This is a genomic window from Lujinxingia vulgaris, assembly GCF_007997015.1.
Lineage (GTDB): Bacteria > Myxococcota_A > Bradymonadia > Bradymonadales > Bradymonadaceae > Lujinxingia > Lujinxingia vulgaris.
The window spans coordinates 1-57,166 of the sequence record NZ_VOSM01000005.1 but is presented as its reverse complement, the minus strand read 5'-3'; the positions used below and the strand labels follow the sequence as shown (position 1 = coordinate 57,166).

Here is a 57,166-nt window from a genome sequence, read left to right as displayed (position 1 = left end):
AGATGTAGGCGGGGATTTCGAGCTCTTGCCAGCGGCGAAGGGCGTTGAAGACATCCGGGTAGACCGAGGCCACAAGCGTGCCGGCGGCGTAGCCGTCTTTCCAGATCTTGCCCTGGAGGGATTTGAGGGCGGTGGTCTTGCGGTCGGCGTCCATCTGCCAGTGGATGTTGGCGACGGCGGCCTCAACCAGTGCGTCTGCGGCGGCGTCGGTGGGGATCTGCGGGGCGGTGGGGAAGTCGCCGGCGGCGTCTTCCTGGGCCTGCTCGCGCAAGAGCTCAAGGTCGCGCTGAACCTCGGGGTTTTCGAGGTTATTTTTCAAAAACTCGGCGACGCGCTCACGGGCGTAGGGGAAGAGGACGTCGTAGACGAAGGTCACCGGGGTGGTGGTGCCTTCGATGTCGAGGAGGACGGCGCGGTAGGGGAGCTGGGTCATGGGATCTTCCAACGTGGTATGTTCGATGATTAAACAGATCGGATTTTGCAGATCAGGGGGCCGACGCTTCGGATTCAGCGTGGGCGGTGTCGGGGCATTGCAATGAGGTGTCGGCGCTGCGCGCGGCCATCGTCTTAAAGGTTGCCAGATCGCCGCGGGCGCAGGCCTCGCGGGCGATTTCGGCGGGGGGGCGCGCCTCATCGGAGGTGGTGTAGGGCTGCCCGCCGTTGACAAAACAGGCGGTGAGCAGGGCGCTGGCGAGCGCGAGCAGGCTGCTGAAACGACGTGGGGTTGCAGGGCGCATCGGGGGTTCCCGTCAAAAAAAGGAGCGCGCGCTCGGGGGCGCGGAGAGGGGAGAATTCCACAGGGCGCGGGCTTTGTCATCAGCTTCGGGCTGGGCAGGCTGGATGTGATGCGCATCTTTAGAAGAGTGGCGAGTTGGCGGGGACGTGGCCCGGGAGTCAGCGATGGGACAACTTTTCGCGTACGTTTGCAGTGACGACAGCCTCAGTGGCGAGCTGATGGCGGGGTGTGAAACGGTGCTCGGGCAGATTGCGCCCGAGGAGCGCGCCGGGCTGGGGCTTGCCTGGGCGCAGGGAGGGCGCACGCTGGTGCGCAAGCAGCCCGGGAAGCGCGCGGCCGGGGTGGAGATGGGCGCGCTGCTCTCAGATGTGCCCAGCCGCGCGGTGGTGGCGCATGTGCGGGCGCGGGTTGAGGGGCGACTTCCGGCAAGCTCCCTGCAGCCCTTTCGGGCCGGCCCCTGGGTGTGGGTGCAGGAGGGTTTTGGGCCGGATGAGGAGGGGGCGTACGCGGCGTTGCGCGAGCGGGTGCCCGAGCATCTTCGCCAGCGGCTGGGAGGTAGGGCGTTGGCGGAGGTGATGTTTTTATCGGCCTACGCCGAGATGGAGCGCGCCTGGAAGCGAAGCTCGGAGCGGGAGCGCTGGCGGGAGGCGGCCCGGGCGATGGCCCTGGCGCTGACGGGCGCGCGCCGGGTGTTGCGCGCGCGAGAAGATGGTGAGGGGGAAGAGGGTAAGCGAGCCCGCGGGCAGGGTGCGGCGGTGGCGGTGCGCGACCGGGGGTTGATCGCGCTGGCGCTCGAAGAGCCGCTGTATATCAAGGTGGTCGAGGGGTTGGAGGCGCCCGAAGATCGGCGCGCGCGCGAGCGGGTGGAGCGTGTGGCGAGGGAGCGATTTCGGGCGGTGCTTGTGACCAGCGCGCAGGCCCCGGAGCTGGCCTCCGGGGTGGGGGCGGGCTGGGAGGAGGTGGAGCCCGGTCAGGCGCTCTGGGTCGATGAGAGCTGGGAGGTGGGTCGCGCCCCCATGTCGGCGTTGCTCAAGGGTGGGGGCTAAGGGGGCGCGGGGAGGTTGTTTGTTTGGATGTGGCCAAAATGCCTTTTGAATCAAAGGGTTAGAATCGCCCGTTGAAGCGCAATCCGGCAAAGCCCCGGCCGATGGCCGGGCCCACATTGAGGCTGACGGGGTCGGCTTCTTCGGCTTCGCCGGCGAGTAGAGGCCAGGTTAAGAGCACGGCGCCGGCGGCCATGGCGGTGGTGCCCAGGACGGTGAAGGTCACGCCCATGGGCGCGGTGTTGTAGAGGGTGGGGCAGCGCGAATAGGCCGTTCCCTCCTCGCAGGTCGGCTCGCCGTCCTGCGCGATGAGCAGGATGCCGGCCACGGTGAAGAGGGCGCCGGCGCCGACGCCGGCCCAGCCGTAGGCCAGGCGCTTGTCTTCGATGTGGTCGACGAAGCCGTCGCCGCGGGTGACCACCATGCGCTGGGGGGCGGGGGCGCCGCTCAAGTGCACGCGCAGCATGATGAGCTCGGGGGAGGACTCGCTGACGATGATCGTCTCGCGCAGGTCGCGGTGGGTCTCCGAGGCGAAGCGAAGCTCCTGCTGGCCGGGCTCAACCTCCAGGGTGACTTCGCCCTGGCCGACCTCTTCATCGTTGAGGAGGATGCGGGTGTCGGCGGGCACCACGCTGATGCGCAGGCGTTTCTGGCCGGGCGCGGCCGCCGGGGCGGAGCCGGTGTCGAGGGCTTCGGCGCGGGGCGGGGCGCCGCGATCATTGAGGTCGAGGGTGGCCAGGTTAGCGATGATGGCGGTGCGCACCTGGTTGACGACCTCGGCGCGGCCGCAGAGCTCGCAGACGCCGCGATCTTCGACGAGGGCTGTGCCCTCCTGAAGCTCAAAGATCTCGAGCGACCAGTCGTAGATCTGGCCCTCTTCGCGCACGATCAGTCGCAGGCCGGCCTGGGCGCCGGTGGCCTCTCCGGCGCGGATGAGGCAGTCGGCGGTGAAGCAGTCGCGCACCACCGGGTTGAGCTGGGAGCGCACGCGATCGGCGGGGATGTAGCTGTAGAGGGAGTTCTGGTCAAAAGCGTCCAGGATGCCCTCGTTGAGGGCCTCGCGCAGCGGGGCGTCGACGGTGGGGCCGTAGTCGGTTTTGAGGCCGGCGACGACCTGGGCGTGGGCGGTGGAGCCCGCGCTTAAGGTCAGCGCAGTGGCGAGCGTTGCGGCGATGGCCAGCAGGTAGGAGCGAAGGTGTGCCATAGCTTAACCGTGGGGTGTGGCGAAGGAGTCGATGATGTCGACGTGTTCGCAGCGCTCGGCGACGGACTGGCCGAAGAAGCGCGAGGCGGTCTCGACAAAGCCTTCGGGAAGATCGGTGAGCAGGAAGCGGTGGGAGCCCGGGTCGGTCGAAGGGGTGTGCAAAGAGAGGGCAGCCAGGGTCTCTCGGAGCGCGGTGGCGGTGGCCGAGGCGCTGTCGAGAAGTTCAAGCGGGCGGCGCATCACCTCGGCGGCGACCGAGGCGATGGCGTCGTGCAAGAGGGGGTAGTGGGTGCAGCCCAGGATCATGGTGTCGACCGGGGTGGATGCCAGAGGTTCGAGGTAGTGGCGAAGCACCTGCTCGACGACCGGACCCTCGGTCCAGCCCTCCTCGGCCAGGGGCACAAGGAGCGGGCAGGCAATGGGGTGGACGTGGGCGTCGGGCCGAAGATTCATCAGGGCGCGGGTGTAGCTGTTGCTGCGCACGGTGGCGCGGGTGCCGATCATGGCGATGTGGCCACCGGCGGAGCGGCGCGCGGCCAGGGTGGCGACCGGGTCGACCACACCGAAGACGGGGATCTCCAGGGCGTCCTGGAGGGCCGGCAGGGCGTAGGCGGTGGCGGTGTTGCAGGCCACGACCAGGGCCTTGATGTTGTGGCCGACGAGCTGGCGGGCGGCGTTGAGCGCGTAGCGGCGGATGGTCTCGGCGCCGCGGTTTCCGTAAGGGACACGCGCGGTGTCTCCCAGGTAGAGGAGATCTTCGTGAGGCAGCGCCTCGACCAGCGCGCGCATGACGGTGAGTCCGCCGACGCCGCTGTCGAAGACGCCGATGGGGCGTTGGGCCTGTGGGTTCATGGGTGGGTTCCGATCTTAAGTGGTCCGCAAAAGGCGACACGTCTCGGGGCGCACGATAAGCGGGCAGCGGGCAGCTGACCAGCTTTTTCGGGGGAGGGATGTGGCGCGTGCCCGGTGAGCTCGGGCAAACACGGGGTGGAGGTCGGGCGTGGAAGCGCGTGGGGGTTGATGGAGGCGATCGGGCGGGCTAGGTTCAGTGCCCTGCAGAATGGATGGTGCGACGAGGCGGTGTGTCGGGCGATGTTGGCAGATGGCCCGGCCCGGCGCTCCGCGATGAACGCTACACCAGGAGTACCTGTGAGCGATGACGCGACGACCCGAAGTGAGCCCGGTGGCTTGAAGACAAAGTTGGTGATGCTGGTGTTGGGCCCGATCTTGATGGGGCTCTCGGTGCTGGTGGCCCTCTCGAGCTTCTCGGAGCTGGAGACCGCCCGGGCGATCGATCGGATGGTGGAGCAGCGCCTGGGTGGCGCGCTTGAAGGCCCGGCCAGGCTCACTGGCGAGGTGGTGGCTGCGGGCGACGTGTTCTCGGCGACCGGCTATGAGGGGCGCTGTGTGTACCATCGCACCGACACCTTTGAGCGTCGCGGACGCGGCAAGAAGAACGAGTGGCGTCGCACCGGCTCCGAGGTGCAAAAGGCGAACTTCACGCTGCGCGATGCGACCGGTGAGTTGAAGGTCGTGGCCAGCGATGCGCCGCAGTACGTTGTGCCCAAAGTGTATGAGGAGCAGCGGGGCAACAATCGCGTCGAGGAGTTCTGCCTGGAGGTGGGCGATGAGGCGCTGATCGAGGGCGTGGTCAAGCGCTCCGGGAGTGCGTTGCAGGTGGTCTTTGAGGCTGGCGAAGAGCTGCCGCTGCGGGTGGTTGCCGGCGGTGCCGAGGCTGCGCGCGAGCTGGCTTCGGGCGGAAGTTTTGCGCTGCTGCTGGTGAGTCTGCTGCTGCTTGTGCTGGGGCTGTGGAGCCTCTTCAACGGCATCGGGCTGGTCTCAGTGGGCGGCTTTATGGTGGTGCTCACTCTCGGGGTGCTGGTCTCGCTGCTGGGCTTTGGCGCGCGGCTGACCGTGGGTGAGCTGGAGGCCAACGCCGCGCAGGTGGCGCGGGCGAAGCAGTCGGCGGAGACCTCAATCCGCAAAATGATGGGGAGCTCGGCCCGGGGCTGGGAGGCTAACTGGGAGGAGCCCTGGAACCTGAGCGCGGGGCCTTTTGAGGGGCTCAGCCGCGGGGAGCGCGCCCGGGTGGAGTTGATGCGCGTCAATGTGAGCTCGGCGGTCGATGAGGCGCGGCTTTTTCAGCGCCGGCCGCCGGAGCTCTTTTTCTCGATGGCCCTGGGCTACCCCTGGTTTGAGGAGGTCGCGCTCAGTGAGGCTGAAGAGGCGCTGAAGCCCGAGGTGGAGCGGGGCTGGCGCCGCGGGCTGGGTCTGGGGGCGGGGCTTGGCGGCGGGGCGTTGATGACGCTTTTGATGCTGGTCTTCAGCTACGCCGGGTTGCGGGAGCTTAAGAGGTTGCGGATCTCGCGCAACCTGCCCACGCCACCGGTTGCCGGGGTGAGCTATGGCCCCACCGAGGTGAAAGGGCGTGTGGCGCTGCATCCGGAGTACGGCCCGCTGGAGTCGCCGGTGGAGAAGCGCCCCTGTGTGGCCTGGGCCATCGGCGGGGAGACCTACGACAGCGCGATTGACCATAAGGGCAAGATCAAAAAGGGCTTTGATCGGAAGACCTACGAGGCGGTGCCTTTCTACTGCGTTGATGAGAGCGGCAAGGTGCTCGTGGAGGTGCACGGCGCCGAGATCCTCTCGGACCATGTGGAGACGCGTAAGCAGGGTAAGGAAGAGACGCACTACCACCGGATTGATGAGGGTGATGAGGTTTATGTGCTGGGCACGGCGACCATCGACCCTGAGACGCATACCTCGCTGCAAGTGACACGGGGGGAGAAGGATGTGCCCTACATTATCAGCACCTGGAGTGAGCGGCGGGTGCAGCGCTCGAAGTTCCGGCGGGCGACGGCCTTTGTGGCCGTGGGGCTTGTGGCGTTGATGGGCATGGCGCTCAGTGCGCTGGGGCTCATCACGATCTTCTCGCCACTGATGCTGGTGGGGGTGGCCACGGCGGTGTTTGCCTGGGCGCTGATTTTGCCGGTGATCTTTTTGTACAACGATCTGATCTTTATGCGTCTGCGCGCCGACCGGGCCTGGGCCAATATCGAGGTGTCGCTCAAGAAGCGTTTTGACCTGATCTCGAAGCTCGAAGAGGTCGTGCGCGGCCATATGGAGCATGAGCGCGGGCTGCTCGAAGCGGTCACCTCGGCGCGGGCGCGGCGCGAGAAGCTGGGCAAGAGCCGCGAGGGGCTGGAGGCGGTCGCCGAGGAAGAAGAGGTGCTCTCGCAGCGGGTGATGGGGCTTGTGGAGGCCTACCCCGAGCTTAAGAGCCAGGAGCTCGTCGATCAGCTCAGCCAGAGCCTCAAAGACGTGGAGAATGAGCTGGGGCTGATGCGTCAGGGCTATAACGACGCGGTGACGTTCTACAACACGCGTCGGGAGACCTTTCCGCAGAAGGTGGTGGCCGGGCCGCTGGGCTTTGAGCCGCGCCTGTTGTGGGAGGGGCGCGAAGTGCCGGGCTCCGGGAGTGAGGCGTCTCTCTGAGATGTGCCCGGGTTGCGGGTGAGCCCATCGCGGGTGAACACATCGCGGGTGAGCCGGGCGCGTGGTGGTTTTCAGCGCCCGGGGCCTGTGTTAATTTTCCGGAGTCAACCTTTGCCGCGCCCGCTGTGGCGGCGCCCTTACTGAGGTCGGAGTCCTGCATGCTGATTGGTTATAACAACGACGTGGAGCACCGCGGGAAGACGTTCCACATTCAGACCGAAGATCGCGGGGCGAGCACCGATACGATTGAGACGCAGCTCTTTCATGGGGGCGCGATCCTCGATACGCGTATCACCAATTACACCGAGCTAGTGGAGGGGTTGAGCGGGAAGACGCGCGACAAGAAGATCAAGAGCGCGATGCAGGCCAGCCACCGCACCCTCTACAAGAAGCTGCTCTCGGGCGAATACGACCATATGGTGGGGCTGGAGCCTCTCGAAGACGCCGGTGAAGAGGATGTGGAGGCGAAGACCGAGGTCTTCAACCCCTCCCAGGAGCGTGTGCCGGCGGCGGCCCTTGCGGTGGAGGAGGGCGAGGTCGAGGCGCTGGAGGAGCTGGGCGGGGAGAGCCATGTGGGGCTCTCGCAGCTCAAAGACAAGCTGGCCAACCTCAAGGAGGCCAGCACGGCGGTGGCCGATGAGGGCGAGGTCTCCGAGATTCTGGAGCAGGCCGAGGTGGTGAGCTCGCCGGCCGCCGAGAAGCCTCAGCCGAAGCGTGGGCGTGAGCTCTCGGGGCGTTTTAACGTCAGCGAGCTCAAGGCGGGGCTTGCCCGGGCGCGCGGTGCGGAGCTTCCCTCCACGGGGGTGAAAGCCTATGACGGGCTCGATCCGATCGATGAAGACCTCTCGCTGACCGAGCTTGTGGAGGCGTTCATCGGGGGATGATCGCGGGCTGACGCGCGGCATCGTCGGGTGAATCCCGGGGAAAGACTCAAGAAATGATCGCATTGTATGACGTGAGGGTTCCCACCGGTGGTGAGGGGCGCGGTGGCGCGCGCGCGCTGAGCTGGCGTGTGGAGCGAGGGCAGTGGGCCGAGGTTGTGGGCGGGGCGGGCAGCGGCAAGAGCGCGCTGTTTGAGGTGATCACGTTGATGAGCCAGCCCTCTTCGGGGCGGCTTGTGGTGGCCGGGCGCAACCTGGAGCGGGTGGGGCGCGCAGGCTTGAGTGCGGTGCGGCGCGAGATCGGCGGGTGTGCGCAGTGGCCTGCTGTGTTGGCCGGGCGTACGGTGGTGGAACATGCGGTGTTGCCGATGGTCGCGCGTGGTGGGGCGGCCGGCGCCCTGGCGGCCGCCGAGGCGGTGCTGGAGGGGTTGGGGATCGCACATCTTCGCGACGTGCCGGGCGCGGAACTCAGCGCCCAGGAGCGCATGCTGGTGGGCGTGATGATGGCCACGGTGGGCGACCCGAAGCTCGTGGTGATCGACGCGGTGCATGAGGCGATGGAGGCGGCCTGGCGGGGGCGTGTGCTCTCCTGGTTGTGGCAGCTCAAAGAGCGGGGAAGCGCGGTGGTGGTGCTGGGGCGTCGCCCCACGAGCCGCTCGTCGAGCGGGGAGGTGCTGCGCCTGGATGCGGTGGCGCCGGAGGCGGCGCTATGCTGAGAAGTCCGCTTGTGGCGCTGAGCAAACGGCGCACCTGGACGGCGTGTGTGCTCCTGGGCCTGGCCGCCATTTTGAGCCTGGGCGGGGTGCTCGCGCTGGGGAGTTGGCAGCTGGAGCGCGCCCAACAGAGCGCCGCGACGCAGTACTGGCCGGCGATCTATGTGGAGGGGCAGCCGGAGAGCGCACAGCTCGACGCGCTCATCGCCGAGGTGGAGGGCTGGTCGCGAGTCGCTCAGGTGCATCGGCGTTCTCCTGACGAGAATATGGAGCTTTTGCGCGAGCGGCTGGGCGATGAGGACGTTCGCCAGATGGGGCTTGATGCTTCACTTTTGCCGGTAGTGCTGGAGGTGGAGCCTTCGGCGCTGGGGCAGAGCAGTGAGGCGCTGGCGGCCCAGGTCGCCGCGCTGGAGGTTCGCGATGAGGTTGTGGCCGTGGATCTGCCTGAGTCGCAGGCGTTGGAGGCGATGGCCGCCTGGCGAGCGATCCGCGTTGGCGTGTGGGTGGGGTGGGCGCTGGCGCTGTTGGGCGCGCTGATGGGCCTGGGCGGCCTGTTGTGGCGACTTCGTGAAGAAGAGCGCGCCGAGCAGGCGATGCTGGAGCAGTTCGGAGCCTCGCGCGTGGCGCTCGGCCGCGCCACGCTTGTGCGCGGGCTTGTGCTGGGCGCGGCGGCCGGCGCCCTGGCAGCCCCGGCCACGCTGCTTACGCTGAGCGCGCTCAGCGCCGCGCTGCAACCCCTGCTCGTCGATGCGACGCTGAGCGCGGCGGCGGCCGTCCCGGTGATGGTCGCCCAGATCTGCGGCGGCGCGCTTCTGGGCGCGTTGCTCGGGTGGGCGTTGCGCCGTCCTCGCCAGGCCGACCGCGCCGAAGGCGCGCTGCGCCCCCTGCTGGACTGGAGGCTGCCATGACGACACGTCGCTTTTCTGTACGTCTGCTGACGGGCGCTGCGCTCGTTGCGCTCCTGGTGGCTTCGACCGCTGGCGCCTCGTCGCCGGTGGTCGGGGCGTCGGCGGGTTGGCTGCAGGGCCTCGACGCGCGCGAGCGCGAGGCGATCGCGCTCGATGAAGAGCTGGAGCGCCAGCAGGCGCAGGCCCGCGCGCTCGACGCCAGCGGCGATCTGGTGATGGCCGATGAGCACGCGGTGTGGCGGGCCACCCGGGGGATGCGGCGCGATATCAGCGCCCGCCAGGCCGCATGGGACGGGGCTTCGCGCAAGGTCGCCCGTCAGGCAGTGTGGCAGACGCCGGCGCGCGCCGACCGTTTTAAACGCCTGCTGGAGCTGAGTGAGCCGGCGGCGATGGCCACCCTTAAAGACGAGCTCGATACGCTCGGGGAGCTGGCCCGCGGGGTGGAGCGCGGCGCGGAGCTTTTGACCTGGCGCACCCGACTCGATGTGGCGATTGCCGAACAGCAGGCGTTGATCGCCGCGCGAAAGCGCGAGCGTTCCCTGTGGATTGAGCGCGCGCTTCATCAGGGCGGCGGCGAGCTCAACCTGGCCTACGTGCAGGCGGCGCAGGCCCTGGAGGACGCCGGCGATACGATGCCCGAGAACCCTTCGACGGCGGACTTTCATCGCAAAAAGGGCGCGCTGGTGCCGCCGGTGAGCGCGCCGGTGACGCACCCCTTCGGGCCGCGAAAGCTCAAGGGCACCCAGAGCACGGTGCGCCACACCGGCCTGACCTACGAGGTGGAGGTGGGCACCGATGTACGCCCGGTCTCGGAAGGGCTGGTGGTCTTTGCCGAGCGTTTTGTGGGATACGGGCTGCTGGTGATGGTCGATCATGGCGGCGGCTACCACTCGCTCTACGCCCACCTGGAGCGCATCGAGGTGGAGGTTGGCCAGCGCGTAGGGCGGGCCGACGTGCTGGGCACCTCCGGTGAGAGCGGCAGGCTGGATGGGCCGGGGCTGTATTTTGAGTTGCGCGAGCGCGGGCGCCCCGTCGATCCCTCGCCATGGTTTGTGACCCGCTGACGAGCTGGCGGGCGTTGCTCGGGCGTTTGACCCCGAGGAGCGCCCCGTATATCGCCGCGACGTGCCCCTGGTGCTGCGGCCATTGAGGTTGAGATGTTGGAAGGAAAACGCGTCGCCGTGGTGGTGCCGGCTTATTGCGAAGAGACGATCTTGCCGCGCACTCTGGCGGGGCTCCCTGGCTTTATCGACCACGCGATCGTGGTCGATGACGGCTCCCCGGACCGCACTTTTGAGGTGGCCGCGGCGCTGGCCCGGGTTGAGGCCCGGGTGGACGTGGTGCGCCTGGGCTTTAACCAGGGGGTGGGGCGCGCGATTGTGCGGGGCTATGAGCGCGCGCTGCAGCTGGGGGCGGACGTGGTCGTGGTGATGGCCGCCGACGATCAGATGGACCCGGCGGACTTGCCGGCGGTGCTCTCGCCTGTGCTGGAGGGGCGGGCCGACTATGTGAAGGGAAACCGCCTGCGCCACCCCGAGATCGCGAAAATGCCGCCCCTGCGTCGCGCGGGGACTGCCGTGCTGGCACGGCTGACCAGCCTGGTCAGCGGACTCGAGGGCCTGGAGGATACGCAGTGTGGCTACACGGCCATCAGCCGTCAGATGCTCAAGGCGCTGCCGCTCGGCGAGCTGTACCCGCGTTACGGCTACCCCAACGACATGCTGATTCGACTGGCCGAGCGAGGTGCCCGGGTAATTCAGCCGGTGGTGCGGCCGGTTTACGCCGATGAAGTCTCCGGGCTGAAGATATCGAAGGTGATCGTGCCGATCAGCGGCATTCTCTTGCGGGGAGCGATGCGGCGCGTGCGTCGCCTCTCGATCGCCGATGCGCCGCGCGGAGAGGTTGTGACGCTGCGCCCCGACGTCGGTGCTTCTACCGCCGCGGGGGCTGAGACGGGGCGTTGGGATGACGTGGCCGCGGCGGCCGAGTAAGCGCCGATGAACCTTCTGGTGGTGACCAGCAGCTACCCGCGTTTTGAGGGTGATGGGGCGGGCGCCTTTGTGGCGCGCTGGTGTGAGAGCCTGGCCGCGCGCGGGCATCGCGTGCGGGTGCTGTGCTTTCGTGGCGAGGGTGTGCCGCCGGGCCCGGCGCGCGAGGTGGGTGGGGTGCGGGTGCATTTTGTGCCTTACGCGCCGCGCGCCTGGGAGCGTTTGTTTTTCGGGGCGGGTGGTCCGGAAAACCTGGAGAAGTCGCCGGCGCTGGCCGCCCTGATGGTGCCGGCTCTCGGGGCGATGCTGGCCGCCGGGTTGCAGGAGCTGCGCACAGAGCGTGCGGATCGCATTGTGGGGCACTGGGTGCTTCCGGGCGGGTTGCTCGCCAGGATGCTCGGTCGCATTACGGGCGTGCCCTCGGTGGTGGTGGGGCATTCGGGTGGGGTGCACGCGCTGGGGCGCTTGCCGCCAAAGCTGGCGCGTGCGCTGGCTGGCGAGGTGCTGGTCGGAGCGGTGACGATGAGCAGCGAGGTACTTGCCAGGAGGCTCTGCGAGCTGGCCGGCGATCCTCTCCAGGCCGGATCGGTGGTGGTGGCGCCGATGGGCTACGACGCGCCGGATCTTCAGGTGCAGCGAGCGCATGGCGACGAAAGCAAGGTCGACAACGAAAGAAACGCCCCATCTCCATCGCCAGCGACGCTGCGGGTGGGGTTTATGGGGAGGCTGGTGCCGATCAAGGGCGTGGATCGGGCGATTGCGGTGGTCCGAGAGCTGCGGTCGGCCGGAGTGGAGGTGGTGCTTCAGATCGCCGGCGATGGGCCGGAGCGCCGGGGGTTGGAGGCGCGGGGTGGCGAGGGCATCGCTTTTCTGGGACATGTCAGCGGAGCGCGGAAGTCCGCATTCCTCAAGGGGATCGACGTGTTTCTTCTGCCCTCCAGGCGCCTCAATGGAGGGCGCCATGAGGGGCTGCCCGTCTCGTTGCTGGAGGCCGCCGGGGTGGGGGCGGTGCCGGTGGTCGGAGAGGTGCCCGGGGTGGGCCGCTGGCTGGAGGAGCCCGCCTGGCAGGTCGCCAGCACGGATGCCGGGCTGCGGGCCGCTCTGCAGCTTGCAGCCCGGCTCAAAGCCGAGGACTCGCCGCGATTTGAAGCGCTGCGCCAGGCCAGCCGCCAGCGCGTGGGGGCGCTGCGATGGTCCGAGTACGGCGCGCGCTGGGAGCGTTGGCTGGAGGATCCGCAGCACCCCTTCTGGGAGGATGAGCCCGGTATGTAAGCTGCGCGCGGCGGGCTTCAGCGCACCATTTTGGAGAAACGTTTGAACGCGGGGTGCTCGGCGCTGCGCAGCGCATCGAAGACCAGCGTCTCGTAGTTGGAGATGATGGCGCCGCTCTGCTCCATGACGCGCAGGCCGTTGTCGCGGTTCTCCAGGCGGCGGCTGATGACCGCGTCGAAGGGCACCACGACCTGGTGTCGGCGGTAGATCAGCTCGCGGACGGTGGCCTGCACGCAGATATGCGCCTCCATGCCGCAGACGACAATCCGTTTGGGAAGCTCGATCAGGAAGCGGTGAAAGTCGGGGGCGGAGCAGGCATCGAAGCTCATCTTCTCGACGCGCTCGGCACCGGCCTTTTGCAGCGTGTCGAGGAGCGAGGCTTCGGTCGGGCCCAGGCCCGCCGGGTACTGCTCGGTGTACACGATCGGCGCGCCGATCTCGGCGGCGAGCTCCACCAGGGTTTTGGTGGCGTGGAGGCAGCGCTCCATTTCGGGCTGGGGCATCGCTTTGAGCAGGCGCTCCTGCACATCGATCACCAGGAGGCTGGTCTGCGCGCTTAAATAGATGTCGCTCATGGTAAGTCCTTGAATTTATTGGGCAATAAGGCGTTTGTTTGGCGCGTTGCTGTGACGGGATTTTACGGGGGATTTCTTGGGCAACGTGCTCAGGTCTGTTAGGGTCTGAGCCGACGAGGGGTGGGGCAAAGGCTAGAGGTTCAAGAGGCTGCGGACAAGTCCGCGCCTGGTGGTTGGCAGAAGGTGCCCGGTGGTGAAGCGAGCTCAAATCAAGGGGAAGTGGCGGCTGTGGGCGCTGGCTGGAGCGTGCGCGCTGGTGTTTGCGGCCTGCGGCGACGATGGCCAGGTCAACGACGTGCCGGTGCCGGTGGAGTCGGCGCGGATGCTGGTCGAGGAGCGGGTGGGTGACCTGGGGCCGGTGCTGGAACAGGCGGCCCGTGAGCAGGCGCTTCGCCAGGCGGTGGAGGAGCTTGTGGCGCATGAGTCGGCCCGGCCCTTTGCTGCGCGGGTTGTCTCGGGGTTGCGTTATGCCACCGTCTTTCAGCGGGAGTACATCGACGGGGAGCTCTGGCCCTTTTTGAGCGACGAAGACGGCCTCAGTGAAGTTGGTGAGGCGGTGCTTGCGCAGGTGCAGCGCGCGGAGCTGCACGCGATGGATGACAGCGAGTTTGGGCTGGCGCGGATCGAAGCCTTGCTGGCGCGCCATGGCAAAGCCGCGGCGCCTGCGGCCGAAGCCTCGGATGAGGCGAAGACCTTTTCGCTGCGCCCGGCCGAGGTCGAAGCGCTGGTGGCGGCCGTCGACGAGCTGGGAGAGGAGCAGGGGGACCTGGAGGGACCGATTGTAGAGCGCGCGTTGATTCGCGGGGGCAGCGGGCTGGCCCGCGTGCAGGAGTTTGTGAACGCGCGGGCCGAAGCCATTGCGCAGCCGGCGGCGTTGCGCGCCGAACTCGAGCTCTATGTGGCCGACGCCGCGCTGCGCTACGCCCGGGAGATGCGCCACGCCAACCTCAATCGCCTGGACTGGCGCGATCTTCGCGACGCGGGGGGTTCCACGGAGCTCATTCTGGGGAGGATGCAGCGCACCCTTCAGGCGCTCTATCAGGCCGGGGATGCCGCCGAGGTCGCGTCGGTGTTTGAGGGGTTGGAGCCGGATCATCCGCAGTACCGGGCGCTCTTTGAGGCGACCGAGCGTTACCGGCAGATCGTGGAGGAGGGCGGCTGGAAACGGGTGCGTAAGGTGCCGCTGGAGGAGGGCTATCGGAGCGTGTGGGTGGAGGTGCTGCGCGAGCGCCTCAAACGCGAAGGGTATCCGCAGCCCTCGCCTGCTGAGGCGGCCGCTGAGGTGGCGCAGGCGGCAGAGGAAGTCGAGGCGATCGAAGAGGTTGTGTTGGCGTCGGTCTCCGATGCGATCGCCGTGGCCGCTGAAGGTAGCGGCGCCGAAACGCTGGATGAGGTCGACCCGAAGGTGATGGACGCCGAGCTCATTGAAGCGATGCGCCATTACCGCCAGACCCACCAGTTCCGCACCGAAGGAGAGCCCACGCCCGGGGTGTGGCGAAGCCTCAATGTGAGCGCCGAAGATCGCCTGGCGCAGATGGAGCTGACGCTTAAGCGCTGGCGCGAGACGCACCTCGACGGCGACGAAGACTTCATCTTTGTGAACATCCCCGATTTTCACGCCGAGGTATATGTGGGCGGGGAGCGCAAGATGCGCTTTCGGGTGGTCGTGGGCAATAACAAGCGGGTCTGCGATCGGGAGACGGGCCGCTGGGTCTACCCCAACGCCACGCCGGTGCAGTGGGCGCCGATGGAACATATGATCCTCAACCCCTCCTGGTACGTTCCGCCTCGCCTTGTGCGGGAGTCGCTTGAGCCGAAGGTTCAGGAGAACCCCGACTATTACGAGGAAGAGGGCTACGAGGTGCTGCAGCTGGGCAGCGGCGAAGCCGTGCGCCAGAAGCCCGGACCGAACAACGCCCTCGGTGTGGCGAAGTTTATCTTCCCCAACGAACACAACACCTACCTGCATGATACCCCCCAGAAGCATTATTTTGAGTACCCGGTGCGCGGTTACAGCTCGGGTTGCGTGCGGGTGCAGGAGCCGGTGGAGCTGGCTCGCTTTCTGGCCAACTACGACGGACGCGACGTCGATGTGAATGAGACCATCGCCTCGGGACGAACTCGAAAGATTGAGTTTGAGAACCAACTGCCGGTGATCACCGAGTACTACACGGTGTGGATCGATGATGAGGGTTACGCGAACTTTCTGGCCGACATCTACCGCGATGACGCACGACGCAGCTCCGAGGACCCGGAGGCCTTTGATGATTGCTCCTCACGCTTCGCCCCGAAGGAGGTCGAGCTGGAGGGCAGCGAGGAGCAGCCCGAGGGCGTTGGAAGCGACTTCGGCCCCTGATGGCCGGGGGCGTTTGAGGTTGACGCTGCCGTGGGTTTCACCTAGTTTGCGCCTGTTCGTAGGTTGAATTGCGCGAGTAGCTCAGCTGGATAGAGCGCTGGCCTCCGGAGCCAGAGGTCGTGGGTTCGAATCCCGCCTTGCGCATCACGCGATACACTTAGATCACCCCCGTGCCGGATTCCGGCACGGGGGTGATTTTTTTTAGTCGAGTTTGAGCAAGGACTTCAGCGTAGCCTGGTCCTTTTCGGCAAAAGCCTGCTCGGCGCGCAGGCTCTCGCGGGCGCGCCCGAGGGTGACGACGGCTTCGACGCGCCCCTGTTTCAGGTAGCCTACAATGGCGTCGCGCTCGTCGAGATCGCCGCGGATGACGATGTCGTCGTAGTCGGTGCTGTGGCCGACGTACTTGAGGTTCAGATCGAAGTGGCGGCTCCAGAAGAAGGGAACGAGCAGCAGGGGCTCGACCGGCAGGTCGAGTATCACGCGGGCGGCGCGCTGGGCCAGGCGTTGGGCCAGCACCCAGTGCTCCACGCGCGCCGGTGCGTTGGATGAAGGTTCGGGGAAGCGGGCCACATCGCCGACAGCGAAGATGGCCGGATCGCTGGAGCGCAGGTTCTCGTCGACGACCACGCCGTTGTCGACGTTGAGGCCGGCCTCTTCGGCCAGCGAGACGCGGGGGCGCACGCCGGTGCCGAGCACCACGAAGTCAAAGTCGAGGGTGTCTCCATCGCTTAAGTGGGCTTTGCCCTCGGCGAAGCGCTCGACGGTGCGGCCCAGACGGAAGTTCACACCGTTGGCCTCGTGGGTCTTCTGGACGAGGCGCCCGAGCTCTTTGCCGAGCACCTTCTCCAGAGGAACGCTGTCGGGAGCGACCACGGTGACGTCGAGCTCGCGGTTGCGCAATGAGGCGGCGACCTCCAGACCGATGAAGCCCGCGCCAACGACCAGCGCGCGCTGCCCGGCTTCGGCCGCCTCGATGATGCGGGAGGTGTCGTTGAGCGAGCGCAGGGTGAAGTGGTCAACCTCGCTGAGCCCCTCAATCGGCGGGAGCACGGGCTCGGCGCCGGTAGCGAAGAGGAGCGCATCATAAGCGAACTTCTCGCCAGTTGCGGTGCGCACTGTTTGAGCGTCGCGATCGATGGCGCTGACTTCGACGCCTGTGACCAGGTGCACGTCGAGCTCGTTCCAGCGCTCGTCGCCGCCGAGGGGGATCCACGCTTCGGGAGCTTCGCCGGCCAGATAATCTTTGGAGAGGTTGGGCCGGTCGACCGGGCCGCTCTCTTCGGCGCCGATCATCACGATCTTCCCGCGGTAGCCTTCGTGGCGCAGCAGCTCGGCGGCCGCAGCGGCGGCGGCGCCGGCGCCCACCATCACGATGCTTTGCAGCGCCTCACCCCGGGCCGCAGGCTCAGCGGCGTCTTTTCTGGGGCCTACACGCACAGTGCCGTCTTCCAGGGTCACCGGATAACACCCGGTGCCGGTGAGAGCCGGCGCGCTGACCGACTCGCCAGTGCGCAGGCTGAAGGCGGCGTGGTGCCAGGGGCAGTGGATGGAGTCGCCCACCACAAGACCCTCTTCCAGCGGGCCGCCATAATGCGAACAGCGCGCACCAATCGCAAAGACCTCCTCGCCCTTTCGCACCACCACGACCGCATCGTCACCGACGTGGCCGACCACCGGGGAGTCTGGAGTGAGGTCGGCCAGGGCGATGCCCTGCGTGAGATCGGGTCCTGAGACATCGCTTTGTCCTGCCATCACATACTCCTTTGAAGTCGGTGGTCATCGGCATCGCTATCGCGGGGGGCGCATCGCTCGCTGTGACGATACGAACCCGAAGCGCTGACGCGCAGAGTCCCGCGGAGTGAGGGGAAACCTTAGGCCGCCGACCTGCCCGTCAAGGGGCAGGAAGAAAAAAAGTTGCACACCTATTCAGGGTGCACATGTTCAGCGTCGTGCCGTAGAAAACGTGGATTCGGGGGCGACGACTGCTCGTTGATCGCGCATCACCGTGTGCCTTGAGGGTGACCGGAGGATGTCGAGTTCGATTTGTCAGCGAGGCGTTTGTGGGGGTAGAGTGAGCGCACAACTCACAAAAAGCAGTCGTTGCAGCGGAGGGCAATGTGATGAACCACGCCGGTCATCAGGTGCATTTTCTGGAGCGGTTGGAACGTGTCGATGGCGAGGAGCAAGAGCTGGCGTTGAAGCTCTACTACGACGCCGATTTTGTGCGTGCGTATCTCGATGGCATGCATATCCCCCCGGAGTTTGAGCGCGTTGCGCTCGCACTCTCCGACGAGCCCGATGGCCCTCATGTAGTGGTCACCCGGGGCGGGACCTTTGTGACCTGTCTGGGGGCCGGGATGAAGCCGCGGGGGCTCTACGTGCTGGAGCGAGCGCGGACAGTGGGACTGCATGGGTATCTGGAGCAGATGCGGGAGGCGTGCGACAAGGTGGTGAACTCCGACCTTGTCCCGAAGCGGGTGTTTCGTACGGCGCGTGAGGCGTGCCACTGCCTTTCGCGGGAGGCGTTTGAGGAGTTTCGTCTGGTCGCGGCGCTTTGTAGCGAAGAACTCTACCCCTCCCTGACTCAATGCTCAGGTAAGGTGGCACGAGGCTTTCAAGGCCTCTCGCTGCGTCTGGGCTCGAAGGCTCGCCGAATCCGCAAGATGTCTCCAGCGTTGGAGAAGCGCCTGCGCGAGTATTGGGAAGATCTCTTTTTCTTGAGCCATCTGACGGTGGTTCACGCAGCAAATGCCGCTGAGCTGGAAATCGTGTTTCGCGAGACGCAGCGAGCCGAAGAGTTAGTGGAGTTGAACCTCTTTGTGCTCTATGCGGAGATGCTCTTCGGGGTGTCGTTGCGCGCTCTCTGGTGCGCTGCGGCCTACGCGGACGTGATGGTGCCGCGCCTTATGAAGGCGTTGCGCTGGGAGGATGCCGGTAAAAAGGGGTACTACGCGATGGTGATGACGGTCATCGCGTTGCGACATCCTGAGTACCATCAAGCGCTTGTGGCCTTGTTTCGTTCGTGGGAATCCGCCGCGTGTAACAGCGGCGAAAAGGTCAGTGAGAATCAGGGAATCGAGTTGATCCTCAGTCGGATTCTCTTGCCGGTGCTGGAATCCCCGGAAGAGGCGCGAGAAGAGCATCTAAGACGCGCGCGTTTCCAGTACGCGGAGGCGAGGAAAGTTCAGACAGCTCAGGGCTTGAGCGGCACGCCGGAGACGCCCAATGATGCCGAGGTGCTGGCGGCATATCATCTGATGCTCTTCGATCGTCAGGGCGGGAATACAACCATCTACCACCTTGCTCAGGCGCTTCCTTATCTGGCGCAGGCCCGCGCGGCGGATCTGTATCCACCGGCAGACCTGGTGCGCAATGAGCCTTCCTGGGCCCCTTTTGTCGGGTTGGCATGGCTGGAGCATCTGGGGATGCGGCTCTCCTCTCGTGCTCCCGCCAAGACGAAGGAGACGCCCGGTCGAAACGATCGTTGTCCCTGCGCCAGCGGGCGTAAGTACAAACGATGTTGCGCGCGCGCGGAGGCGATGAGCTGAGATGGCGCTCCACCGAGCGCGACACGCTGCCGGGGAGACGCCACGCCGGCGGTCCATGCCCGACGAGCGATGGGGGGGGCTTGTCCGGGCGATGTGGCGAAGATGGGGGGGCGCAAAAGCCCGATTTGGTGTGCCCGATGTCGCGTCGTCGCGGAGGAGGTGTGCCCCGAAGTGGAAGCATTGGCGCGGCTGCGCTATGACTTTCAGGACTTCGAGGACTTCTCGTCGAGGGTGAGGTTCGGTTGATTTGAGTGAGGGCGCAGAGTGCAAGTTCGAACGATGTGGTGGTTGGCGGTTGCGGCGGCGTGTGTGACCTGGGTTGGATGCGGGACCGAGCAGGCCGATGAGCCCGTGGTCATTGAAGAGCAGGGGCCACCCTATGCCCCGGAGTGGGATGGAAGTGAGCCCCTGGGTGGGGAGCGCGCGGCGACGGTGGCGCTGCCCGCGAATTATTCGGTGGAGCGTCGCTGGCCGCTGGTGATCGCGCTGCACGGCTTTTCGGCGTCGCCGGGCTGGGTGGATCGTTTTCTGGGGCTGAGCGATATGGTCGATGATCGGGAGTTTATCGCGGTGCTGCCGCCGGGGACGGTCGGCGCCGGCGATCTTAGCTACTGGAACGCCACCGAGGCCTGTTGCGACTTTGCCGACAGCGGCGTTGACGATGTGGCCTACCTCAGCGCGCTTATCGATGAGGTCAGCGCGCGACTGGCCGTCGACCCGGAGCGGATCTATTTTATGGGACACTCCAACGGCGGCTTTATGGCGTACCGGATGGCCTGTGAACTCAGCGATCGTATTCGCGCGGTGACGGTGGTGGCCGGCTCGGTGGATGCCGATCCGGAGGCGTGTCAGCCCACCCATCCCGTCAGCGTGCTGCATGTGCACGGCGATGAGGACGAGGTGATTCCCTACGGCGGCGGAGCGCTCAGTGGCGAGCGTTATCCGGGGGCGGAGGAGGTCGCCGCGCGCTGGGCGGGTCTTCAGGGCTGTGAGGAGGCTGTGGCTGGCGAGGCGGTCGATGTGGTGCTCGGGGTTACCGGCGCGGAGACCGAGGTCGAGCGCTGGCAGGGCTGTCAGCCGGGCGCGAGCGTTGAGCTCTGGTCGATGCGAGGTGCCGAGCATAACCCGACGCTGAGCACGGTGGGGAAGCGGGCGTTGGTCGATTTTCTGCTTGAGCAGCGCTGAGAAGTTGTGGGGATAGGACGCAAGAGCTGACAGGTTTGAGGGGGGATATTTGCGCGACGGGGAGGGGATGTGGGATCCTCACCGTCGAGCGCGACAGGGGGGGAGGCAGGCGATGAGCACGAATCCGTACGATAGGAACACGATGGGCGTGAAGGTGGGGCGAGAATCAAAGCAGGGTGAATCACAGCTCGAAGAGCTGGCAGATAAGATCAGCGATGCGCGCGAGCGCATCGCCCATACCGAGATCTTCAGCGCGGAAGACATCGCCAACAGCGTCAGCCACGGCGTCGGGCTGGGCGCGGCGATTGTGGGTTTTGTGGTGTTGATGGTCAGCGCCTGGGCCACCGGCGTGGCGCTGCAGATTGTCAGCGCGCTGGTCTACGGGCTGACGCTTGTGGCGCTCTTTGCGGCCTCCACGATTTACCACAGCGTGACTCAGCCGCGGGTGCGGCGCGCATTGCAGGTGCTCGATCACTGCGCGGTGTTCTTTCTGATCGCCGGCACCTACACCCCCTTTGCCCTGGTGACGCTGCAGGGCACGCTGGGCTGGACGATCATGGGGGTGATCTGGTCGTTGGCTCTGCTGGGGGTGACGATCAAGCTCTTCTGGTTCGGGCGATTTGAGGGGTTGAGCCTGGCGCTCTATCTGCTGATGGGGTGGACCATCGTCTTTGCGATCAAACCCCTGTGGCTGGCCCTGGAGCCGGGAGGGGTGTTTTTGCTCTTTGGCGGAGGGCTCTTTTACACCGCGGGGGTGGCGTTCTTTGTGTGGGAGCGCCTCTTTTTGAATCACGCCATCTGGCACCTTTTTGTGCTCGGGGGGAGCGTGTGTCACTTCCTGGCGATTCTGTTTTACGTGCTGGGTTAAGGTAGCCGGGGTGGCGCGTGATGAAGGGCCGGACGTGCCTCTCGACGCGGTGCGAAGCGCTCTGATGAGACCCGGGTGAGGGTGGGTTTGAGCGCCTCGCCAGGCCATGAGCGTGGGGAATGCTCGGGGCGCTGCGCTCCTTACATTTGCAGCAGAGTTGACAATATTTAGTCATTATGTATACTTAGTCGTCTTGATCAGGGAGTTGATGATGGATGATCAGACAACGAGCGGCGCGCACCGAGCGCGCTTATTCGCTGTGCCAGCGTCGAGAGATGCCGGCGTGAAAAAAGCTCACCTTTCGTAAGGTCCAGTTCTTCTCGAGCGGAGGAAGATGTTGGGCGCCCGGGGCGGCGCATCCTCTTGGTGAAAGCGGTTGTGCCCATCGGGCGACATTGACGTAGAACCCAGGAGAGCGTTTGGACACTTTAGACGTGGTCAAGAAGGCGGAAGAGCGGGGCGGTAGTGAGCGGCGCGAGGCGATTGAGCAGGTGCTCATCGGCGCGCGGCAGCTCGGTTGTGATATGCAGGTTGGCGGCGGTCGTGCCGGCGGCATGAACCTACGCTACGGGGCGATCGGCTATGCTATCCTCGATGTGAACACCAAGGGTGTGGTCAAACTCTATGCGTCTCCCCACCCGGGCAAAGACGCCACCGATGAGCATCGCGAGGCGCTCAACGCCTTTATTGAGGCGCGCGAGGCGCTCGAGCCGAAGTCCTTTCCGGTCAACACCTACGGGCACCTCGAAGATCCCATCGAAGAGATCGGGCCGGGGCCGCTGGTGGCCTTTGTGGAGCGCGCGGTGCAGCTGATTCGCAAGAGCTATTATGAGCCGTGGCGCGAGCTGCACGAGGCCTGAGGAAAAGGGTCGCTCGACCCGGGCCTCCCGACCGCCATCGGGACGCCTGACGCAGCATGTTGGAGCGATGCTTCAACCCGGAGCCCTCCGCGAGACATGGTCTCGCGGGGGGCTTTTTTGCGTGTGGGCGCGGCGAAGAGCGGGTCTGCGACCGGGCTTCAAGGCTGAAAAGAGAGCACCTGCTGAAAAAAAGTTGAGGGGAGCACGCAAGATCGTCGCCAAACGCTCGATAACAAAAGGGCAGGGGCGACGATGAGCTGTTCGGAGAGGAGTACGTCGCCCGCAGGACAAGGTCTGGTGAGGGCTGACGATGAATATTATGGGCGTGCTGAGCAATGCGGCCGACGCGATCAGCGATATTGGCAAGGCTGCCGCGTCGGTGGTGGATGTGGTGGGCGACGTCGGGGGCGACGGGATCGACGCGCTGGGCGGGCTCTTTGAGGGCGACAGCGTTGAGATCGGAGGGAAGGAGGACTCGGGCGGTTTTTTCGACCTGGTGGGGGATGTCTTTAAGGGGAAGATGAGCATCGGCTCGGCAGCCAACAGCGCGCTCGACGGGCTGGGTTTACCGGACTGGGTGGGGGATGTGGCCGGGGCAGCCGTGGATTTTGGTACGGGCAACGTCGCTGGCGGCATTGAGAATGGTCTCAAGGTGGCCGGGCATGTGGCCGAAGCCTGCGGGGGGGAGGAGATCGCCGGATTCTGCCGCTCGGCCAGCGATGTGGTGGGGATGTTCTACGAGGTGGCGGGGCCGATCGTTCAAAAGGTCGGGTTAACGGTGGCCACCGGCGGCGCTGGCGGCGCCAGCCTTCTGGCTGGCGGGGGCGGTGCGAGTCTTCTGGGAGGGCTGGGAAGCGGCGCCGGGCTCTTTGCCAATGTGGGCCAGCTCGGCGGGCTGGCCAGTCAGGCAGGCTCGGTGATGGAGTTCGGTCGCACCGCGATGGATGTGATCAACACAGTGAAGACCGGCGCCGGGCTCCTGGAGAACATCCCCCAGTTGGTCGGCATGTTTGACGGGGCCTTTGATACGCTGGGCGATCTGACCGGCGGGCTGGGGGAGGCCAACGGGGAGGTCAAAGAAGCGCTGAGCCAGGCGCTTGAACAGGTGATGCGCGAGATGGGTGACGCCAACGCCGACGTGGCCTCCCTGGGCACGCAGATCTTTGAGCAGGCTCACGCCATGCTCATGGACCGGGCGCAGAGCATGAGCAGCGGGCTCACCGACGCGGCGCAGACCCAGCTGCAGCAGGTCACCCACGAGGCGCTCGAGACGATGCGCGGGCTGCTCGATATGGGCGGGCTCGACCAGGGGGTGCTCGGCGATGTGATGGGACTTCTGGGCCAGCTCGACGGGCTCAACCTCACGCGCACGGTCTCGGATATGATGGGTGCGTTTTTGCGGGCCTGATAAGCGCTGGATCGATCCCCCCCTTAATCTTTGCACGTGAATGCCAGAGGAGATTTCACCATGAGTGAGCAGCAGAAGAGCAAGAGTGAAACGGAGCAGGCCTGGGAAGCAGCCCCCGATCTGGTGGCGGCGCAGACCCAGGAGTTGGCCAGGCGTTTTTATAAAAAGGGCGAGCTGGGGCGAGCTGAGGAGGTATTGGGTAAGTTGATCAAGATGCGCCCGGCGATGTCGTGGGCGCATGCGCTGCTGGGGGTGGTGTACCGGCGTCAGGGGCGGCTGCTCAAGGCCCTGGAGTCGTTGCAGCGGGCGGCCGAGATCGACAACACCGATCGCAACACGCTGGTCAACCTCGGCGAGTGCCTGGTGCTTGCGGGCAAGGTGCCCGAGGGGGTCGATGTGCTGCGGGCGGTCTTTGAGATGGGCTACGACCCTGAGAAGGCCCCGGAAGAGCATGATATGCTCACGCGTCGGGCCGGCGCGCAGCTGGAGGTGATTCAGCGGGCGGCGCGTAAGGTCGAGGCCGATCTTCGGGCGAAGCTCGAGGGCTAACGCCGGGGCGGCTCGGGCTCGTCGTCCAAAAGCGGTCGAAGGGCGGGGGTGTCGAGGTCATCGAGTTGGCCTCGACGCACCGCCCAGACAAAAGCCGCCACCGAGCTCAGCGTGAGCACAAGCGCCAGGGGAATGAGCAGGTAGAGGATGTTCATGCGGCAGACTCCCGGGCAAGGGGGGAGGGCGTTTGCGGCGCGGGGGCAGGGGAGGCGGCGTTGGCCGCGTCCGGCGATGCGCTTCGGGGGGGACGCGGCTCAAAGGATCGCTGGGAGAGCGAGGAGGCGACCACCGCCAGTGAGCTTATCGGCATGAGCAGCGCGGCTACAAGGGGGGAGACCAGCCCGAGGGCGGCCAGGCTCACGCCGAAGACGTTGTAGATGGCCGAGCCCGTGAGGTTTCGACGCACGGTGCGCATGATGATGGAGGAGCCGTCGAGGAGATCTTCGATGGGGGTCAGGCCCTGGCGCATCAGGAAGATGTCGGCGGCCTGGAGGCTGGCCTCGGACCCGCCGTAGACGGCCACGCCGACGTGGGCGGCCTGCAGCGCGGCGGCGTCGTTGACCCCGTCGCCGATCATGGCGACGGTGGCGTCGGGGTGAACGTCTCGAAGGGCCTCAATGATGGCGACCTTATCTTCGGGGCTGGCGCCCCCGCGGACCCGGGCGTTGTCGATGCCGAGCTCTTCGCCGACGCGAGCCACAAGCTCCGGGTGATCGCCGGAGACCAGATGCACACGCACGCCACGTTGACCCAGGCGCGCCACAAGCTCGGTGGCGCCCGGGCGCAGGCGGTCGCCCAGACCCAGCAGCAGGCGCGGCTCCTCATCGACCATCACCACCAGGGGGGTAAGTCCCCGGGCGGCGAACTCCGAGGCGCGCACCCGCCAGCGATGATCCTCGGGAAGTTGCCAATCCGGGCGCCCCACCGCCACGCGTTGCTCGCCGACCCGACCGGTGATGCCGCGCCCGGTGTGCTCCTCGACCTCGCGGGTGGGGAGCGGTGCGAAGCCGGCTTGCGGCGGCGCGGCCGCCACCAGCGCGCGGGCCAGCGGGTGGCTGGAGTGCGACTCCAGCGCGCTGGCAAGGTGCAGCGCCTCCTCGTCGCCCTCAAGGGCGGCGACGGTGGGCTGACCCACGGTCAGCGTGCCGGTCTTATCGAAGATCAGATCCGTGAGGTGGTCGAGGGCCTCAATGACGTCGTCGTTTTTGATGTGCACGCCGCGGCGCGCAGCGCGACCGGCGCCCACGCTCATCGCGAGCGGCGTGGCCATGCCCAGCGCGCAGGGACACGAGATCACCAGCAGGGCCACGGCGTTGGGGATGGCGCGCGAGGGCTCAACCAGCGCCCAGACCAGCGCGGTGAGCAGGGCGGCGCCCAGCACCGCGAGCACGAAGATGCCCCCCAGGCGGTCGGCGAGCTGCACGATGGGCGCGCGCTGACTTTGATGATCTTCGATCCAGCGCAGGAGTTTGCCCACGCGGGTCTCTTCGGCGGTGGCGCGCACCTCGACGTGCAAGAGGGCGCCGAGGTTGGTGACGCCGGCTTCAATCACCTGCCCCGGGGCGATCTTCTCCGGTCGCGACTCGCCGGTGAGCAGGGCGCGTAGAACTTCGCTGCGGCCGAGGGTCACCACGCCGTCGGCGGCGACGACATCACCGGTGCGAACTTCGATGAGGTCGCCCGGACGCAGGGAGGTTGCGAGCACGGCTTCGGCGCGCTCTCGGAGCTGGGAGGTGGGCTCGTCGGCGCGGCGAAGCAAGCGCGCGCTGCGCGGGAGCAGTGAGTAGAGGCGCTCGGCGGCATCGGCGGCGCGCGCGTTACCCCTCAGTTGCAGATAACGCGCGCTGAGCAACGCGGCGATGAGCACGGTGAGCGAGTCGAACCACACGTCGCCCTGGCCCCACACGGTGTTGTAGACCGAATGGATCCAGCCCACGCCGATCCCTAAGGCGATGGGCACGTCGATGGAGAGGTGGGTAAGCCCGGTACTTAACTTCTGCGAGAAGGCGGTGCGCAAGGAGGCCCAGGCGCGGCGAAAAAAGATCGATCCGCCGACGAACATCGCCACCACGCTCAAGCCTAAGCTGAGCCAGCGCATCGTGGTGTGCAGCCCGGCATCCGAGAGGGCGCTTAAGCCTGCGTACTCGGCGATGGCGAAGATCATCGTGTTCATCGCCACCGCCCAGCTGATGCCCACGCGGGTGAGCAGGCGGCCTAAGCCCTGGTTGCGAACTTCGCGCTGGTCGGCGCGCAGCGGGTGGGCGCGGTAGCCAAAGCGCGCCAGCGCCTGGCCGACCTGGGAGAGGCGCACCTGCGCCGGATCCCAGCGCAACGAGAGCAGCCCGCGGGTTAAATCCAGGCGCGCGCTCAAGACTCCGTCCATCAGCTCGGGGAGGCGCTCGATGAGCCAGACGCATCCGGCACAATGCACCCCTTCGAGGTGCAGCCGGGCGCTTAAGCTGCCGTCTTCGTGCTGGCGTGCGTGTTCGTTTAAGAAGGCTTCGGAGTCGAGCAGCGGCGCGAGCTCGGCGGCCACATCGGGGGCCTGCGCCGGCTGCGGATCGCTGCTCCAGGTGTCGCGAAGCTGATAAAAGCTATCGAGCCCGGACTCGTGCAAGGCCAGGTAGACGGAGTGACAGCCCACACAGCAGAAGCTCGGGGCATCTTCGGGCGCGCCCGCGGGGGGCGGCGGTGCCGGCAGCCCGCAGTGCGCGCAGGGGACCGACGAAGGTTGGGTCATGGGGACCTCTCCACCCGGTGGGTGCGCTCGTAGGTGGTCTCACCGCTCTGAAGATGCAGCGTCACATCCCAGACGCCCGGCGCAAGCGGGGCGTCCGCAAGAATGTAGTGGCCGGGCTGGCCGTCGGGGCGAGCGATGAGCGGGACGGTGGCGCGGGGCTCTACGTCGGAGGCCAACCGAAAGCTCGCGCTGCCGCTGAGCGTAAGAGGTTGGCCCTGGCGGTCGCGTACGGCGACTTCGGCGCGCTCGTCGTTGACGCTCAGGGCCACCGTCCACCCCAGCTCACGGGAGGCTTCATCAGTAGCCACCGACTCATCCCAGGCCACCGCGCGTTCGTAGTAGTCCGGCACAATGCGCGGGCCGCCGTCGGAGGCCGAGGCCACGATGATCGACATGCCCGAGCCCATGCAGATGCCCAGGATCGCGATGATAAAACCCGGCCAGAAGATGTGTGAGGGGATCGAGAGCATATCAGTCTCCAGGGGAGGTGGGTCCCAAAAGCGGGAAGCTCGAGGTGGCCCAGGGCTCGCCCTCGATGAGGATCTCAAAGGTGGCGGTGGCTGAGCCGCCGGGCAAGGATGCCGGCGGGGCGGTCGTCCAGACCTCCACGCGCGTGAGTTCGCCAGCCTCAAGCGCGATGGTCTGCGGGCCGACCACACGCACGCTCGCACCTTCAGGCTCGGTGACGCGCAGGGTGGCCTGGCGATCCTCGCCGGTGCGGTTACGCAGGCGAATGCGCAGGCGGTTGGCGATCTGACCGTCTGCAAGCTCGGTAAAGGCCGGTCCGGGCATGCGCCCGATGTCGACCTCCAGGGGCTGGCGCTGGCCGATGAGCGCCACAAAGAGCGTGCTGAGCACCACCAGCGCTACGCCGTAGGCCATCAGGCGCGGGCGCAGCACACGGGTGGGCTTGTTCTCAATGGCGTTCTCGGAGGTGTAACGGATCAGCCCGCGGGGCTTGTCGATGGCGTCCATGATCGCGTCGCAGGCGTCGACGCACTGGGTGCACGAGACGCACTCCATCTGCAGGCCGTCGCGGATGTCGATGCCGGTGGGGCAGGTGCGCACACACGCCCCGCAGTCGATGCAGTCGCCCAGGCGCGCCTGCGGATTCTCCAGATCGATGGGACCTTTCGACCTGAGCCGGCGCCCGCGGGGCTCGCCGCGCCCCGGGTCGTAGCTGACAATCAGCGAATCGCGGTCCATCAGCACCGACTGAAAGCGGGCGTAAGGGCAGGTGATGGTGCACATCTGCTCGCGGAAATAGCCGAAGTCAAAGAGCACCAGGGCGGTGGTGATGGCCATGGTCGCAAAATAGCCGGGGTGCTGGGCCGGGCTAAGGGTCATCCAGCGCAGGAGCTCGGGCCAGCTCACGAAGTAAGCCACAAAGGTGTGCGCCAGAAAGAGCGAGAGCAGCGTGAAGACGGCCAGCTTGACCGCTTTGCGGGCGAACTTCTCCGGGGTCATGGGCCCGGCGTCGCGCCTTCGGCGCGCGCTTTCTTTCCCTTCGATGAGCCGCTCAATCGGGCGAAACACAAGCTCCAGATACACCGTCTGCGGACACCCCCACCCGCACCACACTCGCCCGAAGAGCGCCGTGAAGAAGAAGACGCTCAAGAGGATGATGAGCATAAAGATCATCAGGAGCACGGTGTCGGTCGAGTGCAGTGTCAGCCCGAAGAAGGTGAACTCACCGCCGGTGATGTTGAGGAAGATCGCCGGCTTGTCGGCGATCTTGATCCAGGGCAGCGCGACGAAAAACGCGATGAGCAAAAAGCCCACCACGCGCCGGGCGTTGAGAAAGCGGCCCGGGCTTAAGGTGGGGTAGATCCAGCGGCGAGAGCCGTCTTTGTCCATGGTGGAGAGGACGGCTTCGGGGGATTCGAGAATGGGAGGGGTGCTCATCATAGACCTCGTCATCGACGAGAGGGGAGGTCTTCCCCGACCGCTCTAAGAGGCGGCCGGGGAAGACCAGGGTTACTGCGCAAAGAAAAGAAAGATCTGACGCCGTCGACCCGCACGGCGTCAACAAGGGAGCCTGGCGCGCTATTGCAGCGAGGCGATGTAGGCGGTCAGCGCGGCGACGTCTTCCTGACGCAGCACCGGCCCCCAGGGGGGCATGCCGTTTTCGGGCACGCCGTCGCGGATGGTGGCGTAGATCTCGGGCAGGGTGCCGCCGTGGATCCACTCCTCATCGGTGAGCACCGGGCCGACCCCGCCCTCGTGGTTGGCGCCGTGGCAGGGGGCGCAGGTGCCGGAGTAGACCTCCGAGCCGCGTGCGATGGCCTCCGGATCTTCGAGCAGCGCGCTGAGCATCGCCTCGTCCACCGGCGGAGTGGCTGCGGCAAAGGCGTTGCGCGTGGTCTCCAGCTGGCGCGAGGCCTGGGTGAGCTGGGCGTCGTAGTCGTCGATAAAGTCCAGGCCTAAGGCCACCACGTAGAAGACCGACCAGACAATGGTCACGTAGAAGATCGCCAGCCACCAGCCGGGCATCGGGTTGTCGTACTCCTGGATGCCGTCGTAGTCGTGGTCCAGGAGCACATCCTGTTCGGGAGCGGAGCTCTGGGGGGTAGATTCACTCATTGGGGGGACTCCTGGCCGTCGAGGGTGCCGTCCTCCAGGGGGAGGTGTTGGGCGTGGTTGAGCTCTTCTTTGTGAGCGAAGAGGGCCCGCAGCACGATCAGCGCAAAGGCGATGACGAAGAGGATGAGGCCGACCTCGGCAAAGGCCTCCAGGCCGGCGGCTTCCATGATCTCACGTCGCATCAGTCGGCTCCTTCGGCGTTAGAGATGTCGGTGCCCAGGCGTTGCAGGTAGGCGATCAGCGCGATGAGGTCGCTGTTCTCAAGGCCCTCGGGACCGCCCTGCTCATGGAGTTCTTGAGCGATCTGAGCGGCCTGCGCGCGGGCGTCTTCCACCGCGTTTTCGGCCTCCTCGGGGGTGTAGGGCACGCCCAGGAAGATCATGGTTTCGATCTTGGTCTGGGTCTTGGAGAGGTCGAGCTCGTCGGTCTCCAGGTGCGGGTAGGCGGGCATGATCGAGCGGGTGTTGGTCGAGCGTGGGTCGATCATGTGGCGGTAATGCCAGAAGTGGTTGTACTTGCCGCCAACCCGCGCCAGATCCGGCCCGGTGCGCTTGGAGCCCCAGAGGAAGGGGTGGTCGTAGACGCCCTCGCCGGGCTTGGAGTACTCGCCATAACGCTCGATCTCATCGACCATCGGGCGGACCTGCTGGGAGTGGCAGGTGTGGCAGCCCTCGGCGATGTAGAGGTCGCGCCCCTCAAGCTCCAGCGGGGTATAAGGCTTCAAGGCGGCGATGGTGGGCACCGAGGAGCGGATGAGCAGCATCGGTACAATCTCGATGATCGAGCCCACCAGGATGGCCACCGTGGTCAGAATGGTGAAGACCAGCGGCCAACCTTCGAGCATACGGTGCCAGCCCCCCTTGAACTTCTCCTGAAGACGGTAGAGGGCGTCGTCGATGTTGGCCTGCTCGCCGGCCGGCGTGGCCAGGATGGGGCTGCTCTTAACGCTGGGTTTGGGAAGCGCAGCGGGGACCACAGCTTCCGGGTCTTCGAGGTTTTTGGGCGCGGTGCGCGCGGTCATGATCAGGTTGTAGCCGCCCAGGCAGGTGGCGATCAGGTAGATCGAGCCGCCGATAAGGCGCACCCAGTACATGGGCACAATCGCGACGACCGTCTCCATGAAGTCCGGGTACATCAGGCGCCCGGTCTCATCGAAGGCGCGCCACATAAGACCCTGGGTGATGCCGGCGCTGTACATCGCGACGATGTAGAGGAGGATGCCGACGGTCGCCAGCCAGAAGTGGGCGTTGGCAAGGCGAGTGGAGTGGAGTTTGGTCTGCCAGAGGCGCGGGGCCAGCCAGTAGATCATGCCGAAGGTCATAAAGCCGTTCCAACCGAGCGCGGCGGCGTGCACGTGGGCAATCGTCCAGTCGGTGTAGTGGCTCAGGGAGTTGACGAGCTTCACGCTCATCAGCGGACCCTCGAAGGTGGCCATGCCGTAGAAGGTGATGCCGACCACGAAGAACTTCAGAACAGGATCGGTGCGCACCTTGTCCCAGGCGCCGCGCAGGGTGAACAGGCCGTTGATCATGCCGCCCCAGCTAGGCATCCAGAGCATCACCGAGAAGACCATCCCCAGGGTGGAGGCCCACTGCGGGAGCGAGGTGTAGTGGAGGTGGTGCGGGCCGGCCCAGATGTAGATGAAGACCAGCGACCAGAAGTGCAGAATGGAGAGCTTGTAGGAGTAGATCGGGCGGTTGGCCGCCTTGGGCAGGAAGTAATACATCAGGCCCAGGAAGGGGGTGGTGAGCACGAACGCCACCGCGTTGTGGCCGTACCACCACTGGATCATCGCGTCCTGGACGCCAGCAAAGATCGAGTAGCTCTTAAAGAGCCCCACCGGGATGGCCAGGTTGTTGACGATGTGCAGCACAGCCACGGTGATGATCGTGGCGATGTAGAACCAGATGGCCACGTAGATGTGTTTTTCGCGGCGGTGCTTGAGCGTCATAAAGAAGTTCGCCGCGAAGATCACCCACACCACGGTGATGGCCAGCGCGATGGGCCACTCCAACTCCGCGTATTCTTTGGTCTGGGTAAAGCCCATCGGTAGCGTGATGGCGGCAGCCACAATGATGGCCTGCCAGCCCCAGAAGTGGAGCTTGCTCATCAGGTCGCTGAACATGCGGGCTTTCACCAGGCGCTGGGTCGAGTAGTAGACCGCAGCGAAGATGGCGTTTCCGGCGAAGGCAAAGATCACCGCGTTGGTATGCAGCGGGCGAAGCCGTCCGAAGGTGAAGTACTTGCCGAGCTCGTTGGCCGGGAAGTAGGCCAGCTGCAGGGCCAGGATGACGCCGACGAGCATGCCGATGATGCCCCAGGCGACGGTGGCGATGACGAACATCCGCACGATGCGATCATCGTAGCGGATGCGCTCGGTGGCTGCCGGGGCGAGCGTCTGAGCGGGTTGTTGGGGGGATGGCGCTCGAGTCACGGGACCTCCTGGGACTCAACATTTAGGGGGGGGGAAGGCATCTCGTCGTTGCCACGGAATCAACACCGGAGTGGTGAACCACCCGGCGGGTACGTGCGCAAGGCTTATCAAGTTGCGTGCCAGCGGGGCGATGTGGCGAAAAGACGCAGCGAAAAAGGTGCGTGCGGTACCTTGAGAGCTCCACATAGACCTTCAGGCGTGCAAAAAGTGCGTGTGACCCATCGTATGCGCAGAAAGTGCGCAGCGCAAAGATGGAGGCGTAGGGATTCGTAACGCCGCGGGAGTGGTTAGGTAGGGCGTGCGGGGCGGCCGTGGGTGTGGCGCGCCGCTTGCAGTGCGAACGCGCGATGGACCGGAGCACGGGCTTCGGGTGAGACTCGCGCGTAAGGAGTGAGGATGAGCGAGGTGGCAGAGGTCGGGGCGTGGGCGCAGGTCGCGCCTTTTTATGCGCAGGTGCTGGGCGTGGGGGTGATCTGGGTGAGCCTGCACTGCGCGGGGATGTGTGGGCCGATCCTGGCGAGCCTCACGGCGACGACCGGGGCGTGGAGCGAGCCGACGCCGGCCCGGCGCGTGATGAAGGCCTCGGCCGGGGTACTCAGCTACCAGGGGGGGCGAGCGCTGACGTATGCGGCGATGGGTGCGGGGGCGGGCGCGCTGGGGGCGATGGCCCAGGGCTGGGTGCGGGGGATGACGCAGACCGCCGGGCTGGTGGTGGCGGCGGTGCTGGTGGCCGCCGGATTGTGGAAGTTGTTGCCGGCGCGCTATCGGAGCGCGGGGGTGGGCGGCCGGCTGGGCGCAAAGGTCGCGGGCTTGAGCGGCGGGCTTTTGCAGCGGGCGATGCGTCTGGCGCCAAAGAACCGCTGGCTGAAGATGGGGGTGATGGGGCTGATGATGGGGCTTTTGCCCTGCATGCTGATGTTCTGGGTGTTGAGCATCGCTGCGGCCACCGCCAGCCCCTGGCACGGCGCCGGGGTGATGGTGCTGCTGGTGGCGATGACCACGCCGGTCTTGATGGCCGCGGCCAGCGGCTCGAGCCTGTTGGGCGGGCGTCTGCGCGCGGCTTCCACGTGGCTTGTGGCCGCGGGGCTGATCCTCTCCGGGGTGTGGATGGGGCTGATTGGCGCGGCGGCCAACGGCTGGATCGACCACGTTTATCTGGCGTTTGAGCTTTTTGGGGAGGCCTGGACGATGATGCTCTGGTGAGAGGATTGGGGGGATGCAGAGCGCGCGTGTGTGTCGGAGGGCTTTGTCCTGTGCGGCTTGCGCGCGTAGGTTAGGTTGGCGAGTGAGACTGGACTTAAGCGATGGTGAGCGAGGGAGAGCGCATGAAGGATCTCGAAGATGAGCTGATGGTCGAGCCGATGCCCCGGCTGGAGAGCCTGGAGGAGGTGCTGGAGCATCTGTGGGCTTACGCCGAGCGTGGCGCGCACCGACGGGATAACGCGATGGCCACGCCGATCTTTGTGACCACACGCCAGGATGGGGCGCCCGGGGCGCGCACCGTGATCTTGAGAGATGTGGAGCCGGGGCAGGCGCTGCTCTGCCACACCGACCGCCGCTCCGGGAAGGTGCAAGATTTGCGTGCCGAGCCGCGCACCGTCTGGGTGTGTTACGACCGGGAGCTTCACCAGCAGTTTCAGTTCATCGGGCGCACCACGATTCATACCGATGACGCGCTGGCCGACCGCATGTGGGCCGAAGAATCGCTCGACGAGCTCGTATTCTACTTCAAAAAGCCTCCCCCCTCCGAACACGCCGAGGCACCGAGCTCCGCCCAGGATTTTGAAGAGGTGAGCGAGGCCGAGGCCAGGGCCAACTTCGCGGTGGTGCGCACCGAGATCGACGCCATCTTATGGCAGCACGTACATCCGGAGGGGGAGTACCGCGCCGGGTTTAAGCGCCAGGGCGACGCCTTTGTTGGCGAGTGGCTGGTGCCCTGAGTCGGGAGGGAGGCGTTGAGGGTGCAGGGTGAGGCGGTGGGGCGCGCGTTTTTTGCGCGCGAGATTCACGAGGTGGCGCGCGATCTTCTCGGCCGTGAGGTGTGGGTGGGAGCGCGGGGCGCGCGCATCGTGGAGGTGGAGGTCTACGAGGGGGCCAACGATGCGGCCAGCCACGCGCGCAGCGGGGTGCCGACGGCGCGCACCTGGCCGATGTTTGCCGAGCCGGGGCGCGTGTATGTGTATCGCATCTACGGGATGCACCGCTGTCTGAACCTGCGCGCGCCGAGTCGGGTGGGGCCGGGCGCGATTTTAGTGCGGGCGGCCGAGCCTCTCTGCGGCTTTGAGTCGCGGGTGCGGGAGAAGCGGCGGCTGAGCGGGCCGGCGCTTTTGTGCAAAGAGATGGGGATCGACGAGCGCTTCAGCGGGGCCTGGGTGGGCCAGGGGATCGTCGTGCGTAAGGGGGCGCCGGTAGCCGAGGAGGAGGTGGGGCGGCGCGTGCGGGTGGGGCTCAACCCGGAGCGCTGCGGGGAGGCGGCGCGCTGGCCCTGGCGCTACATCGTGGAGGGGTCGCCCTGGCTCTCGCGGCCTTAAGACTGCGGAAGGGGGGAGTGTTCAGAGGATCGCGACGAGCAAGGCGATGATGACGATCACCAGGGCTGCAGCGATCAGCGTGCGTGCGCCGCCCGGGACCTGTGCCAGCGGTGATGTGCTGGGAGGGGGCGGGGAAAGATCGAAGGTATGCGTGATGCGGTAGCCGCTCTTTTTGGGGGCGGGCCGAGGCAGGCGGCGGTCGCGCTGGGCCTCGGAGAGGGTGGAGCGCACGATGCCCGCCTCAAGAAGCTCCTCAGAGGGCCCGATCGTAATCGGCAGCTCCATGGCGTAGCCCGACGAGACGAAGTCGAGGTTCTGGCGGCGTTTGGCCTTCTCGACGGGGACTTCTTCGAGCTCGGCCTCGTCGTCCTCATCGTCGGCGCGCTCGCGGGCGGCGGTGGCGGCGCCTTCCAGATCGTCGATGGCCTGGTCGAGGGCGTCTTCATCGAGCTCGAGATCGGGGCCGATGGCCTGGGCGACGATGAGTTTTTCGTCGGGGTCGTGCTCGTCTTCGGGCTCAGAATCCTCGTCGAGGTCGTCGTCGTGCTCGGAATCTTCGTCGAGGTCGTGCTCGTCGTCGGACTCGGAATCTTCGTCGAGATCGTGCTCGTCATCGGATTCGGAATCTTCGTGGAGGTCGTGCTCGTCTTCGGACGCAGAGTCTTCGTCGAGGTCGCCGTCGGATTCGGAATCTTCGTCGAGGTCGTCCTCGTCCTGATCGTCCTCCGGGGGCGAGTTCAGGGAGATGTTCCAGCGGGCGCGCGTTTCGGAGGTCTCGTCGAGGGAGGTGTCTTCGTTTTCGTCGTCGTTGTCGTCGGAGAGGGGAGGAAGTTCGCGCAGGGCGGTGACTTCGTCGGGGCCGGCGGTGTCGTCGTCGGCGGCCGGCGGGGCGTCGAGCTCGGCCAGCTCGTCGATGCGGGGGGCTTCGTCGAGCTCGGGTTTGGAGAGCTCGGCGGTGGCAAAAAGATCTTCGGGAAGATCGTGGCGGCCGAGGCGGCGAAGGGGGATGTCGGCGGTCGCATCCTCGGGGGACGCTTCGTCGGGGGAGGAATCTTCCGGGGATGAGGCCTCGGCGTCCTCATCGGAAGCACTGTCGGCGCTGTCGGTGTCGCCTTTGGTGGGGGCGGAGTCGTCGTCGGCCGAGAGCAGCTCCAGGGTGCGCTCGGTCATCATGGTGATTTCGCCGGAGTCGCGCACCGGGTCGACCACGCCCTCGGGGGGCTCGGGGGGGGCGGGGAAGTCGTCGGGGTCGGGCGTGGGGGCGGGTGGGGCCTTGCGTGCGCTGCGGGCGGGGCGCAGCACACCGAGCGCCGGGGTGGGCATCTCGTCGCGCTCGGGGCGGTTGATCGCCGGCGGCGGCGAGGCGTCGTTGGCCGAGGGCTCGGTGCTCTGGCGGGTGGTGACGACGGTGTCCGGGGTGTTCTGGTGGGCCTCCTCCAGGGTGGAGAAGAGCGGCGCGAAGCTGGGGTGATCGCCAATGGGCGCCCAGCTCTCCGAGCTCGGATCGAGCAAAAGATCGGCCGGACGAATCACCCAGTTTCGGATGAGCTTCTCGACCTTCTCCCGGGAGTCACATTTGTAGTGACGGATGTCAGTCTTGATGCGGAACATTCAAGCGTCGGCGGAGGGTCCGGTAAGTCGTGTGGCAAAAAGTTCAGTGGAGCGGAGCTTAGTGCGGGCGGGCGCTAAACTCAACCGGCATCAACGCTGAACGCGGCGCATCTGTCGTAAGATTTCATCAGCGACGTCGCGGGTGCGTACATCTTCTTCAGGGTCGTTGACCAGGCGCACCATCCAGTCCTCATGCGAGAAGGGATCGGTGTTGCCCACGACCTTCAACCACTTCAGCCTCACCGACTCGCCCCAGACGACGTGGTGGATATTTTCGTCGGGCTCCTCAAAGGTCAGCGGCTCGCAGTAGAGCTCGGGGTCGACACGCTGGAAGTGGCGCCGTGCGGAGATGGTGTCGTCTTTGGTCGAGACCATCTTAAAGGCCTCCAGCGCTGCGCAGCGGCGAGGACCGTGGGGGAGGGTGTCGACGCGGGATTTGACCTCGTCGCGAGCCTCGGAGGAGCCGATGCGCGCGAGCGCCCAGTAGGCGTAGGCGGCGACGGTCTCATCGGGATCGTCGATCTCATTGAGGAGGGCGGGCACGGCGTAGGCGTCGGCCATGGCTGCCAGGCCGCGGAAGGCGCCCAGGCGAACCTCGGCAGGTTGGTCTGCGGCGATGAGCCCTTCGAGGGTCAGGCGATGTTCTTCGGCGGGGGGAAGTTTGCCCAGGGCGTGGGCGGCCTGAGCGCGGGTCTCAAGGTCGGGGTCGTCGGTGGCCAGGGCTAAGAGTTTCTCATCGGCGATGCGTACCAGCAGGGCGCCGGCGGTCCAGGCCGCGCGCCGACGCACGCGGGCGTCGGGGTCGTCGAGCCCATCGACGATCATCTGACGAAGCGCCGGGCGCTCCCAGATCTGGTTGTTGAGCGGGTCGGCCAACATCGTCAGCGAGGCCAGGCGTTCCTCGGGATTGTCCGAGCGCATGCGCACCTGGAAAAACGCCTCATTGTGGTAGGCGTCAAAAAAGCCCCCGATGAGCTGGTTGATGGCAAAGCCGTTGACGAGGAGCGCGATGGCGATGATCGCGATGAACTCCGCGTTGTGGTCGTTGACGGCGAGCAGCTCGTCGCCGAGCTCACTTTTGGCGGGTGGTGTTTCGCCAAGCAGCACGCGCTGGCGCCACCCCGGTGAGAAGAAAAACTCGCCAATGAGCGCGGCCTGCAAGAAGGCGGTGACGAGCAACAAAAAGAGGTTCGCGGTGATGAGCACGAGGTTGAACATCACCGAGGAGCTGGTGTTGAGAATGTAGTCCGCGCTGAAGTAGGCGCAGGCGGTCGCCAGCACAATGAAGATCAGCGAGGAGATGACCAGGCGGGCGCGGGTGCGCGCCGGCCAGCGCATCAGTCCCCACTGGGAGACGTCCGTGACGAGTTTTGGGCGTTTCACAGGCGACCTGTTGTAGCAGAGGAGTTTGCGTCGTCTATCGAGCTATCGGATCTACGAACGCGAAAGAGCCGGTGGGCAAAACGGCGAAGCGCGCCAGTGCATTTCAACCGTAGATGCGCTCGGTGGCGCGAATGGCCAGCTGACGCGGCAGAAAGCGGGTGAGCAAAATGAAGGCTTTGATGCTCAGGCCGTAGACGGAGTTGAGGTGGTGTCGCTCGGCATCTTTGATGGCGCGGGCCACTACGTGCTCCGGGTCGGCCATCACGCCATCGGGGCCGGCTTTGGTGCCGCCGTGGCTTGCTGCCACGTTGAAAAACTCCGTCTGCACCGGGCCCGGGCAGACCGCGGTCACGCCGATGCCCCGCGGCTTAAGCTCGCGGGAGAGCGCGTTGGAGAAGTTGACCACAAAAGCCTTGGAGGCGGCGTAGACGGCGAAGTTGGTGATCGGCAAAAAGCCCGCCGAGGAGGCCACCTGCACGATGTGTGAGCCTTTTTTGCAGAAGGGGAGCGCGCGCTGGGTGATCTCGGTGAGCGCGCGGATGTTCAGATCGATCATCTGCAGGTTGGTCGAAACGGGAACCTGGTCGAAGCGGCCGATCTTGCCAAAGCCGGCGTTGTTAATAAGCCAGGTGATGCTGGGCGCCTCTTCGTCCAGGGTGGCGAAGAAGGCGTTGAGGGCGTCTTCATCGCATAAATCCACCGCGAAGACGCGGCCGCGGGTCTGCTTCAGCTCACCGGCCAGCGCTTCGAGGCGCTCCTTGCGGCGGGCGACAAGCCAGATCTCGTCGATGTCGGCGCGGCCGTCGAACTGCAGGGCGAAGTGGCGGCCCATGCCGGCGGAGGCTCCAGTGATGATGGCGATGTTCATGGTCGATCCTCATAAAAAAAACGGGGGCATCCCGGCAGGTCGCGGGAGTGTAATGGCGAGTTTGTGGGTTGTCGAACCGCGCGCGCTCAGGCTCTGCGCCCGGTGAAGGTGGCGAAAAAGCGCAAAAATGCGGTACAACCCGCGCGTTAAGTGATGAGAACTGACGGCTGGCCGACCGATGGAAGGTGGCCGAGCGGTGCGTCTTTGAGGTGTTTTTGGAATTTGGACCCAGCGTAACTTTTCCATTCACGAACCCGGTCTTGATCTTCGCGACGTTGATGGCGCTGATATTTTTAGCGCCGCAAGTGGTCACGCGTTTCAAGATCCCGGGGATGGTCGGCTTGATCCTGGGGGGCGCGCTGGCGGGCCCCTCGGCCCTGAACCTGCTGGAGCGCGACGCGACGATCGTGCTGCTCGGCACGGTTGGTCTGCTCTATTTGATGTTTCAGGCGGGGCTCTCGCTGGATCTGGGGCGTTTTAATACGCTCAAAGGTCGCAGTGTGGTCTTCGGGCTGATCTCGTTCTTCATCCCGCAGCTGCTCACCCTGTGGGTGGCGCTCAACGTGCTGGATTATTCGATGGAGGCCTCGCTCTTGCTGGGGTCGATCATCGGCTCGCACACGCTGATCGCCTATCCGATCGTGGCGCGGTTGGGGCTGATGAAGAACACCGCGGTGACGATGACTCTGGGGGGCACGCTTGTCACCGATACGCTCTCGCTGGCGATTCTGGCGATCGTGATGGCGTCGTTGAGCGGAGATGTGGCCGCGATCGACTGGGCGCTCTTTGGCGGGGCGGTGGCGGCGTATGCGGCGGCGGTGCTCTTGGGTCTACCTCGACTGGGGTATGCGTTTTTCCGCACGGTGCGCAACAGCCCGGAGATGGAGTTCGGGTTTTTGATGACGGTGCTTTTTATCACCGCCTGGCTCGCCGAGGCGGTGGGGCTGGCGCCGATTATCGGGGCCTTTATCGGGGGGCTTGCGCTCAACCGGCTGGTGCCGGAGCAGAGCACGTTGATGGCGCGCATTCGTTTTAATGGCGAGGCCCTCTTTGTGCCCTTCTTTTTGATCTCGGTGGGGCTGCTGATCGACTTCAGGGTGCTTTTCAGCAGCCTGGAACTCTGGAAGTTGGCGGCGGTGCTGGTGGGGCTTGTGAGCATCGGCAAGCTCACCGCGTCGCTGATCGTGCGCCAGATCTTCGGCTACACCTGGGCGGAAGGCTGGACGATCTACGGGTTGAGCGTGCCCCAGGCCGCGGCCACCCTGGCGGTGACTCTGATCGGTTTTGAGGCCGGGATCTTTGACGGGACGCTGGTCAACGCGGTGGTCGTCATGATCCTTGCGACCTGCATCCTGGGTCCGGCGCTGGTGGAGAAGTACGGCCTGGAGATGGCGCATCGCGCTGAGGCCGAGCCGGTGGAGCAGCATCGGGTGCGCGAGCGACTGCTGGTCCCGGTGGCCAACCCGAAGACCTCCGATGAGCTTTTTGATCTGGCGCTCTATATGCGCGATCCAAAATGCCGCGAGCCGGTCTTCCCGCTGATGGTGGTCACCGACGGTCAGGATGCCGAAGATCGCCTGCAGGCCAAGCGCAAGATGCTCGATCATTTTGTGGATAAAGGCGCCGAGGCCCAGGTGCAGGTGCGCCCGCTGACGCGCATCGCGATGAACGTGGCCAACGGGATCGCGCGCGTGGCGCGCGAGGAGCGCATCTCCATGGTGCTCATCGGTTGGAGCGGGCATGTTTCCACCCGCGAGCGCATCTTTGGGACCGTGCTCGATCAACTTCTCGAAGAGACTCGCCAGCTGCTCTTTGTGAACCGCATCAACGAGCCGCTGGCCACCACCGAGCGGGTGGTGCTGGCGGTGCCGCCCTTTGCGGAGCGCTCACCGGGCTTTTTTGAGGCGGTGCACTCGGTTAAGACGCTGGCCTCCAGGCTGGACGCCGAGCTGATGGTCGTGTGTGAGGCGCGCCACCTGGAGCATGACCGCGACTACGTCGATTCGCTGGAGCCGGAGATGGAGGCGAAGTACGTGCCGGTGGAGGCGTGGTCGACGCTGGCGCAGACGCTCGATGAGGTGGTGGATCGGGGCTCCATGATCTTCGCGTTGAGCGCGCGGCCGCGCTCGGCGCCCTGGATTCCCGAGCTCGATCGTCTGCCTCGGGTGCTCAGTGAGCGTTACCCGGACAACTCGCTCTCGGTGGTGTTTCTCTCGGAGTATTGAGGCGCGGGAGGGGCGGTGGGGGCCTGTACACTCAGCTGTCGCAGCCGTGCGGCGAGGGCGTCGTGAAGCGGATCGTCGTCGGGGGTGCTGGCGAGCAGGGTGAGCAGGGCGTCGAGGCCCGGATCGAGGGCCAGCGAGAGCGTCAGCGTGGCGTCAGCCTCATCAAGCTCGGTCTGCAGCCCGGGCAGCAATGTGCCGGCCTCGTTGCTTAAGAGCTCGTCGAGGGAGGCGCTTCGCAGGAGGGTGCGCAGCAAGGCGCGGTGGTGCGGGGCGCGCCCCGGTGTGGTGAGCCAGCGCGTCAGAGGGCGAAGATCGATGCGGGGGGAAGCGTGGTGCAAAAGGCCGTTGTCGCGCGCCATGGCGAGCGAGAGGGCGAGCAGTCGCAGGGCTTCTTCCAGCGCGATGTTCTGGAAGATCGTGTGGCCGACCAGGTGAACCTCACGCGCCATATTGGCCAGGGCATCGGCCGAGGCGTCGGCGATGTCCAGGGCTTTGCGGGCCTCTTCGACCGCCGGGTCGTCCAGGCGCGGGCTTGCGCCGAGGGGGCCGGGGGCTTCGCCGTGGATCCATGCGCCGCTGAGCCTGGCGAGGCGGTCGGCCAGGGCAGCGCGCGGGCCTTCGGCCCGCCAGCGCGCCTGTTCGAAACGGCCCAGATCGGCTTCCTGATCGCTTAAGCCCTGGCGTTGGCCCAGGAGCACAAGCTCGCGCAGCTCTTCTTCGCGGCTCATCAGCGAGCGGCGCAGCGCGTCGCGAAGCGTCAGCCCCGGGGTGTGGGCCAGGTCGCAGAGGTTGAGCAGGTGCAGGCAGTAGTGCGCATAATGGGTGGCTTCGCGCAGCGGAATGTCGCGCGAATCGCCAAGCTCGGCGCACTCGCCGCGCAGATACATCGTCCAGGACTTGAGCGCGCTCAGCGGCAGCGCCCCCTGAAGATGCAGAAGCATCCGGTGGCGCGTCTCCATCAGCGCCTGGGTCAGCGCCAGCAGCGCGGGATCTTCGGCAAAGAGGGTAAAGCCGGCCAGGTAGTGGCGAAGTTCGCGCTGGGAGGGGGCCTCCTCGCCAGCGCGCGGGCCAAAGGCCAGGGCGGCGCGTACGGCCACCAGCAGGCCCTGGCTCTCCAGGTTCTGCGCCAGGCTCTTCTCAAAGTCGCGCGAACGGACTTTGAGCTGGGCCAGCGCCGGCGGGCAGTCATCCTCAGAGGCGCGCTCCAGGTCATCGAGCAGCAGCAGTCCCCCCGCGCTCCGATCGATCTCCCAGGGCGGCATCAGACGCTTGAGCTCGGCGACCGGGCTTGCCATCGCGCTGGCCAGTAGCCCGGCCTTCTCAATGAGGCGGTCCAGCGCGCGCACCGGCTCCAGGCTGGCGAGCTCGCCGAGTTGGCGATCGTGTTCAGCAGCCTGCTCCAGCGCCAGCCGGCGAGGATCGTCCTCGGTCGCGTCGTCGTTGAGCGCGCGCGGGGCGCGGCGCACCTGCGTCGACGCCGCCAGATGATGCGCGCGCTCCAGCCGACGGTGCAGTGCCTCGGAGCCCAGCGCGCTCAACAACCCCTGCCGCTGCAACGCGTCGGCGACCTCGGCCGGGCCGATATGCCCGCCGGCCCACTGATCGTAAAGGGCAACCAGTGGCAGCGCCGCGCTGGCCTCCACCAGAGCCTCGGCGCTGAGCTCCTCTGTGAGGTTCAGCGACGCGATCGCCAGGTGGCGAAGTGCGGCGCCCTGATCGGGGCGCTCGAGATGTCGGGGATCGACCAGCGCGTGCAGCAGGGCGCAGGCCTGCTCACGGCGTTGGGTGCTGTCGGAGGAGCTCATTCGCGACCTTCCGTGGTGTTGAGTGCGCGCGGCGGCGACCCGAAGGATGCGTAAAACGCATCGCTCTTAAGTCGCGCTCAGCGCGGCGTAACGCGAGGGGTGCGGGCGGAGATTCGTCCATGAATCATCACATTCATCAAAAGCGCCACACCCTGAATAGGCTTGCAGAAGATAGCCTCAAAACTCGCCATCAGGCAACCGCGCTGTGGCGAAAAACTGTGGAAAAACCGGCCTGTGGAAAACCCTGTGGAAAACTCGCGGGGCGCCTCGCGTTGGAGTGTCCTTCTCACATCCGGCCTGCGTTGTGGGAGTAGAGCTTGACCAGAAGTTGAATCCCGGGGCCTGAAATGCGTCGATATTAGGCTGGCACGGGATCTGCTTAAGTACCTGACCGGAAGCTGTCCCGGAGTGACACCCTTTCGATGAACCCCAACCCTTTTGTGCACAAACCCGCTCATGCTTTGCTCGCTGCACGATGAGCGCCCCCCCATGATGAGGTGAACGATGCGTCACGATCTTTTGAAAATGCTCGGTCTTACGGTGGCTGTCGGTGGTGTGGTGGCCTGTGGCCCCTCCGAAGATCCGCAGCTTGAGGAGCAACCCGTCGATGCCCTCTCGGTGCGTCAGGCGGTGAGTGAATCCGCGGGTAACTCGGTCGATGCGGTGGCCGAGGGCCTGGCGTTTCTTGGCGAGTCGAGTCTTTTTCACGATTACGTCTGGTCGAACGCCGGCGGTGACGAGTGCGCGGTGGAGCCGGTCGATCCGCCGATGCCCGGCGAAGATCCCATCGGCGAAGATCCCATCGTCCCCTGTGAGCCCGAACCCGTGGAGCCCTTTGAGCCCGACTTCGAGGAAGAGCGCGACGAGATCCGCCGCGTGCTCGAAGAGCACATCTTCGCCGATGCGAACGTCGAGACCGCCAGTGAGACCGAGGTGACCTACCTGCTTCGCGGCGAGGTTGTTTGCGCCGATGAGGACGAAGCCGACATCGCGGAGTGTGAAGAGGAGGTCGACGCGCTGGAGATTCGTCTTCAGGCCCGCTCCTTTGTAGAAGGTGAGGTCGACATCGATGTGATGGTTGGCCCCGATCGCATCTCTCCGCTGGCGCTCAGCTTTGCCCCCTCGCGCGTCTCTGCAGACGTGGATCTGGCGAAGGTGAAAGAGGCCGTGGAGTTCGGGTCGGTTCAGCTTGGCGAAGATCTTTCTGAGGACATTCCCGAGACGATGGTAGGCCGCCTGAGCGCCGAGTTCTCGAAGTCGGGCGATGAGGTCGCCTTGAGCGTGGCCGTGGGTCAGGCCATCGAGCTGGCCGGGGAGATGTTCTCGGTGAATATCGCAGCGAGCCCCCGGGCGCTGGAGATTCGCTCCGATATTGAGGCGCGCAAGCTCAGCTTTGAGGCCGATCTGGACGCGCTGGACCTGAGCTTCCCCACCGGCGAAGTTGAGGAGTGTTACGATGTGGAAGTGCCTGGCGAGCCGGGCAACTACGAGTTCACCTGCGAGGTGGTCCAGGAGGCCTACCAGGCCGGCGCGGCGCTGGCCGGCATTAAGGGTGCGCTGAGCTTTTTGGCCGCCGAAGATCGCCTGGAGCTTCGCGGATTTGGCCTGGGCGCCTCCCCGGCGCAGGTTTTTGTGGAAGGTGAAGAGGTCGCCGCGCTGGACTTCAACGCCGCCCATGGCCACAGCCTGGATCTGGACCTTGCGAAAGACGGCGACGACATCGCCATCTCCATGTCTCCCGGCCTGGACCTTGAGCTGATGCTCGCCCTCTACCGCGCCCAGGACGTGATCAGCGACCTTGAGGAGTGGATGCTCGACGACGTGCTCAGCCTGGTCATCGACGGTGATGAGAGCCCGGCGCTGCGCATCGGTGAGGCCGGCATCAAGCTTGAGCGCGGCCAGCTGATGATGAGCTCGGAGTCCGCCGAGATCGTCGTCGAAGTGGAAGCCGGCATGTGCATCGATGAGGTTGAGCCGGCCGCTGAAGAGCCCGCGCACCCGATGGAAGCGATCGGTCCGGTGGCCTGCGAGGAGTAAGCGCGCAGGGCGCTGAGCGCCGACAATCATCCTCAGGTTGAGACGAGCCGCGCCCTTAAATGGGGCGCGGCTTTTTTTTGGGATCTTCGGGCGATATGCCAGAAGTTGGCCTGCGGCGCGCCTCTCCACGGGGCGGTGAGGCTATGCAGTAGGCCCGAAAGCCGTTAGCGTTCGTGCAGTGAACGCGATGGCTGGCGAGGCGCGCCGACGCAGGACCGATGAATGATTGCCGGGCAAAAGCTCCGGACCAAGGGAGGTGTGAGGTGTCGGGTCGAGTAACGAGGTGGATGATGCGAGTGGTTCTAACGCAGGCGCTGGCCACAGCCCTGTGGGGTTGTGACCCCTTCAACGCGTCCTTCGATGAGGTCGAAGACGCGCAGTATTATGAGGCCCAGGAGCTCATCGCCACCGAGCCGCCCACTGGCGAGCTGGTGGTGATGGACTGGAACATCAAGTTCGGCGGGGCGCGCATCGACTTCTGGTTTGATTGCCACGGCGATCGCGTCCTGATGGAAGAAGACGAGGTTCTGGAGAACATGGAGGGGCTCGCCAGCAAGATCCGCCAGGTCGACCCCGATGTGCTCCTGGTGCAGGAGGTCGACATCGACTCCAAACGCGTGGCCTACGTCGACCAGGTGCAGTGGATCCTCGATAATACCGAGCTCAACTACGCGGTGTTTGCCTCGCAGTGGCGCGCCCACCACGTGCCCACCGACGGCATCGGGCGCGTGAACATGGGGAACGCGATCTTCTCAAAATACCCGATCCGCGACGCCCAGCGCATCGCCATGCCGCAGATCAGCACCAACGACGCGCTGACCAATTACTTTTATTTAAAACGTCATATCCTCACCTCGATCGTGGAGGTGCCCGAGTACGGCGATCTGCACGTGCTCAACGTGCACACCGACGCCTTTGCGCAGGATGGCACCAAAGAGCTGCAGATCGATCTGTTTAAAGATGAGCTCGACCGCATCGACCGCGCCGGCGGCGTCTTTGTGGCCGGCGGCGATCTGAACACGCTCCCGCCCGGAAGTGTGCAGCAGAACGACTTTGTCGATTCGGTATGTGAGTCGGAGGATTTTCAGGCCGACGATTTCCGCGCCGAAGAAGACGCGCTGACGGCGTATTACGAGGATTACACCCCGGCGATTCCGCTGGAAGACTACCAGGCTGACAACGCGCCATACTTTACCCACTCCACCCAGGGCGGAACCTTCTGGAATCGCAAGCTCGACTACCTCTTCACCAACGGCACCTTCGTGCCGGGCTCGGGGCTGACGCATCAGGACGCCGCCAGCGGCGGCATGGAGACGATGCCGCTCTCGGATCACGCGCCGATCACCGTGCGCTTTGCGCTGGAGGAGCGATGATGGCGAAGCGATGGATAGGGATGGGCGCGCTCTTGATGTTGCTGATGCCGGCGCTGGCCAGCGCGCAGGAGGCGCCGGGCGTTGAGGCCGAAGTTGAGGTTGAGGCCGAGGCCGAAGCCGAGGTTGCGTCCGAAGAGGGCAATGAGGCCAACGCAACGGGTCGGGCGTTTGTGGGTGATACAGCCCTGTTGAGTGAGGTGGGGCGTTGGGAGGTGGGGCTTTTCGGGCCTCTGCGCTACGGGTTGAGCGAGAAGATGGAGCTTGCGGTGCACCCGCTGCTCTTCTTTGTGGCGCCCAACGCGCAGCTGAAAGTGAGCCACGGCACCCGCGGTGGGTGGCACCTGGCGAGCAAGCATCAGCTGACCTACCCGACGCTGCTTTTCCGTTTGATGGCGCGGGAGGGCATCGGCGGAATCTTGCCGGCCGACCGGGCCGTGCCGCATATCCTGTCGTTGCAGAGCGAGCTTCTGGTCACGCGCGAGGTGGGGGCGCATAAGGTGAGCCTGGGGCTCGGCGTGCAGGTTGCCCCGAGGGTGGGGGAGTCGCAGCTGGTCTCCATCGATCTTCCCTTTGTCTATCCGCGCACTGCGGCGATGTTCGGCTGGGCCACCGGGATCATGAGCGTGCATATGCAGGGGCCGATCGCGGGCAAACTGGGCTATGAGGCCGATGTGCGCGCGTTTACCTACCCCGGCGTTGACGGCGCCTTTGCGGTGGAGCAGGGCGCCGCGCTGCGCCTGACCACAAGCCCGGGCTTTATGGCGCAGCTGGGCTACCGGCTGAGCTACGCCGGCTATCCTTTTGGCACGATGTTCAACATCGCACCCACCCTCGAGTTGGCCTGGGGCTTCTAGCTCCGGGTGTGGCGGGGAGGTGGGGGGGGCGGTGCGAGCAGACCTATGTCTGGACGGAGGGGACGCGACGATGCGCACGATGCCACCGTGTATGAAAATGATGAAGACGATGAAGATCGCGCTGGCGCTGCTCCTGGGGGGAGCGCTTCTGGCGGGCTGTGTGATCGCCCCGGGGTTAAGCCGCGGTGAGAACCCGCAGGTCGAGGTGGAGGTCTGGCGCGAGGGCCGCCCCCTTCAGCCCGAGCGCTGGTACTACGTCGAGGCGCAGGGCGCGCGCTGCGCCAACGGCTCGCCAGTGGGCGTGGGCGTCAACGCGGGCCGCTCCAGCCGCGATCTTCTGGTGTACTTCAACGGCGGCGGCGCCTGCTGGGATGCGATGAGCTGCGGCATCTTAGAGACCGCCGCCAACACCGAGATCCGCTACTCCAGCGACCAGCTCGCAAAAGAGGTCCACCCGCTGGCCGAGGCCGGCGTGCTCAGCCGCAAAGACGCCATCAACCCGCTGGCCGCTGCCAACTTTATGTTTGTGCCCTACTGCACCGGCGATCTTCATGCCGGCTACACCCAGACGACCTACCCGGGCCTGGGGCTGGAGGGGCCGGTCTACCACCAGGGGCGACGAAACGTGGAGCTTTTTATTGAGCGCGCTCGCGAGCTCTTTCCCGAGGTGGAGCGGGTCTGGCTGCTGGGTGTGAGCGCCGGCGGCTACGCGGTCTCCCTGAACTTTGAGCTCTTCAACGCGTCCTTCGAGGGCGCCGAGGTGCACGCCTACGCCGATGCCTCACCCTGGCTCACTCTGGAAGATGAGCGCTGGGAGGAGTGGCGCACCAACTGGGCGATGACGCTGCCCGAGGCCTGCGAGGGCTGTCTGGAGAACAGCGAGCTCATCCCGAGCCGTCTGGCGCAGCGCTACCCGGAGTCGCGCTTTGCGCTCTCGGTCTTTTCGCATGACGCGGTGATCTCAACCTACTTCGGCGCGGCGCCTTCGCGATTTGCGGAGCTGCTCGAAGAGCATTTAAGCTCGTATTATCAAGAACATCCCAACATGCGGGTGTTTGTGGCGGAGGGCGGCGATCATGAGACGCTTCTGCAGCTGCGCACGTTGACCGGCCGCGATGAGCGCCGGCTGGAGAGCTTCTATCGGGCGTGGGTCACAGGAGAGGTGAGCGATGCGCAGGCGGCGGAGTAGGGGTTGGTGGGCGGTTCTGGGGTTTTGTGTGCTGACGGCTGCGTGTGTGCCCGCCCCCGGGCAGACCGGCGTTGGCGCTGGCGATGATGCGGGCGCAGGCGATGTGGGGGCCGATGTGGACATCACACCCACCCCGGTGGAGGCCGGCTGGGTGTACCAGCCCCTGGTGGACACTTTTTGCGGCGGCGGAGGGCCGGCCGGCCTGGGGCTCAACCTCAATGAGGCCTCCACCGATCTTGTGATCTTTTTGAACGGCGGCGGGGCCTGCTGGGATGGCACGAGCTGCTACGTGCTCAACGCCGCCATCAACATCGAGGGGGAGTACACCGCCGCGAAGTTCGAGTCGGAGGTGCGCCCGCTGATCGCGAGCGGGCTCTTTGATCGTGAGGATGACGCCAACCCCTGGCCCGACGCCAGCTACGCCTTTGTGCCTTACTGCACGGGCGATTTGCACAGCGGCGACGCCATTAAGAACCACGACGCCTTCCAACCCCAGCGCATGGTGCACCATAAGGGGGCGGTCAACATGGCGCGGTACCTCGCTTACTTGAGCGAAGAACTCCCGCAGGTGGAGCGGGTCTGGATGCTCGGCGCAAGCGCCGGGGGCTACGGCGCCACACTGAATTTCTGGCGCCTCGATGAGGCTTTTCCCGGCGCTCAGAGCCATCTTCTGGCCGACTCCGCGCAGTTTGTGCAGCCCGGGGAGGGGCGCTGGGGCATCTGGCAAAACGTCTGGGAGATGACCCTGCCCCCCGAGTGCGAGGGGTGCGAGGCACGGGCCGACGCCATCCCCGCGGCCGTGGGCGCCGCCCACCCCGACTCGCGCATCGGGCTGCTGGCCTTTGAAGACGACTCGGTGATCGCGGTCTTCTTTGCCATCGGTCTCTTCGATATGGGGGCGCGCACCCGCGCGCTGGTTAACGACGCCTATCAGGGTGAGGGGATGCGGGCGTTTTCCGTGGCGAGCAATGAGCATGTGATGCTCACCTCCTGGAAGAACCGTCGCGATAAGGATGGGCAGGAGTTGCCAGAATTTTTGAGGTGGTGGGTGGAGGGGGAGTGAGGGGCTTGGGGGGGGGCGGAGTTGGGAGTTGGTTGGGGAGGCGGGGTTCGCGCTTTGTGGTTAGGTGGTTGGGTGGTCAGGTGGTTGAGGGGCTCGGGGGGCTTGCGGTGTGGGTCGATTCGAGTGGAGGGTCGGGGGTGTGCGGGTTGTGGTTGGGTGGTCAGGTGGTTGGGTGGTTGAGGGGCCCGGGGGGCTTGCGGTGTGGGTCGATTCGAGTGGAGGGTCGGGGGTGTGCGGGTTGGTTGGGGGAGGGGAGAAGTTCAGTGTTTATGTGGTTGATCGTGGGTTTTGGTGGGGGGAGGTTTGAACTAAAAAGGACGCCCGGTGGGCGTCCTTTTTTGTGGGGTGGGTGATGGGGTGTGAGGTTTATTCGGCGGCTGCGGCGCTCTGGCCGATGACCATCACGCGCTCGTCTTCGGGGGCGCTCAGCGGGGAGTTTTCTTCGACGTAGGTCACCAGGGCGTCGAGGTCGATGGGGCCGACGACGCGCTCGGTGCCTTCGGTGAGCACGGCAAAGCCATCGCCGCCGGTGCTCAGGAAGTTGTTGACGGTGACGCGGTAGTTCGCCTGCAGGTCGATGACTTCGCCGTTGAGGGCCATGCTGGTGGGGTCGACGCGCTCGCCAGTCGGGGCGTCGGCGTTCCAGGTGTAGCTAAAGCCCTCCGAGACGCCGAGCATGTGGGTGCGGTCCGGGTTGATCCACTGCTGCTCAAGCAGGGTGTGAATCTGCTGGCCGGTCAGCGTCATGGTGACCAGCGTGTTGCCAAAAGGCTGGCAGGTGTGCAGGTCGGCAAAGGTGAGGTTGCCCTCGGCGTTGGGCTCCAGCGAGGAGCGGATGCCGCCGGGATTCATAAAGGCGACCTGCGCCCCGCCGATGTCCGCGCCGGCGGTCGCAGCGAGCTGGGCGTCGGCGATGAGCTTGCCCAGGGGCGACTGGCCCGAGGCGTCGCGCTCGCGGCTGATGGGCGCGGTGAGGCTTCCGACGACGCGCTCGGCCAGGGGAGCGGAGATCTCGGCGTAGGTGTCGATCAGGGTGGCGATCTCGGCGTCGGGCTCCACATCGCGGGTGACCGCGCGTTGGCGCGCGCTGCGCTCGAGCACCTCGCCAGTCTGGCGATCGATGGTCATGTCGATGGCGGTGACCACGCGGCCAAAAGATTGCGCGGCGGTCACCAGCTTGTCGCCAAACTCACAGACGTAGGCGGCGTGGGTGTGGCCGGTGATGATCACCGAGACCAGCGCGGGCATCGCCTCGGCGATGGGCACGATCGCGCCCTGAACGTCGGGGCATTCGCCAATGTCGGTCTGCTCACCGTGGATCACGCCGCCCTCGTGCAGCAGCACAATCGCGGTAGCCACACCTTCGGCCTCAAGCTCCGGAAGCAGCGCCTTGACGGTCTCGACCTCGTCGTAAAATTCCAGCCCTTCGACCGCCGTGGGCACGACCGCCGAGGGGGTGTCTTCGAGCGTCATGCCGATGATGGCGACTTTCACGCCGTCGAAGTCGCGGATGATGTAGGGCGGAAGCAGCGTGTCTTCCTCCCCGGTGATGCGCACGTTGGCAGCGAGGTAGCTGAAGGTGGGGCCCTCGTAGGTGTAGCCCTCGCGGCAGCCGGCGGTGGGGTGGCAGCCGCCCTCGGCGATGCGCTGAAGCTCCTGGTAGCCCTCATCGAACTCGTGGTTACCCACGGCGGTCGCTTCGAGGCCGAGCGCGTTCATCACCTCGATGGTGGGCTCATCGTGGAGCAGCGCGGAGACCAGCGGTGAGGCGCCCACTAGATCGCCTGCGGCCACCACCAGCGCGTTATCGACGGCGTCGCGCTCGGCGTTGATATGCGCAGCGAGGTAGGCTGCGCCGCCGGTTTCAACCTTCTCACCATCGACCCAGACCTTGCCGGAGGGGCCCTCCAGCGCGCCGTGGAAGTCGTTAAAGGCCAGCACCCGCAGGTTGACCGGCTCGGCGTTCTCGGCGGCCGGAGGTGTCTCGATGGGGGGCGCGTCGGGGGCGGAGCCCGAGGAGCAGGCAACAAGCGCGAGCGAAGCGAGCGCGGCGACAACACGAGGGGTCCAGATCATACAAGCCTCCGAAGAGCGGCCAGGGTCAGCGATAGCGACGAAGGTGTACCGTAATTTTGGGAGGGCAGCAAAGTGCCGACCGCCCCAGGACGACGCTGGCGGCGGCGCTGCGTCGTCGCGGTAGCGCTGCTACTCGCTCCTCCTGGCTCCTTGCCATCGCCGTCCTGGATGCGGTCGGGTTCGGTGGGGCGCGTTTTGTGGTTGGGTGGTTGGGTGGTTGTGGGGCGCCGGGGTTCGCGGAGTTGGTCGATTCGTGAGGACGTTCGGTGGGGCGCGGGTTGTGGTTGGGTGGTTGGGTGGTTGTGGGGCGCCGACCGCCCCAGAACGACGCTGGCGGCGTCGCTGCGTCGTCGCGGTAGCGCTGCTACTCGCTCCTCCTGGCTCCTTGCCATCGCCGTCCTGGATGCGGTCGGGTTGGGTGGGGCAAGAAATTGAAAAACCCCGCAACACCGAGGTGCTGCGGGGCGCCGACCGCCCCAGAACGACGCTGGCGGCGTCGTCAGGGATTCGCAGTAGCGCTGCTACAGCGTCATCCCTGGCTCCTTGCCATCGCCGCCCTGGATGCGGTCGGGGTGAGGATTGGGTCAGGCGGTCGCCGGTGCGAGTTGGGGCATCTCGTTGAGCAGGCGTTTGAACTCGCGGTACTCGGCGATGACGCGGCGCTCGGCTTCGCGGCGGGCGCGGCGAAGTTCGCGGGCCGCCTCGGTGTGGAGCTCTTCGGCGCGGCGGGCGAAGTCGCGGTGCAGCGCGCGGGCCTCTTCGAGGGAGGCCTCAAAGCGGGCGCTGGCCTCGTCGAACTGGGCTTGAAGTTGCTCCTCCCACTCCTCGCGCTGGGCCTGGTAGCGCTCGTAGAGGTTGCTCCAGCGCCGGCGCAGACGACGATCGAAGGAGCTGCGCTTGAGGTTGGTCGCAAGGCCCACCCGCTCCAGCGTCCAGATCAGCCACTTGGTCGGGTCAAACTGCCACCAGCGCACGCCGTTGCGGTAGTCGCCGGGGAAGGTGTGGTGGAAGTTGTGGTAGCCCTCTCCGAAGGTGAAGAACGCCAGGATCGCGTTGTCGCGGGCGGTGTGCTCCTGGGTCCAGGGGCGGCTCCCCCACATATGCGCCAGCGAGTTGATGAAGAAGGTGGCGTGGTGCACAAAGACGATGCGCAGAAGCCCCGCCCACAGCAGCATCCCCAGAATGTTGTTGGTCAAAACGCCCAGCAGAAGGGGCACGCCCAGGTTAAAGCCCACGCTGATCAGGTTGTAGTTGTTGTGCTGCCACACGCAGAGCGGGTCTTTCCAGAGGTCGGGCACGTTGTCGAAGTCGTCGTGGCGCGCGCCTTTGATGATCACCCAGAGCATATGCGCGTACCAGAAGCCGCGGCTGATGGTGTAGGGATCGTCGTCGGTGTCGACGTCGCGGTGGTGGTAGCGGTGGCCGGCCGACCAGGCGATGACGCTGTTCTGCCAGGCCGCCGCCCCGAAGATCAGCAGTAGGAGTCGCACCGGTTTGGCCGCCCACCAGGCGCGGTGCGAGAACATGCGGTGGTAGCCCGCCGTGATGCCCAGACCGGTGAAGATCCACAGCACGAACATCGCCACAACCTCGCTCCAGTGCACGCCGTTGGCGGCGATGTAGAGGGGCGCGAGGATGGCGGCCAGAAGGGGCGTGCCGATCAGAAAGAGCGCGTTGACCCAGAGGATCTTAACGGGCTGGCGATCATTGGGATGGTTTTCCATCGATGGGGTCTCACAGGTGTGTCAGCGTGGCGGGCGTAAAAGCGTAAAAGGTCGAGCAGGGGCGCGCGTGCGGGGTATCTACGCGTACTCTCTGGTGAATTTGTATCAGATTGTGACCAGAGATCGAAGCATGTCTCGGGCGGGGAGCGTTCGGGTGACCAGCGAGTCAACGGAAGTATCGATGACGCGCCGGGCCTGCGCAAGGGCGTCCTCCAGGGGCACGGAAGGGCGCGGGTTTCGCGGGTCTTCCAGGTGCAAAAGCAGCTGGAGGGTGATCGGGTGAATCACCCCCACCGCCTCCCCCGCATGGCGGCATGCCTCACAGAGCAGGCCTTCGCCGCTGCGGGCAAAACGCGCCCGGGGCAGGGTGTCGGCCGGGGCGGCGCAGCGCGCGCAATGCGCAATCGCCGGCGCCAGCCCGTAGAGGTTGAGCAGGCTCAGCTCGAAATGGTGGGCCAGGCAGAGGATGTCGAGGTTGTCCTCGCAGCGGGGTAGAAACGCGTAGAGCTGACGAAGCAGCTCAAAGATGGCGCGGGCGTCTTCGCCCTCGCGCCAGGTCTCGCGCACGAGCTCGGTGGCGTAGCTTGCCGCACTCAAAAGCTCTAAACGGTCTTCAAGCCCCGGGTAATCCTCGCTGACGTCGAGCTCCTGCAGGGTGTGCAGGTCGCCGCGGGTGGGAGGGGTGTAGATGGCCTCGACCATCCGCAGGGGCTGGAGCGCGCCACCAAAGCGCTTGCGACTCGTACGCGCGCTCCGCGCCAGGGCCGCAAAACGCCCGGAATCTCGCCCCAGGAGCGTGACGATCACGTCACGCTCCCCGTAGGCGACGGTGCGTAAGATGAAGCAGGGTGAGTGGCGCGAGGACATGCCGCTCCGGGTTCAGGCAGCTTTGGGGGCGTAGCGATCGATGAGGCGGCCGACGCCGGGCAGCGCGTCTTTGACATGCTTCTCGGCCTGACCGCGCAGCTTGCCGTAGGTCGACTTGAGGATCTTGTTGTCGGAGCGCTCCGCCTTCGCATCGGTGATGCTCAGAAGATCGTTGGCCGCGCGATCGTCGTGTTTCTGGATATACGCCTCAAAGGTGCTCAGCGCGGCGTTCTCCACGTAGTCCTGGTAGAGGGGGTCGAGCGCGCCGGTGAAGGAGTCGAGCAGGTGATCGATGGACTCCTCGATCATCGCCGGTTTGATCTTTTTGACGACCTTGTAACCGCCTTTGATCGCCATGCCCGAGAGGCCGCTCTTCGACGCGACCTCGTCCTCAATGAGGCGGGCGGCGTCTTTGATGACTTTCTGGCGATCGACCTTGGCGAGTTTTTCGGTGAGCGTAGGCATGAATCTCTCGGTAGCAGACAGAAGATCAATAAAATACAGGCTCAACACCCGTCAGGAGGGAGCCTCAACAAGCGGCGCTTTTAGTATTCAGCAAAGGTGTGTGTAAAGCGCGCGAAGTCAACGCGGGCGAGCGCCAAAAAGTTCCTCGGCGGCCAGTGGGTGGGGTTGTGGGGCGCCGGCTGCGTCGAGGAGCTGCAGGGTGGTGGGGGGCAGGCTCACGCTGAGAATATCGCCAAAGAAGGGGAGCGCGCGGGCGCGTTTTTCCAGGCAGAGCGTGAGCCATCGCGTCAGAAGCGCGTCGAGGAGGGTGGGGTCGACGCCGAGCTCATCGCTCATGGCCAGCGGGAGGCTGAGATGGTGCGGATCTTCGCGCTCGTCGAACTCAAAGAGCTCATCGGGCCAGTCGCGCCACAGGATCAGCGTGCCCAGGCGTTCGGTGTCAAAGCCGTGACGCTCGAGCACGTAGCGGCGAAGGTTGTGGTAGACGTCGTCGAGGAGCTCGGCGGCCACGCGACCGGCGCAGTCGTCGGGGTCGGGTAGCTGCCAGCCTTCCGGGAGGAGGATCGGGTGCTCGGGGGGCTCCTCCGAGAGCGGGTCGAGGCCGGCGCGGAAGTGGTCGTCGATGGTGGCGCGCCAGATCTCCTGGCGCTCCTGCCCGGCCCAGGTGGCCACGCCGAAGATGCCCTGGTTGGCGTCGTGGTCGACGCGCATCCAGCGGCCCTGACCGATAAGCTGCACGAACTCGTCGTGGTCCATGCGCCCGTCGTCTTCGCCGCCGTAGTCGACGATCGACCAGGGAAACGAGGTCAGCGTCTGGCGAAGCCTGGGCACCAGCAGAGGTTGCAGCGCGCGGTGGGTGGCCTCGTCGACGTCGGCGGTGCGGTAGAGGACAAGCCAGTCGTCGATGTTCTCAAAAGGAAAGAGCATCGCCGCGTCGAGCCAGCTGGCCTGACGGGTGCGGTCAAAAAGCCAGAAGGCCTGCTCGGGCAGCTCCAGGGAGGACTCGCCATGGCGCATCTCGCGGGCCGGAAACTCCCGGCGCTCGGCCAGCCCCAGCGCCGGGAGCAGCAGGCGCTCATAGGCGCTGTCCTGGGCTTCGAGCACGTCGACAAAGACCCTGGCGAGCGACTCAAGCTCGGGGAGCCCGGGAAACTCCGGGAGCAGCTCGCGCAAGAGCTCAAGCGCGTGGGGGGAAGAGGGCATGGGCGAAGGGGTCACTTTATCGGCATGATCGAAAACAACTAAAATCGCCCTCGCAGCAGGGCGCCGGCGTGCTCGCCAGTGAGCAGGGGCGCGACGCGAAGCGCGTGGGGCCGGGGGCGGTCGGCGCGCCGGTCGAGAAATACCATGGTGGCGCCCGCCGCGCCTAGAGAAACCCCACCGGCGATGAGCACAACGTTGAGGGTCTGGTGGGTGCGAAGCTGTCGCAGATCGTCGGCGCGGGTGCGCTCGCTGCCTTCATACACCGCAAGCTCCGCCTCGGGCAGGCGGCTGCGTTCGAGCCGGTCGACCGTATCGCTCAGCAGTACACCGCTGCCAAAGAGCACCCCCGCCCCGATCGCCACCCCGCCGGCCCCCACCAGCGACCAGGCCAGCACGTTGGGAGCGGCCTCGTCGACCTCCGGCGGTGCCTCAATCGCCGCCGCTTCGGCTGTGGATTCCTCTTTTGTTTCAACCTCTTGCGACGCGAGCGCAGCCCGGGCATCGCGCGCAGCCACTTCCTGCTGAAGCTCCACGCGGATCGCATCCAGCCCGGCAAAACGCCCGTCGTTCCGGAGCACCTCGGCGTTCTCCTGGAGCAACGCCAGCGCGTACCCCGGCCGCTTCAACGCCCCGTACGCCAGGATCTGATTGTAGGTGTAGACCGGGTCGGGGTGGAGCCGGCGAGCATTCTCGAGCAGATCGGCCGCCCTCCCGTATTCGCCACTCTGGTAGGCCTGGCTGGCCGCTTCGTAAAAGCGCAGGGCGCGCTCCTCGTCGCTCGCCTCAAGGTTTTCCAAGGTCTCGACCGCCTCGTCAGGCTCCGCGTTTTTTGTATGTTCGGTGTTTTCGGTGTTTTCGGCGTTTTCGGCGTTTTCGGCGTTTTCGGCGTTCTCTTGCGCAAACGCAGCACCCGGCAAAGCGAGCAGCGCGGTTGCCAGGAGCGAAACGAAGAGGTGGGCGAGTAGGCGGTGGTGGGTGGCGTAGACGTTGGTCGCAGGCATCGGGACCCCGGCGGTGGAGGTTGTTAAAGGCGATGAGCCCGTACAACACCACGGTTACGGCGCGTGGATGCGGTCTCGCGAGAGCGGGTACTGCGTGACATGATGAGACATGACTATTGCTCTGGGGGGCGGGGAGTTCAAGGGTGCCGAGCGCCCCAGGACGACGCTGGCTGTGTCGTCAGGGATTCGCGGTGGCGCTGCCACAGCTTCATCCCTGCCTCCTTGCCAGGCGCCGCCCTGGATGCGCTCGGGGTGTGGTTTTGTGGTTGTGTGGTTGTGGGGCGCCGGGGGTTTGCGGAGTGGGGCGATTTGTAATGGGCGGTTGGGGTTCGCGGGTTGTGGTTAGGTGGTTTTGTGGTTGTGTGGTTGTGTGGCGCCGGGGGGCGCGGAGTGGGTCGATTCGTGTGGGCGGCCGGCGGTTCGCGGGTTGTGGTTAGGTGGTTTTGTGGTTTTGTGGTTGTGGGGCGCCGGGGGGTTGCGGAGTGGGTCGATTCGTAATGGGCGGTTGGGGTTCGCGAGTCCGAGTCCGAGATCGAGATCGAGTTCGAGATCGAGGACGAGCTACCCGTACGAGTATGAGCTACCAGCACGAGCTCGAGCTCGAGCACGAGCTTCCAGCCCGAGCCCAACGCAAAACACCCCACCGCCGGGAGGTTAAAGGCGGTGGGGTGTTTTTTGATCGGACGTGTTGGCCAGAGCCCGAGTTTAAGGGGTGTAGGGCCAATCCACTTCTGTGGGAGCAACATTACTATCTTGGCCAGCCGTGGGATAGCCCAGCTGAGCATCTTCATTGAGCCCCCAACAATGCATTGTACCGTCGGCAATACCGCAGGTGTGCTGACCGCCAGCGGCGATATCGGTCCAGCCCGTGTAAGAACCATCTACGTCACTTGCAATAGCGACGGACGTTGAACTTCCACTATGTCCAAGTTGTTTCCATACATTCGCCCCCCAGCATTTGGCTACACCGTTTTCGATAGCGCAGGTATGATCTGAACCGTTTGTGATCCGTTGAACGTTGTTAAGACCAGTAGGACGATTCGGATATGTATTTTCATCGTGTCCGAGTTTGCCAAAAGACGTACTTCCCCAGCAGTAGGCTCTGTTTTGGCCACTTACCATAGCTACCGCACAGGAGTGGGTCATGCCTGCGGTAATCTCTAAAGTCGAGGAGTTCGAGTCTGAAATAACATTGCCCACTTCACGCGGCGCACTATCCCCCGTCGGCTCACCATCCAACTGCCCACTCGAAAAACTCCCCCAACACCACCCATTCGCCCCCACCGCCGTCACCGCGCAGGTATGCGCATCGCCGGCGGCGACGGCCACGAAGGTGTTGATGGGGGTGCCGCCGTCGTTGATTTCGACCTGCGTTCGTCCGTTTGCGACGGCATTGGGACCGAGTTGTCCGCTGGCACTATCTCCCCAACAGTAAAGGGCGTTATCTTCAGTAATGGCGCAGGTGTGTTCATTGCCCGCAGCAACATGATTCCAGACGTCATTGTCATCAAGAAGAAGGGGGGAATCGTAAGATGATTCGGCATT

48 protein-coding genes and 1 tRNA gene (1 of these 49 cut by a window edge) are annotated in these 57,166 nt (G+C 65.7%); 25 read left to right on the top strand and 24 right to left on the bottom strand.

Annotation, left to right across the window (positions count from 1 at the left end; all coding sequences use genetic code 11):
• Both mtnC and FRC98_RS11695 read right to left on the bottom strand, forming a co-directional pair.
• Nucleotides 1-433 carry the 5' portion of an acireductone synthase gene (gene mtnC / locus FRC98_RS11700; protein WP_146981617.1) on the bottom strand. 314 nt of this gene lie to the left of the window's left edge, so 433 of the gene's 747 nt are visible here — the first part of the coding sequence; the start codon lies at nt 431-433; its stop codon lies beyond the left edge, outside the window.
• 52 nt (nt 434-485) lie between these two features.
• The gene (locus tag FRC98_RS11695) at nt 486-737 is read right to left on the bottom strand and encodes a hypothetical protein (RefSeq protein ID WP_146981615.1); all 252 of its coding nucleotides are present in this window, start codon (nt 735-737) and stop codon (nt 486-488) included.
• A 163-nt stretch (nt 738-900) separates the two neighbouring features.
• On the opposite strand from FRC98_RS11695, the gene FRC98_RS11690 reads away from it, so the two are divergent.
• On the top strand, nt 901-1,782 hold the full coding sequence (locus tag FRC98_RS11690; RefSeq protein WP_146981613.1) for a class II glutamine amidotransferase domain-containing protein: 882 nt from the start codon (nt 901-903) through the stop codon (nt 1,780-1,782).
• Between the two features lie 58 nt (nt 1,783-1,840).
• On the opposite strand, the gene FRC98_RS11685 is transcribed toward FRC98_RS11690, so the two are convergent.
• Together FRC98_RS11685 and murI are read right to left on the bottom strand one after the other, a co-directional pair.
• Entirely contained in the window at nt 1,841-2,983 is a 1,143-nt protein-coding gene (locus tag FRC98_RS11685) for a PEGA domain-containing protein (RefSeq protein ID WP_146981612.1), read from the bottom strand.
• A 3-nt stretch (nt 2,984-2,986) separates the two neighbouring features.
• Complete coding sequence (gene murI / locus FRC98_RS11680; protein ID WP_146981610.1) at nt 2,987-3,835, bottom strand: glutamate racemase; 849 nt, start codon at nt 3,833-3,835, stop codon at nt 2,987-2,989.
• Between the two features lie 297 nt (nt 3,836-4,132).
• On the opposite strand from murI, the gene FRC98_RS11675 reads away from it, so the two are divergent.
• From FRC98_RS11675 to FRC98_RS11645, 7 genes are all read left to right on the top strand, one after another.
• Nucleotides 4,133-6,478 (top strand): LemA family protein, encoded by a 2,346-nt coding sequence (locus tag FRC98_RS11675; protein WP_146981608.1) that lies wholly within the window; start codon nt 4,133-4,135, stop codon nt 6,476-6,478.
• Between the two features lie 158 nt (nt 6,479-6,636).
• Entirely contained in the window at nt 6,637-7,362 is a 726-nt protein-coding gene (locus tag FRC98_RS11670) for a RomY N-terminal domain-containing regulatory protein (RefSeq protein ID WP_146981606.1), read from the top strand.
• 53 nt (nt 7,363-7,415) lie between these two features.
• Nucleotides 7,416-8,075: an ATP-binding cassette domain-containing protein gene (locus tag FRC98_RS11665; protein WP_146981605.1), complete on the top strand. Its 660-nt coding sequence runs from the start codon at nt 7,416-7,418 to the stop codon at nt 8,073-8,075.
• Nucleotides 8,069-8,980 (top strand): permease-like cell division protein FtsX, encoded by a 912-nt coding sequence (locus FRC98_RS11660; RefSeq protein ID WP_146981603.1) that lies wholly within the window; start codon nt 8,069-8,071, stop codon nt 8,978-8,980. Before FRC98_RS11665 ends, FRC98_RS11660 begins: the two co-directional genes overlap by 7 nt.
• Nucleotides 8,977-10,044, top strand: a complete 1,068-nt coding sequence (locus FRC98_RS11655) for a murein hydrolase activator EnvC family protein (protein WP_146981601.1) — start codon at nt 8,977-8,979, stop codon at nt 10,042-10,044. The genes FRC98_RS11660 and FRC98_RS11655 overlap by 4 nt, the downstream gene beginning before the upstream one ends.
• 93 nt (nt 10,045-10,137) lie before the next feature.
• Nucleotides 10,138-10,971: a glycosyltransferase family 2 protein gene (locus tag FRC98_RS11650; protein ID WP_146981600.1), complete on the top strand. Its 834-nt coding sequence runs from the start codon at nt 10,138-10,140 to the stop codon at nt 10,969-10,971.
• Between the two features lie 6 nt (nt 10,972-10,977).
• Entirely contained in the window at nt 10,978-12,240 is a 1,263-nt protein-coding gene (locus FRC98_RS11645) for a glycosyltransferase (RefSeq protein WP_146981598.1), read from the top strand.
• A 17-nt stretch (nt 12,241-12,257) separates the two neighbouring features.
• On the opposite strand, the gene FRC98_RS11640 is transcribed toward FRC98_RS11645, so the two are convergent.
• The gene (locus FRC98_RS11640; protein WP_146981597.1) at nt 12,258-12,815 is read right to left on the bottom strand and encodes an isochorismatase family protein; all 558 of its coding nucleotides are present in this window, start codon (nt 12,813-12,815) and stop codon (nt 12,258-12,260) included.
• A 193-nt stretch (nt 12,816-13,008) separates the two neighbouring features.
• Between FRC98_RS11640 and FRC98_RS11635 the strand changes: the two genes are divergently transcribed.
• Nucleotides 13,009-15,171, top strand: coding sequence for a L,D-transpeptidase family protein (locus FRC98_RS11635; protein ID WP_146981595.1), 2,163 nt, complete (start codon nt 13,009-13,011; stop codon nt 15,169-15,171).
• A gap of 70 nt (nt 15,172-15,241) precedes the next feature.
• A tRNA-Arg gene (locus tag FRC98_RS11630) sits at nt 15,242-15,315 on the top strand.
• Between the two features lie 57 nt (nt 15,316-15,372).
• Here the strand turns inward: FRC98_RS11630 and FRC98_RS11625 are convergent.
• Nucleotides 15,373-16,923 (bottom strand): FAD-dependent oxidoreductase, encoded by a 1,551-nt coding sequence (locus FRC98_RS11625; RefSeq protein ID WP_146981594.1) that lies wholly within the window; start codon nt 16,921-16,923, stop codon nt 15,373-15,375.
• Between the two features lie 368 nt (nt 16,924-17,291).
• Here FRC98_RS11625 and FRC98_RS11620 point away from each other — a divergent pair, with 368 nt between their 5' ends.
• The 6 genes from FRC98_RS11620 to FRC98_RS11595 all read left to right on the top strand — a co-directional run bounded on the left by FRC98_RS11620 (nt 17,292) and on the right by FRC98_RS11595 (nt 23,589).
• Nucleotides 17,292-18,719: a YecA family protein gene (locus tag FRC98_RS11620; protein WP_146981592.1), complete on the top strand. Its 1,428-nt coding sequence runs from the start codon at nt 17,292-17,294 to the stop codon at nt 18,717-18,719.
• Between the two features lie 264 nt (nt 18,720-18,983).
• Entirely contained in the window at nt 18,984-19,904 is a 921-nt protein-coding gene (locus FRC98_RS11615) for a CE1 family esterase (protein ID WP_146981591.1), read from the top strand.
• A gap of 112 nt (nt 19,905-20,016) precedes the next feature.
• A complete protein-coding gene (gene trhA / locus FRC98_RS11610) occupies nt 20,017-20,772 on the top strand; it encodes a PAQR family membrane homeostasis protein TrhA (RefSeq protein WP_230467527.1) in 756 nt (251 codons plus the stop codon).
• A 419-nt stretch (nt 20,773-21,191) separates the two neighbouring features.
• On the top strand, nt 21,192-21,632 hold the full coding sequence (locus tag FRC98_RS11605; RefSeq protein WP_146974547.1) for a hypothetical protein: 441 nt from the start codon (nt 21,192-21,194) through the stop codon (nt 21,630-21,632).
• A gap of 310 nt (nt 21,633-21,942) precedes the next feature.
• Nucleotides 21,943-23,040, top strand: a complete 1,098-nt coding sequence (locus FRC98_RS11600; RefSeq protein ID WP_146981589.1) for a hypothetical protein — start codon at nt 21,943-21,945, stop codon at nt 23,038-23,040.
• 60 nt (nt 23,041-23,100) lie between these two features.
• On the top strand, nt 23,101-23,589 hold the full coding sequence (locus FRC98_RS11595) for a tetratricopeptide repeat protein (protein WP_146981588.1): 489 nt from the start codon (nt 23,101-23,103) through the stop codon (nt 23,587-23,589).
• Here the strand turns inward: FRC98_RS11595 and ccoS are convergent.
• From ccoS to ccoN, 7 genes are all read right to left on the bottom strand, one after another.
• Entirely contained in the window at nt 23,586-23,744 is a 159-nt protein-coding gene (gene ccoS, locus FRC98_RS11590) for a cbb3-type cytochrome oxidase assembly protein CcoS (RefSeq protein WP_146981586.1), read from the bottom strand. The genes FRC98_RS11595 and ccoS overlap by 4 nt on opposite strands.
• The gene (locus FRC98_RS11585; protein WP_146981585.1) at nt 23,741-26,329 is read right to left on the bottom strand and encodes a heavy metal translocating P-type ATPase; all 2,589 of its coding nucleotides are present in this window, start codon (nt 26,327-26,329) and stop codon (nt 23,741-23,743) included. The genes ccoS and FRC98_RS11585 overlap by 4 nt, the downstream gene beginning before the upstream one ends.
• Complete coding sequence (locus FRC98_RS11580; RefSeq protein ID WP_146981583.1) at nt 26,326-26,799, bottom strand: FixH family protein; 474 nt, start codon at nt 26,797-26,799, stop codon at nt 26,326-26,328. Before FRC98_RS11580 ends, FRC98_RS11585 begins: the two co-directional genes overlap by 4 nt.
• A 1-nt stretch (nt 26,800) precedes the next feature.
• Entirely contained in the window at nt 26,801-28,234 is a 1,434-nt protein-coding gene (gene ccoG, locus FRC98_RS11575; RefSeq protein WP_230467526.1) for a cytochrome c oxidase accessory protein CcoG, read from the bottom strand.
• 141 nt (nt 28,235-28,375) lie between these two features.
• Entirely contained in the window at nt 28,376-28,912 is a 537-nt protein-coding gene (locus FRC98_RS11570; protein WP_146981580.1) for a cbb3-type cytochrome c oxidase N-terminal domain-containing protein, read from the bottom strand.
• Nucleotides 28,909-29,094: a hypothetical protein gene (locus FRC98_RS11565; protein WP_146981578.1), complete on the bottom strand. Its 186-nt coding sequence runs from the start codon at nt 29,092-29,094 to the stop codon at nt 28,909-28,911. The genes FRC98_RS11570 and FRC98_RS11565 overlap by 4 nt, the downstream gene beginning before the upstream one ends.
• Nucleotides 29,094-31,346, bottom strand: a complete 2,253-nt coding sequence (gene ccoN / locus FRC98_RS11560) for a cytochrome-c oxidase, cbb3-type subunit I (RefSeq protein WP_230467525.1) — start codon at nt 31,344-31,346, stop codon at nt 29,094-29,096. The genes FRC98_RS11565 and ccoN overlap by 1 nt, the downstream gene beginning before the upstream one ends.
• Before the next feature lie 396 nt (nt 31,347-31,742).
• Between ccoN and FRC98_RS11555 the strand changes: the two genes are divergently transcribed.
• From FRC98_RS11555 to FRC98_RS11545, 3 genes are all read left to right on the top strand, one after another.
• Nucleotides 31,743-32,549 (top strand): sulfite exporter TauE/SafE family protein, encoded by an 807-nt coding sequence (locus tag FRC98_RS11555; RefSeq protein ID WP_146981577.1) that lies wholly within the window; start codon nt 31,743-31,745, stop codon nt 32,547-32,549.
• Between the two features lie 122 nt (nt 32,550-32,671).
• Nucleotides 32,672-33,286 (top strand): pyridoxamine 5'-phosphate oxidase family protein, encoded by a 615-nt coding sequence (locus FRC98_RS11550; RefSeq protein ID WP_230467524.1) that lies wholly within the window; start codon nt 32,672-32,674, stop codon nt 33,284-33,286.
• Nucleotides 33,287-33,307: 21 nt separating this feature from the next.
• Nucleotides 33,308-33,877 carry a DNA-3-methyladenine glycosylase gene (locus FRC98_RS11545; RefSeq protein WP_230467576.1) on the top strand — a complete coding sequence of 190 codons (570 nt, stop codon included), beginning with the start codon at nt 33,308-33,310 and terminating at the stop codon, nt 33,875-33,877.
• Nucleotides 33,878-33,898: 21 nt separating this feature from the next.
• Here the strand turns inward: FRC98_RS11545 and FRC98_RS11540 are convergent, their stop codons facing one another.
• From FRC98_RS11540 to FRC98_RS11530, 3 genes are all read right to left on the bottom strand, one after another.
• Entirely contained in the window at nt 33,899-35,488 is a 1,590-nt protein-coding gene (locus FRC98_RS11540) for a hypothetical protein (protein ID WP_146981572.1), read from the bottom strand.
• A gap of 90 nt (nt 35,489-35,578) precedes the next feature.
• Nucleotides 35,579-36,871: a HEAT repeat domain-containing protein gene (locus FRC98_RS11535; RefSeq protein ID WP_146981571.1), complete on the bottom strand. Its 1,293-nt coding sequence runs from the start codon at nt 36,869-36,871 to the stop codon at nt 35,579-35,581.
• Nucleotides 36,872-36,974: 103 nt separating this feature from the next.
• Complete coding sequence (locus FRC98_RS11530; RefSeq protein ID WP_146981570.1) at nt 36,975-37,739, bottom strand: SDR family NAD(P)-dependent oxidoreductase; 765 nt, start codon at nt 37,737-37,739, stop codon at nt 36,975-36,977.
• A gap of 278 nt (nt 37,740-38,017) precedes the next feature.
• Here FRC98_RS11530 and FRC98_RS11525 point away from each other — a divergent pair, with 278 nt between their 5' ends.
• The gene (locus FRC98_RS11525) at nt 38,018-39,964 is read left to right on the top strand and encodes a cation:proton antiporter domain-containing protein (RefSeq protein WP_283809652.1); all 1,947 of its coding nucleotides are present in this window, start codon (nt 38,018-38,020) and stop codon (nt 39,962-39,964) included.
• Here the strand turns inward: FRC98_RS11525 and FRC98_RS11520 are convergent.
• Complete coding sequence (locus tag FRC98_RS11520; protein WP_146981568.1) at nt 39,919-41,769, bottom strand: hypothetical protein; 1,851 nt, start codon at nt 41,767-41,769, stop codon at nt 39,919-39,921. The genes FRC98_RS11525 and FRC98_RS11520 overlap by 46 nt on opposite strands.
• 504 nt (nt 41,770-42,273) lie before the next feature.
• Here FRC98_RS11520 and FRC98_RS11515 point away from each other — a divergent pair.
• From FRC98_RS11515 to FRC98_RS11495, 5 genes are all read left to right on the top strand, one after another.
• On the top strand, nt 42,274-43,806 hold the full coding sequence (locus tag FRC98_RS11515; protein ID WP_146981567.1) for a hypothetical protein: 1,533 nt from the start codon (nt 42,274-42,276) through the stop codon (nt 43,804-43,806).
• Between the two features lie 290 nt (nt 43,807-44,096).
• On the top strand, nt 44,097-45,179 hold the full coding sequence (locus FRC98_RS11510) for an endonuclease/exonuclease/phosphatase family protein (RefSeq protein WP_230467522.1): 1,083 nt from the start codon (nt 44,097-44,099) through the stop codon (nt 45,177-45,179).
• The gene (locus FRC98_RS11505) at nt 45,179-46,033 is read left to right on the top strand and encodes a hypothetical protein (protein ID WP_146981564.1); all 855 of its coding nucleotides are present in this window, start codon (nt 45,179-45,181) and stop codon (nt 46,031-46,033) included. The genes FRC98_RS11510 and FRC98_RS11505 overlap by 1 nt, the downstream gene beginning before the upstream one ends.
• 91 nt (nt 46,034-46,124) lie before the next feature.
• Nucleotides 46,125-47,222 (top strand): pectin acetylesterase-family hydrolase, encoded by a 1,098-nt coding sequence (locus FRC98_RS11500; protein WP_230467521.1) that lies wholly within the window; start codon nt 46,125-46,127, stop codon nt 47,220-47,222.
• A 28-nt stretch (nt 47,223-47,250) separates the two neighbouring features.
• Nucleotides 47,251-48,285 (top strand): pectin acetylesterase-family hydrolase, encoded by a 1,035-nt coding sequence (locus tag FRC98_RS11495; RefSeq protein ID WP_230467520.1) that lies wholly within the window; start codon nt 47,251-47,253, stop codon nt 48,283-48,285.
• Between the two features lie 366 nt (nt 48,286-48,651).
• On the opposite strand, the gene FRC98_RS11490 is transcribed toward FRC98_RS11495, so the two are convergent.
• The 7 genes from FRC98_RS11490 to FRC98_RS11460 all read right to left on the bottom strand — a co-directional run.
• Nucleotides 48,652-50,361, bottom strand: coding sequence for a bifunctional metallophosphatase/5'-nucleotidase (locus tag FRC98_RS11490; RefSeq protein ID WP_146981561.1), 1,710 nt, complete (start codon nt 50,359-50,361; stop codon nt 48,652-48,654).
• A 584-nt stretch (nt 50,362-50,945) separates the two neighbouring features.
• Entirely contained in the window at nt 50,946-52,085 is a 1,140-nt protein-coding gene (locus FRC98_RS11485) for a fatty acid desaturase (protein ID WP_146981560.1), read from the bottom strand.
• A gap of 105 nt (nt 52,086-52,190) precedes the next feature.
• Nucleotides 52,191-52,952 (bottom strand): DNA repair protein RecO, encoded by a 762-nt coding sequence (recO, locus tag FRC98_RS11480; RefSeq protein WP_146981559.1) that lies wholly within the window; start codon nt 52,950-52,952, stop codon nt 52,191-52,193.
• 12 nt (nt 52,953-52,964) lie between these two features.
• Complete coding sequence (locus FRC98_RS11475; RefSeq protein WP_146981558.1) at nt 52,965-53,417, bottom strand: DUF6918 family protein; 453 nt, start codon at nt 53,415-53,417, stop codon at nt 52,965-52,967.
• Between the two features lie 117 nt (nt 53,418-53,534).
• On the bottom strand, nt 53,535-54,620 hold the full coding sequence (locus FRC98_RS11470; RefSeq protein ID WP_146981557.1) for a hypothetical protein: 1,086 nt from the start codon (nt 54,618-54,620) through the stop codon (nt 53,535-53,537).
• 38 nt (nt 54,621-54,658) lie between these two features.
• Entirely contained in the window at nt 54,659-55,621 is a 963-nt protein-coding gene (locus FRC98_RS11465) for a hypothetical protein (protein WP_146981556.1), read from the bottom strand.
• A gap of 705 nt (nt 55,622-56,326) precedes the next feature.
• Nucleotides 56,327-57,166, bottom strand: an 840-nt coding sequence (locus tag FRC98_RS11460) for an RCC1 domain-containing protein (protein WP_230467519.1), incomplete at its 5' end; no start/stop codon positions are given.

Coding starts and splice junctions, on each gene's coding strand:
- FRC98_RS11540 (WP_146981572.1), bottom strand. CDS start 35,488: ATGTTCCGCATCAAGACTGACATCCGTCACTACAAATGTGACTCCCGG.
- FRC98_RS11685 (WP_146981612.1), bottom strand. CDS start 2,983: ATGGCACACCTTCGCTCCTACCTGCTGGCCATCGCCGCAACGCTCGCC.
- ccoG (WP_230467526.1), bottom strand. CDS start 28,234: ATGAGCACCCCTCCCATTCTCGAATCCCCCGAAGCCGTCCTCTCCACC.
- FRC98_RS11500 (WP_230467521.1), top strand. CDS start 46,125: ATGAAAATGATGAAGACGATGAAGATCGCGCTGGCGCTGCTCCTGGGG.
- FRC98_RS11645 (WP_146981598.1), top strand. CDS start 10,978: ATGAACCTTCTGGTGGTGACCAGCAGCTACCCGCGTTTTGAGGGTGAT.
- FRC98_RS11625 (WP_146981594.1), bottom strand. CDS start 16,923: ATGGCAGGACAAAGCGATGTCTCAGGACCCGATCTCACGCAGGGCATC.
- FRC98_RS11585 (WP_146981585.1), bottom strand. CDS start 26,329: ATGACCCAACCTTCGTCGGTCCCCTGCGCGCACTGCGGGCTGCCGGCA.
- FRC98_RS11510 (WP_230467522.1), top strand. CDS start 44,097: ATGCGAGTGGTTCTAACGCAGGCGCTGGCCACAGCCCTGTGGGGTTGT.
- FRC98_RS11620 (WP_146981592.1), top strand. CDS start 17,292: ATGAACCACGCCGGTCATCAGGTGCATTTTCTGGAGCGGTTGGAACGT.
- murI (WP_146981610.1), bottom strand. CDS start 3,835: ATGAACCCACAGGCCCAACGCCCCATCGGCGTCTTCGACAGCGGCGTC.
- FRC98_RS11520 (WP_146981568.1), bottom strand. CDS start 41,769: ATGAGCTCCTCCGACAGCACCCAACGCCGTGAGCAGGCCTGCGCCCTG.
- FRC98_RS11665 (WP_146981605.1), top strand. CDS start 7,416: ATGATCGCATTGTATGACGTGAGGGTTCCCACCGGTGGTGAGGGGCGC.
- FRC98_RS11565 (WP_146981578.1), bottom strand. CDS start 29,094: ATGCGACGTGAGATCATGGAAGCCGCCGGCCTGGAGGCCTTTGCCGAG.
- FRC98_RS11580 (WP_146981583.1), bottom strand. CDS start 26,799: ATGCTCTCGATCCCCTCACACATCTTCTGGCCGGGTTTTATCATCGCG.
- FRC98_RS11670 (WP_146981606.1), top strand. CDS start 6,637: ATGCTGATTGGTTATAACAACGACGTGGAGCACCGCGGGAAGACGTTC.
- FRC98_RS11650 (WP_146981600.1), top strand. CDS start 10,138: ATGTTGGAAGGAAAACGCGTCGCCGTGGTGGTGCCGGCTTATTGCGAA.
- FRC98_RS11485 (WP_146981560.1), bottom strand. CDS start 52,085: ATGGAAAACCATCCCAATGATCGCCAGCCCGTTAAGATCCTCTGGGTC.
- FRC98_RS11475 (WP_146981558.1), bottom strand. CDS start 53,417: ATGCCTACGCTCACCGAAAAACTCGCCAAGGTCGATCGCCAGAAAGTC.
- FRC98_RS11555 (WP_146981577.1), top strand. CDS start 31,743: ATGAGCGAGGTGGCAGAGGTCGGGGCGTGGGCGCAGGTCGCGCCTTTT.
- FRC98_RS11640 (WP_146981597.1), bottom strand. CDS start 12,815: ATGAGCGACATCTATTTAAGCGCGCAGACCAGCCTCCTGGTGATCGAT.
- FRC98_RS11530 (WP_146981570.1), bottom strand. CDS start 37,739: ATGAACATCGCCATCATCACTGGAGCCTCCGCCGGCATGGGCCGCCAC.
- FRC98_RS11655 (WP_146981601.1), top strand. CDS start 8,977: ATGACGACACGTCGCTTTTCTGTACGTCTGCTGACGGGCGCTGCGCTC.
- FRC98_RS11525 (WP_283809652.1), top strand. CDS start 38,018: ATGGCGCTGATATTTTTAGCGCCGCAAGTGGTCACGCGTTTCAAGATC.
- FRC98_RS11570 (WP_146981580.1), bottom strand. CDS start 28,912: ATGAGTGAATCTACCCCCCAGAGCTCCGCTCCCGAACAGGATGTGCTC.
- FRC98_RS11695 (WP_146981615.1), bottom strand. CDS start 737: ATGCGCCCTGCAACCCCACGTCGTTTCAGCAGCCTGCTCGCGCTCGCC.
- FRC98_RS11490 (WP_146981561.1), bottom strand. CDS start 50,361: ATGATCTGGACCCCTCGTGTTGTCGCCGCGCTCGCTTCGCTCGCGCTT.
- FRC98_RS11470 (WP_146981557.1), bottom strand. CDS start 54,620: ATGCCCTCTTCCCCCCACGCGCTTGAGCTCTTGCGCGAGCTGCTCCCG.
- FRC98_RS11515 (WP_146981567.1), top strand. CDS start 42,274: ATGCGTCACGATCTTTTGAAAATGCTCGGTCTTACGGTGGCTGTCGGT.
- FRC98_RS11690 (WP_146981613.1), top strand. CDS start 901: ATGGGACAACTTTTCGCGTACGTTTGCAGTGACGACAGCCTCAGTGGC.
- FRC98_RS11465 (WP_146981556.1), bottom strand. CDS start 55,621: ATGCCTGCGACCAACGTCTACGCCACCCACCACCGCCTACTCGCCCAC.
- FRC98_RS11595 (WP_146981588.1), top strand. CDS start 23,101: ATGAGTGAGCAGCAGAAGAGCAAGAGTGAAACGGAGCAGGCCTGGGAA.
- FRC98_RS11505 (WP_146981564.1), top strand. CDS start 45,179: ATGGCGAAGCGATGGATAGGGATGGGCGCGCTCTTGATGTTGCTGATG.
- recO (WP_146981559.1), bottom strand. CDS start 52,952: ATGTCCTCGCGCCACTCACCCTGCTTCATCTTACGCACCGTCGCCTAC.
- FRC98_RS11550 (WP_230467524.1), top strand. CDS start 32,672: ATGAAGGATCTCGAAGATGAGCTGATGGTCGAGCCGATGCCCCGGCTG.
- ccoS (WP_146981586.1), bottom strand. CDS start 23,744: ATGAACATCCTCTACCTGCTCATTCCCCTGGCGCTTGTGCTCACGCTG.
- FRC98_RS11660 (WP_146981603.1), top strand. CDS start 8,069: ATGCTGAGAAGTCCGCTTGTGGCGCTGAGCAAACGGCGCACCTGGACG.
- trhA (WP_230467527.1), top strand. CDS start 20,017: ATGAGCACGAATCCGTACGATAGGAACACGATGGGCGTGAAGGTGGGG.
- FRC98_RS11600 (WP_146981589.1), top strand. CDS start 21,943: ATGAATATTATGGGCGTGCTGAGCAATGCGGCCGACGCGATCAGCGAT.